This window comes from Bacillus sp. Xin1, from assembly GCF_013314535.1.
Lineage (GTDB): Bacteria > Bacillota > Bacilli > Bacillales > Bacillaceae_G > Bacillus_A.
Map to the genome: position 1 here is coordinate 230686 of NZ_JABUAE010000002.1, position 57671 is coordinate 288356.

Annotated in this window: 61 protein-coding genes, 2 pseudogenes, 3 riboswitches and 3 other annotated features (2 of these 69 only partly in view); of the genes and pseudogenes, 50 read left to right on the forward strand and 13 right to left on the reverse strand. The window is 36.4% G+C overall.

From position 1 onward, the window contains the following. A protein-coding gene (locus HRG09_RS04295; protein ID WP_174099517.1) for an MATE family efflux transporter crosses the window boundary here: on the reverse strand, positions 1-708 show its 5' portion. Its footprint begins 651 nt before the window's first position; 708 of the gene's 1359 nt are visible here — the first part of the coding sequence; its start codon is at positions 706-708; the stop codon falls past the left edge of the window. Between the two features lie 193 nt (positions 709-901). Here HRG09_RS04295 and uppP point away from each other — a divergent pair, with 193 nt between their 5' ends. Then, positions 902-1696, forward strand: coding sequence for a bacitracin resistance undecaprenyl-diphosphatase (gene uppP, locus HRG09_RS04300; protein ID WP_174099518.1), 795 nt, complete (start codon positions 902-904; stop codon positions 1694-1696). A 25-nt stretch (positions 1697-1721) separates the two neighbouring features. Here the strand turns inward: uppP and HRG09_RS04305 are convergent, their stop codons facing one another. Together HRG09_RS04305 and HRG09_RS04310 are read right to left on the reverse strand one after the other, a co-directional pair. Then, on the reverse strand, positions 1722-2276 hold the full coding sequence (locus HRG09_RS04305) for a thioredoxin family protein (protein WP_174099519.1): 555 nt from the start codon (positions 2274-2276) through the stop codon (positions 1722-1724). 66 nt (positions 2277-2342) lie between these two features. Then, positions 2343-2786 (reverse strand): YrvL family regulatory protein, encoded by a 444-nt coding sequence (locus tag HRG09_RS04310; protein ID WP_174099520.1) that lies wholly within the window; start codon positions 2784-2786, stop codon positions 2343-2345. Between the two features lie 366 nt (positions 2787-3152). Here HRG09_RS04310 and HRG09_RS04315 point away from each other — a divergent pair, with 366 nt between their 5' ends. The 3 genes from HRG09_RS04315 (at position 3153) to HRG09_RS04325 (ending at position 6331) form a co-directional block, all read left to right on the forward strand. Beyond that, positions 3153-3572: a MarR family winged helix-turn-helix transcriptional regulator gene (locus tag HRG09_RS04315; protein ID WP_174099521.1), complete on the forward strand. Its 420-nt coding sequence runs from the start codon at positions 3153-3155 to the stop codon at positions 3570-3572. A 316-nt stretch (positions 3573-3888) separates the two neighbouring features. Next, positions 3889-4044, forward strand: a complete 156-nt coding sequence (locus HRG09_RS04320; protein WP_000184937.1) for a hypothetical protein — start codon at positions 3889-3891, stop codon at positions 4042-4044. A 946-nt stretch (positions 4045-4990) separates the two neighbouring features. Then, the gene (locus tag HRG09_RS04325; RefSeq protein ID WP_174099522.1) at positions 4991-6331 is read left to right on the forward strand and encodes a TrkH family potassium uptake protein; all 1341 of its coding nucleotides are present in this window, start codon (positions 4991-4993) and stop codon (positions 6329-6331) included. A gap of 33 nt (positions 6332-6364) precedes the next feature. Here HRG09_RS04325 and HRG09_RS04330 read toward each other — a convergent pair whose 3' ends face one another. After that, on the reverse strand, positions 6365-6727 hold the full coding sequence (locus tag HRG09_RS04330; protein WP_174099523.1) for an imidazole glycerol phosphate synthase: 363 nt from the start codon (positions 6725-6727) through the stop codon (positions 6365-6367). Positions 6728-6960: 233 nt separating this feature from the next. On the opposite strand from HRG09_RS04330, the gene ytfJ reads away from it, so the two are divergent. Together ytfJ and HRG09_RS04340 are read left to right on the forward strand one after the other, a co-directional pair. Continuing rightward, positions 6961-7362 (forward strand): GerW family sporulation protein, encoded by a 402-nt coding sequence (ytfJ, locus tag HRG09_RS04335; RefSeq protein WP_174099524.1) that lies wholly within the window; start codon positions 6961-6963, stop codon positions 7360-7362. Between the two features lie 121 nt (positions 7363-7483). Continuing rightward, positions 7484-7573, forward strand: a complete 90-nt coding sequence (locus HRG09_RS04340; protein ID WP_000608217.1) for a hypothetical protein — start codon at positions 7484-7486, stop codon at positions 7571-7573. Between the two features lie 384 nt (positions 7574-7957). Here the strand turns inward: HRG09_RS04340 and HRG09_RS04345 are convergent, their stop codons facing one another. Then, positions 7958-8197, reverse strand: a complete 240-nt coding sequence (locus HRG09_RS04345; RefSeq protein WP_174099525.1) for a YkuS family protein — start codon at positions 8195-8197, stop codon at positions 7958-7960. Between the two features lie 383 nt (positions 8198-8580). Then, positions 8581-8820 (reverse strand): DUF3911 family protein, encoded by a 240-nt coding sequence (locus HRG09_RS04350; RefSeq protein ID WP_174099526.1) that lies wholly within the window; start codon positions 8818-8820, stop codon positions 8581-8583. Positions 8821-9236: 416 nt separating this feature from the next. Here HRG09_RS04350 and ilvE point away from each other — a divergent pair, with 416 nt between their 5' ends. From ilvE to HRG09_RS04450, 20 genes are all read left to right on the forward strand, one after another. After that, positions 9237-10133, forward strand: coding sequence for a branched-chain-amino-acid transaminase (gene ilvE / locus HRG09_RS04355; protein ID WP_174099527.1), 897 nt, complete (start codon positions 9237-9239; stop codon positions 10131-10133). Between the two features lie 24 nt (positions 10134-10157). Further along, positions 10158-10385, forward strand: a binding site (T-box leader). 71 nt (positions 10386-10456) lie between these two features. Then, on the forward strand, positions 10457-12157 hold the full coding sequence (ilvB, locus tag HRG09_RS04360; RefSeq protein ID WP_174099528.1) for an acetolactate synthase large subunit: 1701 nt from the start codon (positions 10457-10459) through the stop codon (positions 12155-12157). Then, a complete protein-coding gene (gene ilvN, locus HRG09_RS04365) occupies positions 12154-12666 on the forward strand; it encodes an acetolactate synthase small subunit (protein ID WP_174099529.1) in 513 nt (170 codons plus the stop codon). Before ilvB ends, ilvN begins: the two co-directional genes overlap by 4 nt. Positions 12667-12693: 27 nt before the next feature. After that, positions 12694-13704: a ketol-acid reductoisomerase gene (ilvC, locus tag HRG09_RS04370; protein ID WP_174099530.1), complete on the forward strand. Its 1011-nt coding sequence runs from the start codon at positions 12694-12696 to the stop codon at positions 13702-13704. Position 13705: 1 nt separating this feature from the next. Beyond that, positions 13706-15226 carry a 2-isopropylmalate synthase gene (locus HRG09_RS04375; protein WP_174099531.1) on the forward strand — a complete coding sequence of 507 codons (1521 nt, stop codon included), beginning with the start codon at positions 13706-13708 and terminating at the stop codon, positions 15224-15226. Between the two features lie 82 nt (positions 15227-15308). After that, positions 15309-16373, forward strand: a complete 1065-nt coding sequence (leuB, locus tag HRG09_RS04380) for a 3-isopropylmalate dehydrogenase (protein WP_174099532.1) — start codon at positions 15309-15311, stop codon at positions 16371-16373. Next, complete coding sequence (gene leuC, locus HRG09_RS04385; RefSeq protein ID WP_174099533.1) at positions 16373-17767, forward strand: 3-isopropylmalate dehydratase large subunit; 1395 nt, start codon at positions 16373-16375, stop codon at positions 17765-17767. The genes leuB and leuC overlap by 1 nt, the downstream gene beginning before the upstream one ends. Further along, positions 17745-18323, forward strand: coding sequence for a 3-isopropylmalate dehydratase small subunit (gene leuD / locus HRG09_RS04390; protein WP_174099534.1), 579 nt, complete (start codon positions 17745-17747; stop codon positions 18321-18323). The genes leuC and leuD overlap by 23 nt, the downstream gene beginning before the upstream one ends. Positions 18324-18674: 351 nt before the next feature. Further along, positions 18675-19937, forward strand: a complete 1263-nt coding sequence (gene hisZ / locus HRG09_RS04395; RefSeq protein WP_174099535.1) for an ATP phosphoribosyltransferase regulatory subunit — start codon at positions 18675-18677, stop codon at positions 19935-19937. Further along, entirely contained in the window at positions 19913-20548 is a 636-nt protein-coding gene (hisG, locus tag HRG09_RS04400) for an ATP phosphoribosyltransferase (protein WP_174099536.1), read from the forward strand. The genes hisZ and hisG overlap by 25 nt, the downstream gene beginning before the upstream one ends. Before the next feature lie 16 nt (positions 20549-20564). Continuing rightward, positions 20565-21854, forward strand: a complete 1290-nt coding sequence (hisD, locus tag HRG09_RS04405) for a histidinol dehydrogenase (protein WP_174099537.1) — start codon at positions 20565-20567, stop codon at positions 21852-21854. Then, a complete protein-coding gene (gene hisB / locus HRG09_RS04410) occupies positions 21854-22438 on the forward strand; it encodes an imidazoleglycerol-phosphate dehydratase HisB (protein ID WP_174099538.1) in 585 nt (194 codons plus the stop codon). Before hisD ends, hisB begins: the two co-directional genes overlap by 1 nt. After that, positions 22439-23068, forward strand: coding sequence for an imidazole glycerol phosphate synthase subunit HisH (hisH, locus tag HRG09_RS04415; RefSeq protein ID WP_174099539.1), 630 nt, complete (start codon positions 22439-22441; stop codon positions 23066-23068). Next, the gene (gene hisA, locus HRG09_RS04420) at positions 23041-23760 is read left to right on the forward strand and encodes a 1-(5-phosphoribosyl)-5-[(5-phosphoribosylamino)methylideneamino]imidazole-4-carboxamide isomerase (protein WP_174099540.1); all 720 of its coding nucleotides are present in this window, start codon (positions 23041-23043) and stop codon (positions 23758-23760) included. Before hisH ends, hisA begins: the two co-directional genes overlap by 28 nt. Continuing rightward, positions 23754-24512 carry an imidazole glycerol phosphate synthase subunit HisF gene (gene hisF, locus HRG09_RS04425; RefSeq protein ID WP_174099541.1) on the forward strand — a complete coding sequence of 253 codons (759 nt, stop codon included), beginning with the start codon at positions 23754-23756 and terminating at the stop codon, positions 24510-24512. The genes hisA and hisF overlap by 7 nt, the downstream gene beginning before the upstream one ends. After that, positions 24509-24814 (forward strand): phosphoribosyl-AMP cyclohydrolase, encoded by a 306-nt coding sequence (gene hisI, locus HRG09_RS04430; RefSeq protein WP_174099542.1) that lies wholly within the window; start codon positions 24509-24511, stop codon positions 24812-24814. Before hisF ends, hisI begins: the two co-directional genes overlap by 4 nt. Before the next feature lie 13 nt (positions 24815-24827). Continuing rightward, complete coding sequence (hisE, locus tag HRG09_RS04435; RefSeq protein WP_174099543.1) at positions 24828-25151, forward strand: phosphoribosyl-ATP diphosphatase; 324 nt, start codon at positions 24828-24830, stop codon at positions 25149-25151. A 12-nt stretch (positions 25152-25163) separates the two neighbouring features. After that, complete coding sequence (locus HRG09_RS04440) at positions 25164-26186, forward strand: histidinol phosphate phosphatase domain-containing protein (protein ID WP_174099544.1); 1023 nt, start codon at positions 25164-25166, stop codon at positions 26184-26186. Between the two features lie 68 nt (positions 26187-26254). Continuing rightward, complete coding sequence (locus tag HRG09_RS04445; RefSeq protein ID WP_174099545.1) at positions 26255-26419, forward strand: DUF4025 domain-containing protein; 165 nt, start codon at positions 26255-26257, stop codon at positions 26417-26419. A gap of 151 nt (positions 26420-26570) precedes the next feature. Further along, a complete protein-coding gene (locus tag HRG09_RS04450; RefSeq protein ID WP_174099546.1) occupies positions 26571-27542 on the forward strand; it encodes a 2-hydroxyacid dehydrogenase family protein in 972 nt (323 codons plus the stop codon). A gap of 31 nt (positions 27543-27573) precedes the next feature. Here HRG09_RS04450 and pssA read toward each other — a convergent pair whose 3' ends face one another. Further along, positions 27574-28281 (reverse strand): CDP-diacylglycerol--serine O-phosphatidyltransferase, encoded by a 708-nt coding sequence (gene pssA / locus HRG09_RS04455; RefSeq protein WP_098337605.1) that lies wholly within the window; start codon positions 28279-28281, stop codon positions 27574-27576. A 416-nt stretch (positions 28282-28697) separates the two neighbouring features. Beyond that, positions 28698-30584: an LTA synthase family protein gene (locus tag HRG09_RS04460; RefSeq protein ID WP_174099547.1), complete on the reverse strand. Its 1887-nt coding sequence runs from the start codon at positions 30582-30584 to the stop codon at positions 28698-28700. A gap of 278 nt (positions 30585-30862) precedes the next feature. On the opposite strand from HRG09_RS04460, the gene HRG09_RS04465 reads away from it, so the two are divergent. From HRG09_RS04465 to HRG09_RS04520, 12 genes are all read left to right on the forward strand, one after another. Further along, positions 30863-31261, forward strand: a complete 399-nt coding sequence (locus HRG09_RS04465; RefSeq protein WP_174099548.1) for a DUF3888 domain-containing protein — start codon at positions 30863-30865, stop codon at positions 31259-31261. An 88-nt stretch (positions 31262-31349) separates the two neighbouring features. Further along, positions 31350-31532, forward strand: a riboswitch (Lysine riboswitch). 182 nt (positions 31533-31714) lie between these two features. Further along, positions 31715-33031, forward strand: coding sequence for a diaminopimelate decarboxylase (gene lysA, locus HRG09_RS04470; RefSeq protein WP_174099549.1), 1317 nt, complete (start codon positions 31715-31717; stop codon positions 33029-33031). Between the two features lie 115 nt (positions 33032-33146). After that, a riboswitch (SAM riboswitch) is annotated at positions 33147-33254 on the forward strand. A gap of 70 nt (positions 33255-33324) precedes the next feature. Next, entirely contained in the window at positions 33325-33468 is a 144-nt protein-coding gene (locus HRG09_RS04475; protein ID WP_003196202.1) for a YezD family protein, read from the forward strand. Between the two features lie 85 nt (positions 33469-33553). Next, positions 33554-34258: a phosphoadenylyl-sulfate reductase gene (locus HRG09_RS04480; RefSeq protein WP_174099550.1), complete on the forward strand. Its 705-nt coding sequence runs from the start codon at positions 33554-33556 to the stop codon at positions 34256-34258. 45 nt (positions 34259-34303) lie between these two features. Beyond that, complete coding sequence (sat, locus tag HRG09_RS04485) at positions 34304-35440, forward strand: sulfate adenylyltransferase (RefSeq protein ID WP_174099551.1); 1137 nt, start codon at positions 34304-34306, stop codon at positions 35438-35440. A gap of 12 nt (positions 35441-35452) precedes the next feature. Beyond that, complete coding sequence (cysC, locus tag HRG09_RS04490; RefSeq protein ID WP_174099552.1) at positions 35453-36046, forward strand: adenylyl-sulfate kinase; 594 nt, start codon at positions 35453-35455, stop codon at positions 36044-36046. Positions 36047-36057: 11 nt separating this feature from the next. Next, on the forward strand, positions 36058-37680 hold the full coding sequence (locus HRG09_RS04495; protein WP_174099553.1) for a nitrite/sulfite reductase: 1623 nt from the start codon (positions 36058-36060) through the stop codon (positions 37678-37680). A gap of 11 nt (positions 37681-37691) precedes the next feature. Next, positions 37692-37904 (forward strand): DUF3906 family protein, encoded by a 213-nt coding sequence (locus HRG09_RS04500; protein WP_174099554.1) that lies wholly within the window; start codon positions 37692-37694, stop codon positions 37902-37904. A 232-nt stretch (positions 37905-38136) separates the two neighbouring features. Then, a complete protein-coding gene (cobA, locus tag HRG09_RS04505; RefSeq protein WP_174099555.1) occupies positions 38137-38913 on the forward strand; it encodes a uroporphyrinogen-III C-methyltransferase in 777 nt (258 codons plus the stop codon). Between the two features lies 1 nt (position 38914). Continuing rightward, entirely contained in the window at positions 38915-39667 is a 753-nt protein-coding gene (locus HRG09_RS04510; RefSeq protein ID WP_174099556.1) for a sirohydrochlorin chelatase, read from the forward strand. Further along, positions 39642-40253: an NAD(P)-binding protein gene (locus tag HRG09_RS04515; protein ID WP_174099557.1), complete on the forward strand. Its 612-nt coding sequence runs from the start codon at positions 39642-39644 to the stop codon at positions 40251-40253. Before HRG09_RS04510 ends, HRG09_RS04515 begins: the two co-directional genes overlap by 26 nt. Positions 40254-40319: 66 nt before the next feature. Then, positions 40320-40566 (forward strand) — a binding site (T-box leader). Between the two features lie 111 nt (positions 40567-40677). After that, entirely contained in the window at positions 40678-42036 is a 1359-nt protein-coding gene (locus HRG09_RS04520) for a sodium-dependent transporter (RefSeq protein ID WP_174099558.1), read from the forward strand. Between the two features lie 223 nt (positions 42037-42259). Here HRG09_RS04520 and HRG09_RS04525 read toward each other — a convergent pair whose 3' ends face one another. Next, positions 42260-43528, reverse strand: coding sequence for a murein hydrolase activator EnvC family protein (locus HRG09_RS04525; RefSeq protein ID WP_174099559.1), 1269 nt, complete (start codon positions 43526-43528; stop codon positions 42260-42262). A 418-nt stretch (positions 43529-43946) separates the two neighbouring features. On the opposite strand from HRG09_RS04525, the gene gltP reads away from it, so the two are divergent. The 9 genes and pseudogenes from gltP (at position 43947) to HRG09_RS04570 (ending at position 51618) form a co-directional block, all read left to right on the forward strand. Beyond that, positions 43947-45218 carry a glutamate/aspartate:proton symporter GltP gene (gene gltP, locus HRG09_RS04530; RefSeq protein ID WP_174099560.1) on the forward strand — a complete coding sequence of 424 codons (1272 nt, stop codon included), beginning with the start codon at positions 43947-43949 and terminating at the stop codon, positions 45216-45218. A gap of 66 nt (positions 45219-45284) precedes the next feature. Beyond that, positions 45285-45803 (forward strand): ribonuclease FAU-1 family protein, encoded by a 519-nt coding sequence (locus tag HRG09_RS04535; RefSeq protein ID WP_174099561.1) that lies wholly within the window; start codon positions 45285-45287, stop codon positions 45801-45803. 151 nt (positions 45804-45954) lie between these two features. Beyond that, positions 45955-46059, forward strand: a riboswitch (SAM riboswitch). Between the two features lie 95 nt (positions 46060-46154). Next, a complete protein-coding gene (locus HRG09_RS04540) occupies positions 46155-47471 on the forward strand; it encodes a Na+/H+ antiporter NhaC family protein (protein WP_174099562.1) in 1317 nt (438 codons plus the stop codon). Between the two features lie 170 nt (positions 47472-47641). After that, positions 47642-47998 carry a lmo0954 family membrane protein gene (locus tag HRG09_RS04545; protein WP_174099563.1) on the forward strand — a complete coding sequence of 119 codons (357 nt, stop codon included), beginning with the start codon at positions 47642-47644 and terminating at the stop codon, positions 47996-47998. A gap of 44 nt (positions 47999-48042) precedes the next feature. Beyond that, a complete protein-coding gene (locus HRG09_RS04550; protein WP_174099564.1) occupies positions 48043-48705 on the forward strand; it encodes a PspA/IM30 family protein in 663 nt (220 codons plus the stop codon). Positions 48706-48812: 107 nt separating this feature from the next. Continuing rightward, complete coding sequence (gene liaF, locus HRG09_RS04555; protein ID WP_174099565.1) at positions 48813-49553, forward strand: cell wall-active antibiotics response protein LiaF; 741 nt, start codon at positions 48813-48815, stop codon at positions 49551-49553. Beyond that, a complete protein-coding gene (locus HRG09_RS04560) occupies positions 49553-50608 on the forward strand; it encodes a sensor histidine kinase (protein WP_174099566.1) in 1056 nt (351 codons plus the stop codon). The genes liaF and HRG09_RS04560 overlap by 1 nt, the downstream gene beginning before the upstream one ends. After that, positions 50605-51237 carry a response regulator gene (locus tag HRG09_RS04565; RefSeq protein ID WP_174099567.1) on the forward strand — a complete coding sequence of 211 codons (633 nt, stop codon included), beginning with the start codon at positions 50605-50607 and terminating at the stop codon, positions 51235-51237. Before HRG09_RS04560 ends, HRG09_RS04565 begins: the two co-directional genes overlap by 4 nt. Before the next feature lie 50 nt (positions 51238-51287). Next, positions 51288-51618 (forward strand): annotated as a pseudogene (locus HRG09_RS04570) (DUF3992 domain-containing protein). Between the two features lie 25 nt (positions 51619-51643). Here HRG09_RS04570 and brnQ3 read toward each other — a convergent pair. Next, positions 51644-52999, reverse strand: coding sequence for a branched-chain amino acid transport system II carrier protein BrnQ3 (gene brnQ3, locus HRG09_RS04575; RefSeq protein ID WP_174099569.1), 1356 nt, complete (start codon positions 52997-52999; stop codon positions 51644-51646). 59 nt (positions 53000-53058) lie between these two features. After that, positions 53059-53317: a binding site (T-box leader), on the reverse strand. A gap of 43 nt (positions 53318-53360) precedes the next feature. Further along, positions 53361-54901 (reverse strand): annotated as a pseudogene (locus HRG09_RS04580) (bifunctional metallophosphatase/5'-nucleotidase). Between the two features lie 330 nt (positions 54902-55231). Between HRG09_RS04580 and HRG09_RS04585 the strand changes: the two are divergent. Then, positions 55232-55441 carry a hypothetical protein gene (locus HRG09_RS04585; RefSeq protein ID WP_174099683.1) on the forward strand — a complete coding sequence of 70 codons (210 nt, stop codon included), beginning with the start codon at positions 55232-55234 and terminating at the stop codon, positions 55439-55441. Positions 55442-55457: 16 nt separating this feature from the next. Here HRG09_RS04585 and HRG09_RS04590 read toward each other — a convergent pair whose 3' ends face one another. Continuing rightward, positions 55458-56249, reverse strand: coding sequence for a class I SAM-dependent methyltransferase (locus HRG09_RS04590; RefSeq protein WP_174099570.1), 792 nt, complete (start codon positions 56247-56249; stop codon positions 55458-55460). Positions 56250-56381: 132 nt separating this feature from the next. On the opposite strand from HRG09_RS04590, the gene HRG09_RS04595 reads away from it, so the two are divergent. Then, the gene (locus tag HRG09_RS04595; protein ID WP_217447927.1) at positions 56382-57212 is read left to right on the forward strand and encodes a YhfM domain-containing protein; all 831 of its coding nucleotides are present in this window, start codon (positions 56382-56384) and stop codon (positions 57210-57212) included. A 53-nt stretch (positions 57213-57265) separates the two neighbouring features. On the opposite strand, the gene HRG09_RS04600 is transcribed toward HRG09_RS04595, so the two are convergent. Next, entirely contained in the window at positions 57266-57463 is a 198-nt protein-coding gene (locus tag HRG09_RS04600) for a hypothetical protein (RefSeq protein ID WP_174099572.1), read from the reverse strand. Positions 57464-57580: 117 nt separating this feature from the next. Between HRG09_RS04600 and HRG09_RS04605 the strand changes: the two genes are divergently transcribed. Further along, positions 57581-57671: the 5' end (the start) of a site-2 protease family protein gene (locus HRG09_RS04605; protein WP_174099573.1), read on the forward strand. Its footprint extends 1007 nt past the window's final position; the window shows 91 of its 1098 coding nt (coding positions 1-91); its start codon is at positions 57581-57583; the stop codon falls past the right edge of the window.

The following is a 57671-nucleotide window of genomic DNA, read 5'->3' on the forward strand; positions in this document are numbered from 1 at the left end:
TGAAATACAAAGTTTGTATAAGCGCCTGAAGATACCAAAAGATGCAAATGGTTCTTTCGTACAGATAATAATAATGGTAATAAATAAAATGCACCAATATGTTGCAGTAGAAGCAATTGCCGCACCAACGCCTCCTAGTTTTGGAAAACCGAAATGACCAAAAATAAATACATAGTTTAAAATGACATTAATAGGTAAGGAAAGCAGTGTAATAATCATTGTTGTACGCGTTTTTCCTAATGCATCAATAAAACCACGCAATACAGTATAGACAAATAAAGGAATGATACCAATTGAAATAATACTTAAAAATTGAGAAGCGATATGTTCAACAGGTTCTTCTAAATGCATACCCTTTAAAATTGGTGAAACGGCAAAGGTACCGATGAGAATAACAAGTAAACTAACCCCAATTGCTAAATATACGGCTTGTATTACGATATGAGGAACAGCCTTTTTTTGTTTTGAGCCAACAAGCTGAGCAATAATAGGAGTAGTAGCCATTAAGATTCCTGTTAATCCAGTACTAACTGGAATCCATACACTTGTTCCAATTGCGACGCCTGCTAAATCAGTAGGACTTGCATGCCCTGACATTGTGGTATCAAAAAAACTCATTGCAAATAAAGACATTTGCGTCACAAAAATCGGAAAAAATAGTAATACAAATTGTTTTATTTTTTGTAAGAATGTATTTGTTTCTTTCATAAAAGCTCCTTTCTATGTAGGACCAAACTCTTTCTATCATACAATTTAACAAGAAAATAGAAAAGAAATACACATACGTGAGTGCATTGTTATATTTTGAAAGAATGAAAAAAAAGATGCACTTTGGAAAAGGATAAGGTATTATGATAAGGTGTGAAAAAAGTACATATAAGGTATTAAGGAGGCACTATTTGTGGCTGATTGGTTAATTGGTTTAATCATGGGAGCTGTTGAAGGATTAACGGAGTTTTTGCCGGTTTCATCAACAGGACATATGATTTTAACAGGACATTTAATTGGATTTGAAGATGATAGAGCAAAAGTATTTGAAGTTGTCATCCAATTAGGATCGATTTTAGCAGTTGTTGTTGTATTTTGGAAACGTTTATGGTCATTAGTTGGAATTGGAAAAGTAACAGAAGGACCATCTTTAAACTTATTACATATCATTATTGGTATGATTCCAGCAGGGGTACTTGGTGTGTTATTCCATAGTACAATTAAAAAAGTTTTATTTGGACCAGGACCTGTTGTTATTAGTTTAATCGTTGGTGGTATCTTAATGATTGTTGCTGAGAAGTTTTCAAGACCAAGTACAGCAAAAACATTAGATGAAATTACGTATAAACAAGCGTTTACAATTGGTATGTTCCAATGTTTAGCGTTATGGCCAGGATTTTCACGTTCTGGATCTACAATTAGTGGTGGATTACTAGCTCGTGTATCTCACACAGCAGCAGCTGAATATACATTTATTTTAGCGGTACCGATGATGGTTGCAGCGTCAGGGTTAGATTTAATTAAGAGCTGGGACGTATTAAGTTCAGCGGATATCACATTGTTTGCAACTGGCTTTATTACAGCTTTCCTTGTAGCAATGCTTGCGATTGTTTCATTCTTAAAATTATTAGCTCGTGTAAAGTTAACACCATTTGCTTATTATCGCTTTATTTTAGCAGCGGTGTTCTATTTCTTCATTATGCGATAAAAAAAACTGCCATTTGGCAGTTTTTTTATTTTACGATTTTTTTAATCATATCTTCCATGACATATTCCCAAAGTGAAGTGTCATCAGCTAATGTAGCGCGGAAATTTGCATACATTTCTTTCTGTTTTTCTTCGAATTGTGGGTCATCTTTTTCAGGTAATGTAGCACGCATAGAAGTGACTAATTCTTGTACTTTTGGAGCGCGTGGCCCCCATACTGCTTGTTCTTTTCCATCTTTATCAATGAAAATAAAGATTGGAATAGCACGAGCTGTTCCGTTTGTTAAGTATTGATCCATTAATTCTAGGTTGTCATCACGGATCAATAATTTCATATCAATATTTGCAACCTCGCAAATTCGCTTCATAACTGGTACGCATAGAAGGGCATCACCGCACCAGTCAGCTGTTAATACGATAACGCGCCATCCATCATGTTGACGCTCCTCTAAAACAGGCAATAATTCATTCGGAATTAAAAAGTTATTATAAATATGTAGTAATTCGTATTGGTTTACAGTCATGTTATTTACGTATGTATCAAAAGACATACCTTTATCGGCCCATTGTTGTAATGTCATATGTAACACCTCTTTTGTATATTTTGCTTTTATTGTATCAATTTTTATTAAGAAAAGCTTGTAATCTTACTTGTTCTTTTTATTATCATCAGGCCATATTTTATCCAAAATGAAAAAGGCAAGGATAATAAGTAGCTCTCCTTTATTTGAAATTGTAACACTTTCCATCCAATCATCTGCAGTGTGAATTGCAATCCAACTAATTGAAATTTCTATAAGAGATAAAACGGAAAAGGTTATCCATTTTGCTGTGTGTGTAAGTAAGGGGGTTAACAGTACTTTGAAAAATAACGTTAAAAAATTACTAATCCAATCTAGTATAAGAATTAATACAAAAAAGAGAAGTAGTGCAGTTCGCGATGTATATTCCACACCGATAAGACGGAAAATACCAACATAGACAAAGAAAATAAATGCGCAAGCAAGAAATATAAAAATGGTAATCGTGCTGATAGCAATTATTTTATCTTTTCTACTAAAATCGGAAAAGTTTTCTTCATCTGAATTCATCATATACCTCCAATGTATTTGCAGTATGGAAAATATTTCATTATCTATTATAACATGTATATATAATTGGAAATACACACAAAAAGGGTGCGACAAATCGCACCCTTTTTGTGGCTGATGTGGGTTTCAGCATGTGAGAAAAGCAACCTGTATCATTTATTTCCAAATAGGTAATAAATGATACGTGCTCTAGTGAAGGACGAGGATTTTTTCTAAATGTGTTTCGTTTTGGAAACGCATCAGTCAAATAGGTGAATATGATATGAGAAACTTTGTGGGGAAAAAGATGACAAAATGTAAGATATACGGTAATATGATTAATAAAGTTTTTAATTAACTATATGAAGTAAAAGGGAGATGTAAACAGTGTCTCATAATCGTGAACAATTAATGGAGGATTTATCTGCAAATGTTTTTGCTATGTTTCGTTCATTGCGTAATGATATTGGGAAGATTTTTGGAGATTACATACCATGGAATGAGTTTCTCGTACTCCGTATATTAAATCGTAATGAAAAAGAGATGGTTTCTCGCGTAGCGAATGAACTGCATGTATCAAATAGTCATATTACAGCTGTTACAGAAAAGCTAATTAACAAAGGTTTTGTGACACGTTCCCGTTCTACATCTGATCGCCGCGTGGTATATTTGGAAATTACGGATCAAGGAAAAGAATTAGTTGCGAAAATGGAATTAGCTAAAAAGCAGTATTTAAAAGAAAGATTTTCAGCTTTATCTGAAGAAGAGATGCACGTAATGATATCTATTTCAAAAAAACTAATATAGAAAGAAATAGAATGAACTGTGATTAGTTGAAAAAACTTCCCTGTCTTTGGGAAGTTTTTTATTTATTCGCTATTTGTGAGCCAAAGAAAGCCAATGCTGTTTCACTGTATATAAAATGAGATGAATTCCATGGTTTTCTAACAGTACTCCAGCAGAAGTCTCCTTCCTCAAGCGCGTGTAGGACATAGTCCATGTGGTAGGGAAGGGTATTCATAGAAGAATCAATATGAAAAAATGTATGTCATGAAATTGAAGAATATAATGTGTATGATTGAGATCGGAAAGACATACTACCAATATGAAAGGAGGAAGGAAAATGACAAATCGTAATGGTAGTCAAGGGAGTGGAAATCAAGGATCGCCCAAAACAGGGCAATTTCAACAAGAGTTTAGTTCGGAATTTGTGACGGGTAATGATAATAAAGGGAAAGAATATCGTTCGAAAAAAGGAAGTAAATCAAGAAAGGAGTGAATATATTCACTCCTTTTTTATGAAACTGCGGAGCTATCCGCATTATATTAATTATCCTATATAGAAGAATTTAAAAATAAAATTATATTTTAAGATGAAAAATAGACCATCTTGCGAGTGCAAGATGGTCATGGAAGGGGACAATTTATGTCAATTTTAATAAGGGATGGAAAGCTGTTCGAGACACTGGGGAATGCCTCATTATTAGGGAGGAACAGCTTCGATAGTTATAATATAAAAGATAGGTGTGAATTCAATGTGAACTTGAAGTGAAAGGTATAGGGATTTTAAAAGTTTTTCTCTATTTTGATCATAGATGAAAGATAAAAAAGTTAGAGGCTTTATAGTCGAATGAATAGCTCGTGAATCGGTAAAGGAGATAGTATGGTGAATAAAAAAAATAGACCATCTTGCGAGTGCAAGATGGTCATGGAAGGGGACAATTTATGTCAATTTTAATAAGGGATGGAAAGCTGTTCAAGACACTGGGGAATGCCTCATTATTAGGGAGGAACAGCTTTGATAGTTATAATATAAAAGATAGATGTGACCTTAATGTGAATTCGAAGTGAAAGGTATGGGGATTTTAAAAGTTTTACTTTATTCAAGTGGAACGGTCACTTTAATGAAGATAAAAATAGTGTAAAAAGGGTTAATTAGATTTTTTAGTAAGGCATTTCTATCAGTGAAATAAGAAGAAACGCCCTAATAATAGTGGGTTCAATTTGTATGAAAATAAGTGTTGAAATCTATGAAAAAAAGGATTATGCTCAACTATATTATGGGAGTATAAAAAATTTATTCGCTCAAGAGAGTTTGATTTAAAAGTACAAGAAGTAAAAAATCTCATTATAAAATGATTATCTGTAAGATATGTTTTAAGTACACCGGACCATGGACATACAGATATAGATATCGGTGTTACTTTATTAAGGGAGTTAGTGATATGGGAGCAACAAAAAAAGGGTTTTACAATCGTTTAATCCGACTAAGCCCGCCTCAAATTTTAGCAATGGGCTTTTTTTGTTTAATTGTGGTCGGAGGAATGTTATTAAAACTACCATTTGCGACAAAAGAATCAATTAGTTGGGTAGACGCTTTTTTCACAGCAACATCGGCAGCAACGGTAACAGGTTTAGGAGTTGTAGATACTGCTAGTACTTTTACAATGTTTGGTCAAATCATCATTATGTTGTTAATTCAAACGGGTGGTCTTGGATTAATGACAATTGCGATTTTAATTGTATGGATATTAGGAAAGAAAATTGGATTGCGCCACCGATTATTAATTGGAGAAGCGTTTAATCAAACGAATATAGGTGGTCTTGTAAAATTAGTAAAGCGTGTCTTTATTTTTTCTATTTGTATCGAATTAATAGGTGTTGCTTTTTTATCTATTCGATTTATTCCGGAATTTGGTTTCGGAAAGGGAGTATATTATAGTATCTTCCATGTTATTGCAGCTTATAATAATGCCGGATTTGCCCTTTGGCCTGATAATTTAACACGTTATGTAGGAGATCCTATTATTAATATTGGAATTTGTTCTTTAATTGTTATAGGTGGTTTAGGTTTTACAGTGTTAATTGATATATGGTATAGCCGTAGTTTTCAGAAACTATCACTCCATTCGAAAATCATGATTGTTGGCACAGTAGCCCTTAATGTTATTGCGATTATTGTGATTTTTATATTGGAGTATAACAATGTAAAAACATTAGGCTCTTTGTCTTTAAGTGAAAAACTCTGGGCCTCATTTTTCCAAGGAATTACACCGAGGACTGCAGGATTTAATACGATTGATTATGGTGGAATGGAAGAATCGTCAATATTGTTTACGATGATTTTAATGTTTATAGGTGCAGGAAGTGTTTCGACAGGTGGGGGCATTAAGTTAACAACATTTGTTATTTTAATTATATCGGTTGTAGCCTTTTTTAGAAAGAAAGAAGACTTTGTTTTATTTCGTCGTACAATTAAAATGTCGACGGTAACGAGAGCATTGGCGATTGTTATTGCTAGCCAAATCCTTATTTTCGTAGCGGTATTTTTGCTGATGCTAACAGATGATTTTAGTTTTGTTCAATTGTTATTTGAAACGATTTCTGCATTTGGTACAGTTGGATTATCGATGGGGATTACAGCAAAGTTATCAGCTATGGGAAAATGTATTATTATGTTTGTTATGTTTTGTGGATTAATTGGTCCGTTAACACTTGTATTTTCTCTAGCGCGACCAGCGAAACAAAAGATTCGATATCCATCAGAAGATGTTTTCACAGGATAAGGTATCTCGCAAAGAGCGAGATACCTTTTTTCTTTAAAAGAGTGCGAACAAGAAACCAATAATCGCCACGCGGAATAAGAGAGCGACAAGTGCAGCAATACCACCTACAATAGCTGCGATACCACCAGTTACAGTAGCTCCGCGATTATAAGCGTAAATGCCAAGTAAAACAGAAACAAGCCCGAAAAGCGTAGGGAATGTAAAGAGAGATAATACAGCAAGAGCAAGTGCAATAAAACCAGCAGTTGAGCCTGCTGTTTTTGATTTTACTTCGTCTTTATCGTTATAGTTAATACGCTGAGGAGCAACCTCTGCTGCATACTCTTCTTTATAATCTCCTTCTTCAGTTCTATGTCGTTCATCAAATTTATCAGTCACAGTAATGTCTCCTTTCATAACAAGGTTCATTAGTAGTATGTATATATTTTTCTTTTTTATCCGGCAAGAAGTAGACCCTTCACCTCATCGCTTTATCAGGATGAGGTGAAGGGTCTTATATTGATTTTAGATTGTAGGCTGAAAAAGATGATAATGGATCATTGTTTTTTTATGAATTGTAAAACTTGGTATGAGTTCCTCTATTTTGGAAAGTATAAAAAAGAATTAAGAGGAAAAAGGTGGTTTAAATGATGGAACATCCAATTGAAAACTTAATGAAAACTGCAATGACAAATTTAAAAGAGATGGTTGATGTGAATACAATTGTCGGAAGTCCTGTTTCAACAGCGGACGGAAATGTTGTTTTAACTGTCTCAAAAGTTGCCTTTGGTTTTGGCGCAGGGGGAAGTGATTTTAAAGGGGAAACATCGTTAGGAAAAAGTTCGGCAGGACAAGGACAACCAAAAGAGGTGAAGCAAGTACATCCATTTGGAGGGGGAAGTGGTGCAGGGGTTTCAATCGACCCGGTTGCGTTTTTAGTGGTAGGATCTGGTGGTGTGCAAGTGTTACATTTACATAGTGGTACACACTTGATTGAAAAAGCTCTGAATACAGTTCCAAGCACTGTAGATAAGTTTGTAAACGGTCGTTAAAAAGTGAACTTGCATTTTTTAGGAATTATGATATATTAGGAAAAGTGTGCTTAGGACTAATGAATATAACTGAACTGTAAATATATATATATAAGATTTGTGAAATAAGGGAGAGGTAGTTATGATTAACATCAAGAATTTTACTGTCGGCTTATGTATGTTAGTAAGTGGATTTGTTGTGTATGTAGTAAAAGAAAAGGCTCCATTCTAAAACAGACAGATTCGATGTTTGTTTTTATTTTTTGGAAATAAATATTGACGAATCTATTTTTAAGTGTTAAAATTAAATTTCGTGTCTCGGTTACAGCTAGTATATATTGGATATTTCTTATAAATGCAACATGAAAAATTCGCGAAAGATCGGGTAATTTTACCAACAACTTTTGTGAATAAACCCAAAAAGTTGTATTTGTAAGCTTATACACATACTAGTGTATCAAGGAGCGGTCAGAGGAACCGTGTTGATGAGAGAGAGGTAGGGCTTTCATCCAGTATATGTTACTTTCCCGTTAGGTGAATATAAAAAAGAGAAGTCTCCTTTTCATAAGGAGGCTTCTCTTTTTGGGTAAGCTACATATAATAGACATGTTATTTTTTATAGTCTGCTTTCAACTTTTTGACAAATTTCATCTGTTGTTAAACCACTTGCCTCAATCACAGAACCTTTTGTGGATACATTGCTGATTCCCATCACATTAGAATCCTGCCCAGTTACGACGCAACAATCGCATCCTTGCGCGTCATTTTCAGAGCGTAGTGAAATAACTTCATATCCTTTTTGTTGTAGTGCTTGTTGTACATCTGTTAAAGAATCTTCAACACCGATTTTAGCCATAATTTTCACCTCCTACCATCTAGTAATATGCTCAAATTTTTAGCGGATATTTAAATATTTGAGAAAAAGATGATAGGAAAGTGTAAATATAAAGTAGGAGTGCTAATTTATCCCGCTATTTTAGAGCAGTAATACTCCCACCTCAAAATTCGGCGGGAGCAATGTCTAGCTCTAGCGGCTAGAATCTCCGGTCGTTTCGCCCCTCGGACGGAGGCAAAAAGCGCCTCTCTGCCTAGGGATCCAACGTCCTGCGATTCTGAGCGAGCCGCTTCCGCTTTTCTAAAGAAGTTAGGTGGGAGATAAACTGCCCGTAAAAGCCCGATTGGTGAGGGCTAATAATCAGTGGGGGATGAAGAATCCCCACTGATTAAAGTTTCACTTTATTAGTCGTTATACACACCAGTTAGCATTTGACTTACAAATTGATCGTTTAATTGATCTTGGGAAGAATTATCATTTGACTGAATATCAATTGAGGCGATGAAGTTGTTATTCTGTTCTTCATTTGGATACACCTCCACGTAATTGTTAAATTTACATAGACCTTTCGTATCCATTAAATCAAATAGTTGTAACATTTCTACTACCTCTTGTCTCGTTCCTTTAATTTGTACACATGCCATATTATTTTCCTCCTTTGTTTGACAAATTGTTTTTTTTAAATAGGATTATGAAAGCTACATGAAAAATATGATTGTTATTTTTATACAATGTTATTATGTTTTTATTTTCCTCCTTTTCAATCAAAAGTCGCTTTTATTCTCGAATATACAAAATCGGAAGTCCGTTTATTGAATACAATAGATTCGCACCATCTGACAAAAATCCTTCTTTTAAACAAATATTTTTTTGAGGAAAAGTGACGGAAAATATTTTTTTGATATTTTGTAAACGTTAACAATGTTGATAAATCAATATAAACGAGGATATATATAAAATTAAAAATTATAAATTTTCTAAAAATTAACTTGATTTATTTAAAAAGGAGAGTAAACTAGGAAACAATAAAAAATTCACAGGACATAGGAGGCGCTTTTCAGTGAATGAGCAATGGATTTTCTTAAATGGAGAATTTGTTCCAAAAGACGAAGCAAAAGTTTCAGTATATGATCATGGTTATTTATATGGCGATGGGGTGTTTGAAGGGATTCGTGTCTATAGTGGCAATGTCTTCAGGCTGAAAGAACATCTTATTCGTTTATATGAGTCAGCAAAATCCATTATGTTGGAAATTCCATATACGTTAGACGAAGTAACAAATATTGTTGTTGAAACAATTCGTCAAAATAAGCTATTGAATGGATACATCCGTTTAGTAGTATCACGGGGAGCTGGGAATCTTGGATTAGACCCTGATTCTTGTTTGAAACCAAATGTTGTTGTAATTGCGGAACAGTTATCTTTATTTCCGGCTGAATATTACGAAAAAGGGATACCTGTTGTGACGGTTGCGACGCGTCGTAATCGCCCGGATGTATTAACGCCTCAAGTAAAGTCTTTGAACTATTTAAATAATATTTTAGTTCGAATTGAAGCAAAATTGGCTGGTGTGCAAGAAGCACTTATGTTGAATGAGCAAGGGTATGTTGCAGAAGGATCTGGTGATAATGTGTTCATTGTAAAAGGAAATAAATTAATTACACCACCAAGTTCTGCAGGAGCATTAGAAGGTATTACACGAAACGCTATTTTGGAAATTGGAGAAAAGCTTGGGTATGACGTAAGAGAAGAACTATTTACAAGACACGATGTATATGTAGCTGATGAAGTATTTTTAACAGGAACTGCAGCTGAAGTGATTGCAGTTACGACAGTTGATGGAAGAATGATTGGGTCTGGGAAAACGGGTCCACATACAAATCGCTTATTGGAAGAGTTTCGTAAATTAGTTGTAGAAGATGGGGAAAAAATTTACGAAGAAAATAAAGTTGGATGATAGAAATGTAATGAAATATAAATTTGTAAAGCGTTGATAGGGAGGAGTAGTTGATTGTGAAGCCTCACAGAGAGTCGGTGGTTGCTGGAAACCGATGGTTCACGTCGACGAACATCGCCCTTGAGTGCTAAGCTGAAGCGTTTGTCTAGGCTTAGACGGTAGCTCCGTTATTAGCTAGACTCATCCCGAGTCACTGAGGCAAGAGATATTCTTGCGAAGAAGGGTGGTACCGCGAAATCTTTCGTCCCTTCAGCACATAGCTGGAGTGTGGACGTAGGATTTTTTTATTGTATAAGGAAATTTTAAAGGAGGTTAAAAGAGAGATGTCTTCGAAAACGGAAGAGAAAATGGCAACTGGTGCACAGCTGTTGTTAGAAGCGCTAGGAAAGGAAGAGGTAGAAGTTATTTTTGGTTATCCTGGAGGAGCTGTTCTGCCGTTATATGATGCAATTTATGATTGTGAAATTCCTCATATTTTAACGAGGCATGAACAAGGGGCAATCCATGCAGCAGAAGGCTATGCACGGGTTACCGGGAAACCAGGTGTTGTGATTGCAACAAGTGGACCGGGTGCAACAAATGTGATTACGGGTCTTGCAGATGCAATGATTGATTCACTGCCACTTGTTGTTTTCACAGGTCAAGTAGCTACAACGTTAATTGGAAGTGATGCTTTCCAAGAGGCGGATATTATGGGGCTTACGATGCCGGTAACGAAACATAATTATCAAGTGCGCAAGGCTTCAGATTTACCAAGAATTATTAAAGAAGCGTTTCATATTGCGAAAACGGGTCGACCAGGACCAGTCGTTATCGATCTTCCTAAAAACATGGTAGTAGAAAAAGGAGAACGATGTAGTGACGTGCAAATGGATTTACCAGGCTATCAACCAAACTATGAGCCAAACCTATTGCAAATTAACAAGTTATTAGAAGCGATTGATGTGGCCGAAAAACCTTTGATTTTAGCTGGAGCAGGTGTATTGCACGCGAAAGCCTCGCAAGAATTAACAAATTTTGCAAGAATGCACTGTATACCTGTTGTTCATACACTTCTTGGACTAGGGGGATTTCCACCAGAAGATGAATTATTTCTAGGAATGGGAGGTATGCATGGTTCATATACAGCAAACATGGCATTATATGAGTGTGATTTACTCATAAATATCGGTGCAAGATTCGACGATCGTCTAACAGGGAATTTACAGCATTTTGCTAAGGATGCTACAGTTGCGCATATTGATATTGATCCAGCAGAGATCGGGAAAAATGTTCCTACAGAAATTCCGATTGTAGCTAGTGCGAAGCAAGCTTTGCAGGCATTGCTAGAGTGTAAAGGCAGAAAAGAAAATCATAGTGCATGGTTATCGCTTTTAAAAAGCAGAAAAGAACAATATCCATTTTTCTATGATCAAGATTCTGAAGAGATTAAACCGCAAGCGGCAATTGATATGTTATATGAAATTACAAAAGGAAAAGCAATTGTCACAACTGACGTTGGTCAGCATCAAATGTGGGCTGCTCAATATTATCCACTAAAGGACCCGGATAAGTGGGTGACATCAGGGGGACTTGGCACAATGGGGTTTGGATTTCCAGCTGCTATTGGTGCGCAAATTGCAAGACCGAAAGAATTGGTTGTAGCGATTGTTGGTGATGCTGGTTTTCAAATGACATTACAAGAACTGAGCGTATTGAAAGAACATTCCTTACCGGTTAAAGTTTTGATTTTAAATAATGAAGCTTTAGGAATGGTAAGGCAGTGGCAAGATGAATTTTATAACCAAAGATATTCTCATTCGTTACTCTCTTGTCAGCCTGATTTTGTAGCACTGGCCCATGCATATGGCATAAAAGGGATGCGAATTGAAAATCCGTTACTTGCGAAGGAGCAGTTGCAAGCGGCGATTGATTTGCAAGAACCTGTCGTCATTGATTGCAGAGTATTACAGTCTGAAAAAGTTATGCCGATGGTTGCTCCAGGAAAAGGGGTTCATCAAATGGAGGGGGTGGAAAAACGATGAAAAGGATTGTCACGGCAACTGTTCGAAATCAAAGTGGCGTATTAAATCGAATCACAGGTGTTATGACAAGAAGGCATTTTAACATTGAAAGTATTTCTGTTGGGCATACAGAATCGTCCGATATTTCACGAATGACATTTGTTGTTCATGTTGAAAATGAACAACAAGTAGAACAGCTCATTAAACAACTTCATAAACAAATTGATGTATTAAAAGTGTCTGACATAACAGGAGAAGCAATGATTGCGAGGGAACTTGCTCTCATTAAAGTAGCAACAACAAGTGTGTCAAGATCAGAATTATATAGTTTAATTGAACCGTTTCGAGCCGCTGTAATAGATGTTGGAAAGGATTCCATCGTTGTGCAAGTAACGGGTACGCAAGAAAAGGTAGAGGCGTTAATTGAGCTTTTGCGTCCGTATGGTTTAAAAGAAATTGCAAGAACAGGCGTTACTGCATTTACGCGTAGTATGAAAAAGCAAGATAAACAAATTATGTTAATTCATTAATCATTTAAATATAGGGGGAGAAAGAAAATGGCAAAAGTTTATTATGAGAAAGATGTAGAGGTAAATGTATTAAAGGGGAAAAAAGTAGCGATTGTTGGATATGGTTCCCAAGGTCATGCTCATGCACAAAACTTACGTGATAATGGTTTTGATGTAGTAGTTGGATTAAGGCCAGGGAAGTCATGGGAAAAGGCGAAAGAGGATGGTTTTTCTGTATATCCAGTCGCGGAGGCTACAAAATTTGCTGATGTAGTCATGATTCTTCTTCCAGATGAGTTGCAACCAGAAGTATACGAATCAGAAATTGAACCGAATTTACAAGCTGGGAATTCACTCGTGTTTGCACATGGATTCAACGTTCACTTTAATCAGGTTACGCCACCAGAAGATGTAGATGTATTTCTAGTAGCGCCGAAAGGACCGGGGCATTTAGTACGTCGTACATTTACTGAAGGTGGAGCGGTTCCAGCATTATTTGCTGTATATCAAGACGCAACAGGAAAAGCAACTGAAAAAGCATTATCCTATGCAGATGGAATTGGAGCAACGAGAGCCGGGGTGCTAGAAACTACATTTAAAGAAGAAACAGAAACGGATCTATTTGGAGAACAAGCTGTACTTTGCGGAGGAGTTACTGCGCTTGTAAAGGCAGGGTTTGAAACATTAGTAGATGCTGGTTACCAGCCAGAGCTTGCTTACTTTGAATGCTTACATGAACTGAAGCTTATTGTTGACCTAATGTATGAAGGTGGACTTGAAAATATGAGATATTCTGTTTCCGATACAGCGCAGTGGGGCGATTTTGTATCAGGACCACGCGTTGTAACAGAACATACCAAGAAAGCGATGGGTGAAGTGTTAAAAGAAATCCAAGATGGTACATTTGCAAGAGGGTGGATTGCAGAGCATAAAGCAGGAAGACCGCATTTCCATGCAACAAATGCTAAGGAGAATGAACATCAAATTGAAGTTGTTGGACGTAAATTACGTGAAATGATGCCATTTGTACAACCGAAAGTAAAGGCGGAGGTTAAATAATATGAAACAGATTTTGTTCATGGATACGACGCTTCGTGATGGCGAACAATCACCCGGAGTCAATTTAAATGAACAAGAAAAATTGCAGATTGCAAGGCAGTTAGAAAAACTCGGGATTAATGTGATGGAAGCGGGATTTGCAGCAGCTTCTGAAGGGGATTTTCGTTCAGTAAAGCGTATTGCGGAAACGATTCAAAATGCTTCAGTTATGAGTCTTGCAAGAGCGAAGGAAAGTGATATTCAGAGAGCGTATGAAGCGGTAAAAGGTGCAGTATCTCCGAGGTTACATGTTTTTTTGGCAACGAGTGATATTCATATGAAATATAAGCTTTGTATGTCAAAAGAAGATGTACTAGATAGTATTCATCGCTCTGTAACTTTAGGGAAATCTTTATTCCCAACAGTGCAATTTTCGGCAGAAGATGCAACGAGAACGGCTCGTCCTTTTTTAGCAGAAGCTGTAGAAGTTGCGATTCGTGCTGGAGCGGATGTTGTTAATATTCCTGATACAGTTGGCTATACGAATCCTGAAGAATACTATTCTCTCTTTAAATACTTACAAGAATATGTTCCTTCTTATGAAAAAACCATTTTCTCTTGCCATTGTCACGATGATCTTGGTATGGCAGTAGCGAATTCATTGGCGGCTATTGAAGGCGGGGCACTACAAGTAGAGGGAACAATCAATGGGATTGGAGAACGTGCAGGTAATGCTGCCTTGGAAGAAGTAGCAGTTGCCTTGCATATTAGAAAAGACTATTATGAAGCCGGATCTTCTATAACATTAAAAGAGATTAAAGAATCAAGTACATTAGTAAGTCGTTTAACAGGTATGATTGTTCCCAAAAATAAGGCGATTGTTGGAGCGAATGCATTTGCACATGAATCAGGTATTCATCAAGATGGTGTATTAAAAGAAGTAACAACATATGAAATCATTGAACCAGAACTAATTGGTGAATCGCAAAATTTATTTGTACTAGGAAAGCATTCTGGTCGCCACGCTTTTACTGAAAAAATGAAGGAGCTTGGTTATGATTTTACGGAGGAAGAGCGAGATATAGCATTCAGTGCATTTAAGAGATTAGCAGATCGTAAAAAAGAGATTACAGAAGAAGATTTACGTGCGTTAGTGCTAGGAGAAACCGCATTTCTAGCACAGCAGTATAACATTAAACAACTGCAAGTACATTTTGTCTCCAACAGTACGCAATGTGCAACAGTTGCACTGGAAGATGAGGAAGGTAATGTGTACGAAGATGCAGCAACAGGGGCAGGAAGTATTGAGGCAATTTATAATGCAATTCAAAGAATTTTAGGAATGGAATGTGAATTAGCAGATTATCGCATTCAATCCATTACACAAGGACAGGATGCACTGGCTCATGTTCATGTTGAATTGAAAGAAGGGACTCATCAAGTTGCAGGCTTTGGTGTTGCACAAGATGTATTAGAAGCATCGGCAAGAGCCTATGTGCATGCAGCAGGAAAATTAAAGGCTTTGTTATTGCTTGCAAAATAATGTTTGAGAAGTGGGGAATCTCCCTGCTTCCCTTGATTAAATTCAGAATAATCAGTTAAATAATAAAAAGGGGTGCTGATCATTGGAAAAACGTATTGTTTGCTTAGCAGGTGACGGTGTTGGGCCAGAGATTATGGAGAGTGCAAAGAAAGTATTAAACATGGTAGAAAGATTATATGGTCATCATTTTTATTTACAAGATGAACAATTTGGGGGAGCTGCGATTGATTCGTGCGGGAAACCATTGCCGTCAAGAACCTTAGCTTCATGTTTAGCAAGTGATGCTGTATTGCTAGGTTCGGTTGGTGGGCCGCGCTGGGACGAAGCAAAAGAAAGGCCGGAAAAAGGATTGCTGGCGCTTCGAAAAGGGCTTGGTGTATTTGCTAATGTTCGTCCTGTCACTGTAGATGCAGCAACTGCCCATTTATCGCCATTGAAGGCGGCTGATGAGGTGGATTTTGTTGTCGTTCGTGAATTAACGGGCGGGATTTACTTCTCCTTTCCAAAAGAAAAAACAGAAGAAGTAGCAACAGACACACTCACTTATCACCGTCATGAAATTGAGCGCATTGTTTCTTACGCTTTTCAACTGGCAAGTAAACGTCGTAAAAAAGTTACTTCTATTGATAAAGCAAATGTTTTAGAGTCAAGCAAACTTTGGAGGGAAATAACAGAAGAAGTGGCGCTTCGCTATCCGAATGTTGAACTTGAACATATTTTAGTAGATGCAGCCGCGATGGAATTGATTCGTAATCCAGCTCGATTTGATGTAATTGTAACAGAAAATTTATTTGGTGATATTTTAAGTGATGAAGCATCTGTATTAGCTGGATCACTTGGGATGCTTCCATCGGCAAGTCATGCGGAGAATGGCCCTTCGCTGTATGAACCAATCCATGGATCAGCACCAGATATTGCCGGGAAAAATAAGGTGAATCCAATTGCAATGATGCGTTCAGTTGCGATGATGCTAGGACAATCTTTTGATTTGAAAAGAGAAGGAGAAGCAATTGAAGAAGCAATTTCCGCAGTCCTTCGATCTGGTAAATGTACAGCTGATATAGGTGGAAATGAAACAACATCTTCCTTTACGAAGTGTGTACTGCAAGAAATGGAAGAACAAGCGTTAGTAGGGAGAGGGAGATAATGGCGAAAAGGTTACTAGATAAATTGTGGGAAAGACATGTTGTTGCGACAAATGAAAATGGATTAGATTTACTATATATCGATCTTCATCTCGTACATGAAGTGACATCCCCGCAAGCCTTTGAAGGCTTGCGGCTTGCAAATCGAAATGTTCGGAGACCAGATTTAACATTTGCAACGATGGATCATAATATTCCAACAAAGGATGTTTGGAATATTACAGATCGTATTTCGAAGCAACAATTAGATACGCTTCGTGAAAATTGCAAGCAATTTAATATTCCATTAGCGGATATTGATGATGAAAATCAAGGGATTGTCCATGTTATTGGTCCAGAACTTGGACTAACGCAGCCGGGGAAGACCATTGTATGTGGCGATAGTCATACGGCAACACATGGAGCCTTTGGAGCGTTAGCATTTGGAATTGGTACAAGTGAAGTGGAGCATGTATTAGCGACCCAAACATTGTGGCAGCGAAAGCCAAAAGCAATGGGGATTGAATTAAAAGGGAAATTACCTAAAGGGGTATATGCAAAAGATATCATTTTACACCTCCTAGCTACATATGGAGTGGCATTTGGAACTGGATATGTGATGGAGTTTTACGGAGAAGCAATTGCAAATCTGGAAATGGAAGAGCGCATGACACTTTGTAATATGGCGATTGAAGGTGGAGCAAAGGCAGGAATTATTGCACCGGATGAAAAAACAATTGCTTATGTAAAAGGGCGTGAGTATGCGCCGAAAGAGTTCGAATCAGCAGTAGCGAATTGGCGGGGGCTCTATACTGAGCCAGATGCAATATATGATACTTGTATTTTAGTAGATGTTGCTAAACTGGCACCATATGTAACATGGGGAACAAATCCAAGTATGGGCATGCGTATCGATGAACAGTTGCCAGAAACACGTGATAAAAATGATGAACGAGCTTTTGCATATATGGGGCTCCAGCCAGGACAAAGTGCATTTGGAATTCCGGTCCAGCATGTATTTATTGGCTCTTGTACAAATTCTCGTTTATCAGATTTAGAAATTGCCGCAGCCGTTGTAAAAGGAAAAAAGGTAAAAGAAGGGGTGCGGGCACTTGTAGTACCAGGATCTAAAAGAGTACGAAAAGCCGCGATGGAAAAAGGACTGCATCGTATATTTGAAGAAGCAGGGTTCGAGTGGAGAGAGCCTGGGTGTTCTATGTGTCTCGGAATGAATCCAGATCAAGTACCGGAGGGGGAACATTGTGCATCTACTTCCAATCGGAATTTTGAAGGGCGACAAGGGAAGGGTGCGAGAACACATTTAGTTAGTCCTGCGATGGCAGCGGCCGCAGCACTTTATGGTCATTTCGTTGATGTGAGAAAGGAGAGTTATGATGGAGCCATTTCGTATTCATAGAGGGACTGTTGCTGTACTAATGAACGATAACATTGATACAGATCAAATCATTCCAAAACAATATTTAAAGAGGATTGAAAGAACGGGTTTTGGGAAATTTTTATTCGATGAGTGGCGTTATGAGGATGACAGGCAAGAAAATTCAGATTTTCCACTAAATGAACCTGAGCGAAAAGGAGCAAGTATACTTATTACAGGTGAAAATTTTGGCTGTGGTTCATCAAGAGAGCATGCGCCATGGGCACTTGCTGACTATGGGTTTCGTGTTATTATTGCGGGAGGATTTGCAGACATTTTTTATATGAATTGTACGAAAAATGGCATGCTGCCAATCGTTATGGAAAAAGAAATGCGTGAAAAACTAGCAGCTGTTGATCCAAGAGATGTCATAGAAGTTGATTTAGAGAATGAAGTGATTATGACTTCGCTACATCGTTTTCATTTTACAATTGAAACGATGTGGAAAGAAAAGCTATTAAGTGGCTTAGATGAAATTGGAATCACGCTTCAATATGAACGAAAAATTCAAGAATATGAACAAAAAATAGCTCGCTAATTTTTTAGCGAGCTGTCATAAAAAAATACATATAAGGTTCTAATTGTATTTACATTCTGAATTTTGTGTTATATACTATGTGAAAACAAGAGGAGAAAGGGAGTAATGATTATGTTCACAGTACAATCTATTAATATGCTTACACAACTACATCATCATACATAAACCCTTGAACCTAGCGTGAACAACGTGTAGGTACAAGGGTTATTCCCGTTGTACCTACACCCTAAAAAAGGGCCTTGTAGGTATTTTTTCTACAAGGCCCTTTTTATTTTGTTCGTGATTGCTATGGTAGACCATACACTAAAAGGGGAAGTTTACTGATGAGAGCTTAAAGGAGTGTGAATCGGTATGACAAAATGGAAGCGAGCAAATCCAGATGGAACAAGAGATTATGTATTTGAAGAGTGTACGTTAATAGAAGAAGTTGAACAAAAATTACGACGTACTTTTTTAGAAAGGGGTTATGAAGAAATTCGGACACCAACGATTGAATTTTATGATGTTTTTGCTTTTCGTAATAGGCCGATAGATGAAGAGAAAATGTATAAGTTTTTTGATCAGCAAGGGCGGATTATTGTTTTGAGACCTGATATGACAATTCCTCTAGCAAGGGTAATGGGAACGCTCAGAGAGGATTTGGCTCTGAAGCTAACATATAGCGGGAATGTATTTCGAGCAAACGAATCATTATCTGGAAAATACAATGAAATCATTCAAACAGGGATTGAAATCATCGGAATTAATAATATACGTGCTGAAATTGAATGTATCGTCAGTGCAATCCATGCTCTTCAAGCTGTAGGAATTCAATCTTTTACAATAGAATTAGGGCAAGTTCAGTTATATAAGTGTATTGTTAAAAAATTATCATTTGGAGAAGAAGAGGAGTCGCTCTTACGTACGTATATTGAAAGTAAAAACTATGCAGAGCTATCCCGTTTTTTACAAGAAAAGAATTTAGATCGAAGTGATGAAACGGTACAGTTACTTGAAAAGTTACCAAGGTTATTCGGAAAACTTGAAGTGATTAAAGAAGCGGAAAAGCTCGCTTCAAATCATGAGATGAAGCAAGCAATTATGCGGGTAAAAGAAATCTATAAAACGATTGAAAAATTAGGATATGGTTCATATATATCAATTGATCTCGGGATGATTCAACATTTGCATTATTATACAGGAGTTATTTTTAGAGGGTATATATATGATGTTGGAGGAGAAATCGTTAGTGGCGGAAGATATGATGAATTGCTTGGTAATTTTGGAGAACCAATGCCAGCGGTTGGGTTAGCTGTACAAGTAAATCAAATTGTACGGACATTACAAGAACAGCAAAAACCATTCCAGCGAAAAAATTTAGATATGATTATTCATTATTCTTTGGAAATGATAGCTGAAGCAGAAAGGTTACGTGGATTACTGCAGAAAGATGGATGGAAAGTAGAATTATCTATGTTTGAGAATTTACAAGATACATTTCAGTTTGCAAAGAAGAATGGAATTATAAAAGTAATTGAAGCGACTGGAAAAGCATTAGTGGAATATGTGTGGAAAGAAAAATGGGTCATACAGAAAGAAGGAGAAACTTCATGCGTAACATTCAAATTGCGTTAACGAAGGGGAGACTGGAGAAACATGTCATTCCGCTATTTGAAAAAATTGGGATCGATTGTTCGGAATTGATGGATAAAGGAAGGAAGCTTGTATTCCAAAGCGCTAGTTCGAACGTTTCCTTTATTCTAGTGAAAGCAGTTGATGTTGCAACGTATGTAGAGCATGGCGTTGCAGACATTGGGATTGTCGGAAAAGATATTTTAATGGAATATGAGAAAGATATATATGAAATGGTGGATTTAGGTGTAGGGTGTTGTAAGTTCTGTGTTGCCTCTATTCCAGCATATAATCCGAAAGGCTATCGAAAAAAGAGAATTGCTACAAAGTATCCACATATTACTTCTAACTATTTTCGAGAAAAAGGAGAAGATGTAGAGATTATAAAAATAGAAGGTTCTGTGGAAATAGCTCCATTGCTAGGGTTAGCAGATGCAATCGTTGATATTGTAGAGACAGGAAAAACATTACAAGAAAATGGGTTGATTGTATTTGAAGAAATGTATCCAATATCTGCTCGAATGATTGTGAATAAAGCAGCTTTAAAAACAAAAAAAGACGAAATATTCTATATTATCAATAAAATGGAGCGTGCAATTACTGTATCTAAATAAAAAAGGAGGGATTGTCATGGAGGTTATTTATAAAGATTATACGGAAGCGCTGAAGAGAATAAAGCAGCTCAGAGAGCAGGCTAATATAATAGAAGAAACTATACAATTACGTGTAAGAGAAATTGTTGAACAAGTGAGAGAAAGGAAAGATGAAGCACTAATTTCTTATACAAAAACCTTTGATGGTGCCAAGATAACACAGTTTCACGTTACAAAAGAAGAAATCGAAAAAGCGAATAAATATGTAGATATTTCATTTCTAGAAGCATTGCAAGAAGCAAAGAAAAACATCATTTCATACCATGAAAAACAAAAAAGACAATCCTTTGTAGATTGTGAAAATGAAGGTGTGATTCGTGGGCAATTAATTAGACCGTTACAAACAGTTGGTGTATATGTGCCAGGAGGAACGGCATCTTATCCTTCATCTGTACTCATGAATGTATTACCTGCCAAAATTGCAGGTGTTCAGAAAGTTATCATGGTTACACCACCGGGAAAAGAGGGGATAGATCCTCATATTTTAGCAGCTGCTGAAATTGCCGGTGTAGACGAAATCTATACAGTAGGTGGAGCGCAAGCTATTGCAGCGTTAGCATATGGAACGGAATCGATTCCGAAAGTCGATAAAATTGTCGGTCCGGGGAATATATATGTGGCTTTTGCAAAACGTGAGGTGTTTGGAGCGGTTCATATTGATATGATTGCAGGTCCATCTGAAATCGTCGTAATTGCTGATAAAACGGGGAATGCATCTTTTATCGCAGCAGATTTGTTATCTCAAGCCGAACATGATGTGAGAGCAACAGCGATTTGTATTACAACTTGTACCGAATTGGCTAAAGAGATAGAAAGCGAAATAAAAGTACAACTCCAGGCATTACCAAGAAGGGAAATAGCTCGTGAATCAATAGAAAGAAATGGAGCAGTTCTCGTCGTTCCTTCACTAGAGGATGCGTTTCAATTGTCGAATGAGATAGCACCAGAGCATTTAGAGTTACACATCAATGAACCGATGAATGCCTTGGGCTATATTAAACATGCTGGTTCGATTTTTATTGGTCCATATGCCCCAGAACCGCTTGGAGATTATTTTGCAGGCCCAAATCATGTACTGCCAACAAGTGGAACGGCACGTTTCTTTTCGCCCTTATCAGTAGATGATTTTGTGAAGAAATCAAGCTTTGTATCATACACGAAAGAGGCGTTACAAAACGTTCAACATCATATTACAACACTCGCGGATAAAGAGGGATTACATGCACATGCAAGAGCAATTCAAATTCGGTTTGAGGAGGAGGAATAATGCGCGAAGCAAGTCAAATACGAGGAACGACAGAAACAAAAATTAAACTGAGTTTACAACTAGATGAAAGTACAAACGTTTCAATTCAAACGGGTGTTGGTTTCTTTGATCATATGTTAACTTTGTTTGCGAAGCACGGCCGATTTGGTTTGCAAATTGAAGCAGAGGGTGATGTATTTGTTGACGCTCATCATACTGTTGAAGACGTTGGGATTGTGCTTGGAAACTGTTTGAAAGAAGTATTGCAAAATAAGGAAGGTATTAACCGCTATGGATCGGCATATGTACCAATGGATGAAGCGTTAGGTTTTGCTGCGATTGATATAAGCGGTAGATCTTATCTTGTGTTTCAAGGTGAACTGAAGAATCCTAAGTTAGGAGATTTTGATACAGAGCTGACAGAGGAATTTTTCAGAGCGGTTGCGCATGCGGCGAATATAACGCTACATGTCCGCATTTTATATGGAAGTAATACGCATCACAAAATTGAAGCGTTATTTAAAGCATTTGGGCGTGCATTGCGCGAAGCAGTAGACAAAAATGAAAAAATTGTTGGTGTAAATTCTACGAAAGGACTGTTGTAATTGATTGCCATTGTAGATTATGGGATGGGGAATATTCGTAGTGTTGAACAAGCGTTAACACGTATTGGGGCTGAGCATATTGTAACAGATGATAAAGAAAGAATATTACAAAGTGACGGTGTGATCTTACCGGGAGTTGGAGCTTTTCCAAAAGCAATGATTGCCCTGCAGGAAAAAGATCTTGTTTCAGTGATGCAAGAAATTGGGAGGCAAGAGAAACCGCTCCTTGGAATTTGTTTAGGGATGCAACTTTTATTTGAAGAGAGTGAAGAGATAGAGAGAACAAAAGGTTTAGGTTTGTTACCTGGAATGATCAGAAAGCTGGAAGTTCCTTATAAAATACCGCACATGGGCTGGAATCAATTAAAGAAGAAGCGGGAAATTGAGTTGTGGAATGGAGTTGAAGATGGTTCGTTTGTGTATTATGTTCATTCTTATTATGCAGATTGTCCAGCTGAGGTTGTATGTGGCAGTAGCGACTATGAGATTGATATTCCAGGATTTGTTGCGAAAGGGAATATATTTGGAGCGCAGTTTCACCCTGAAAAAAGTGGTGATATCGGGATACAAATATTAAGAAATTTTAAAGGAGTGGTAGAATCATGGAAATCTTCCCAGCTATCGATTTAAAACAAGGACGATGTGTTAGGCTGTATCAAGGAGAATTTCAAAAGGAAACGGTTATGAATGAAAATCCAGTTGCTCAAGCGTTATTGTTTGAAAAGTTAGGAGCAAGAACGTTGCACATTGTTGACCTTGATGGAGCGGTTGCTGGTCAATCAATGAATCTTTCCGTAATTGAAGATATATGTAAAGCGGTTCGGATTCCGGTTCAAGTAGGCGGAGGAATACGTTCTATTGAAACAATTGAAATGTTACTGTCAGTAGGAGTAGAAAAGGTTATTTTAGGAACGGCAGCATTGTATGATCGCCCTTTTTTAGAAGAAGCAGTTCGTTTATATGGAGAAAACATTGTTGTTGGTATTGATGCGAAAAATGGTTACGTTGCAACGAGAGGTTGGTTAGATGTGTCTGAAATTTCTTACATTGAACTTGCAAAGAAAATGGAGAGTACCGGTGTACAAACAATCATTTTTACCGATATTGCAAAAGACGGTACGTTAGAGGGACCAAATTTTGAGCAATTACAATTACTACAGACGGCCGTGGACATTCGCATTGTTGCATCGGGCGGAGTTTGCTCATTGCAAGATGTACAGAAATTAAAAGATATGAATGTATATGGCGTTATTATCGGAAAAGCGTTATATGAAAAAACAATTGATTTAGAAGAGGCATTGCAGGTGACCAAGATATGTTAACGAAGCGAATCATTCCATGTTTAGATGTAAAAGCTGGGCGTGTTGTAAAGGGTGTGAATTTTGTAGGACTACAAGATGTAGGGGATCCCGTTGAAATAGCCGATTTATACAATCAAGCAGGTGCAGATGAAATTGTTTTTTTAGATATCACTGCTACGCATGAAGGAAGAAAAACGATTGTGGATGTTGTAGAGAGAGCGGCGGCAAAAGTGTTTATTCCACTTACAGTTGGAGGTGGCATTTCATCGGTTCAAGATATGTATACGTTACTAAGAGCAGGTGCGGACAAAATTTCAATTAACTCAGCTGCAGTGCGAAATCCAAAGTTAATTCAGGAGGGAGCCGAACATTTCGGTTCGCAATGTATTGTGGTCGCAATTGATGCAAGAGAAGTAAAAGAAAATAAGTGGAATGTATATGTAAACGGTGGACGGATTGATACGGGAGTCGATGCTGTACAATGGGCAAAACAGGTAGAACAATTAGGTGCTGGCGAAATTTTACTTACGAGTATGGATGCAGATGGGACGAAGGATGGCTATGACCTTCGTTTAACAGAAACAATTTCACAAGTTGTTTCAATTCCAGTTATTGCGTCAGGGGGGGGTGGCAGCGCTGAGCATATTGTAAAGGTGTTTCAAAAAACGTCAGTAAATGCTGCATTAGCAGCCTCTATTTTTCACTATGGTGAGGCAACCATTCAAGAGGTGAAGCGAAAATTACAAGGAGCGAAGATTGAGGTGAGATTATGATACCTGATTTCTCAAAGGGATTGTTGCCGGCTATTGTGGTAGAAGAAGAAACAAAAGAAGTTTTGATGTTAGCATATATGAATGAAGAAGCGTATAAAAAAACGTTAGAAACGAAGAAAACATGGTTTTATTCGCGTTCCCGGCAAGCATTATGGAATAAAGGGGAAACGTCAGGGCACGTGCAGTATGTTCAATCACTCTATTTAGATTGTGATCAAGATTCGATTGTAATTATTGTTAAGCAAGTAGGACCAGCTTGTCACACAGGAAAGAAAACATGCTTTCATTATAAGATCATATAAGGGGGAACTGAAGGTGGGAGACGTACTGAAGTCGTTATATGAAATAATTCAAATACGGAAAGAAAATCCAATTTCGGAATCATATACAAATTATTTATTTATAAAAGGTGAAGATAAAATTTTGAAAAAAATAGGAGAAGAATGTACAGAAGTTGTAATAGCTGCAAAAAATGATAATAAAGAAGAGCTTGTAAAAGAAATGGTCGATGTCATCTATCACTGTTTTGTTTTATTAGTTGAAAAAAATGTTTCGTTAGAAGATGTGTTAGAAGAAGTGAAGGAGAGACAAGGGAAGCTCTCAAAAATAGGGGGACGAAAAGAAATTGATACGTTATAAGGGGGAGAGCGTATGAAAGTAGATTATCACCTTCATTTAGAAGAGGGACCGTATTCGCTAGGCTGGCTGGCGAGAATAAATGAATCGATAGAATATTTTCAACCACTCAAAGAAGAAAAACATTCTATGAAGTGGCTTATGAAAACACAAGAACGTTTAAAAAAACGTGTGGAAGAAGGTCCATTTACAGCAGAATGGATTGATTTTTATTTAGAAGAAGCGTTGCGAAAAGGAATAAAAGAAGTGGGGATTGTTGATCACTTATATCGTTTTTATGAGGCAAAGGAGTACTACGAAAAATATGTGGATATTAGTGATTCAAAGCTGGGTTATTTGCAGAAAGAATGGTTAGATCAAGTGCGAGTAACATCGATTCACGATTTTACAAAGGCAATCCAAGAAGCAAAAGAGCGGTGGGAAAAACAGGGAGTCGTGCTGCGCCTCGGGATTGAAGCTGATTATTTTATTGGTGGCGAGCAAGAACTAGAAGATTTATTAACATTAGGTGATTGGGATTACGTCATTGGATCGGTACATTTTATTGAAGGGTGGGGATTTGATAACCCAGATACGAAAGAATATTTTGAAAACCATGAGTTGAATGAATTATATGATGTGTTTTTTGAAACAGTGGAAAAAGCAATTCATTCCAAGTTATTTGATATTGTAGCTCATCTTGATAATATAAAAGTATTTAATTATCGATTAGATGAAAATGTACAGATTCCTTATTACGAAAGAATTGCTCAGGCATTAGTAGAGACAAATACAGCAACGGAGGTAAATGCAGGGTTATATTATCGTTATCCTGTTCGAGAAATGTGTCCAAGTCCACTTTATTTGCAAGTATTGGCAAAGCATAAAGTACCTATTACTCTTTCATCAGATGCTCATTATCCAAATGATTTAGGAAATTATGTTTGGGAAAATGTGAAAACATTACGTAATCATGGTATTTCTCATGTTGCTACATTTGAAAAACGGATGAGGAAGATGCAAAGGATAGAAAATGAACCGACAACTGTTTCAACGTAAAAATGATTTTGTGATGAAAACCTTTCTTTTTGTTCAAAATAAGAAGGAATGATAAAGGAGGGTTTGAAATGCAAAAACAACAAAATAAACAGAACTTACAAGTGACGAATCAAAGCTATACTTCCCAAACGAACGAGGAAGTCAATTCTGTAACCCAAGAACAAATTAGTGATACGGTTGCAGAAGGGACAATTGATGCAAAACTTGAAAAGCAATCGAGTGAAGAACAATAAGTAAAAAGGGGAGATAAATATCTCCTCTTTTCTTATGAGAAAAAGTGTCAGTTTTCAGAACTATAATCAAATTCCTTGGCTTTTTTAACTTAGATTTCTTACAATATAATATAGGGAAATTCCTATTTTTTAATAGAAGAGGTGCTTGGTAATGGCAAAAATATTAGTAGCAGGAAAAATTCCAGAAATCGGACTTAGACTATTACAAAATTATGATGTAGAAATGTATGATAAAGAAGAATTAATTAGTGCCGAAGAATTAGTAAAGCGGGTTCAGGATAAAGATGCACTGTTAAGCTTACTTTCTACAAAAGTAACAAAAGAAGTCATTGATGCAGCGCCTGATTTGAAAATTATTGCTAACTATGGTGCAGGTTACGATAACATTGATTACACGTACGCAGCAGAAAAAGGAATTGCGGTTACAAATACACCGAAAGTTTCAACAGAAGCAACAGCAGAGTTAACATTTGCCCTTCTTTTAGCGGCTGCAAGGCGAATTCCAGAAGGAGATACATTATGTCGTACAGTGGGATTTAATGGCTGGGCACCACTCTTTTTCCTCGGACGAGAAGTATATGGAAAGACAATTGGGGTTATCGGTCTTGGAGAAATTGGAAAAGCTGTTGCGAAACGTGCAAAAGCATTTGGAATGAATATTATTTACACCGGCCCAAATCGTAAGCCAGAGGATGAGAACGAATTGGAAGCAACGTATGTAACGTTAGAAGAACTGTTACAAACAGCAGATTTTATTACGATTAATTGCGCGTATAATCCGAGTCTCCATCATATGATTGATGAAGAACAATTTAAAATAATGAAGAAAACGGCGTATATTATAAACGCAGCACGTGGTCCGATTATGAACGAATTAGCGCTTGCTTATGCGTTAGAAACAAATGAAATTGAGGGAGCAGCCCTTGATGTATTTGAGTTTGAACCGAAAATTACAGAGAAATTAAAGGGATTAAAAAATGTTGTTCTAACTCCACATGTTGGAAATGCAACGTTTGAAACGCGTGATGCCATGGCTGAAATGGCAGTGCGCAACATTTTAGCTGTATTAGAAGGAGAAGAATCATTAACGCCTGTAAATCAAAAGGAGTTAGTGACAAAATAAAGAAAAACCTTCCAATGTGGAAGGTTTTTCTTTATTTTTCTTTATTTGCTCGTTTTTTATGAGAAGGTCTTTGCCTAATAAATTGAGATAACATATACAAAATATAAAGTGGGACGGCAATGAATAAAAATACCGAAATGTTGCCAAAGCTTGTTTTATACATTGTATAAATAATTCCGATTAAAAAGAGTGTGACAATAATACTGTATCGTGGAATTGGCACATCTTTTAAACTTGGGATACGAATACGACTTACCATTAAAAATGCAAACGTTACAAATACTGTAATGAGGACAATTTTTGGAATGGTATGTGAAAATAGTGTCAAGAAGGCAACGAGTCCTCCTGCTGCAGTAATAGGAACGCCGGTGAAATACTTCATAGAAGTAGAGGAAGGCGTTACATTGAATCGTGCTAAACGATATGCTCCGAACAGAGGGAATAGTCCTGCTATGTATAGTCCGATAATTCCATAGTTGGAAAAAGAAGTGTAGTACATTAAAACTGCTGGTGCAGCTCCGAACGTAACAACATCTGCTAGTGAATCAAGTTCTTTCCCCATTTGTGAATCCACGCGCAATAAACGAGCAACCCGACCATCAAGACTATCTAACATCATCCCGATTAGTACTAAAATAGCAGCTGATTTATAATACCCTAAAGATGCGTAGCCGATTGATAAAAATCCACTGTATAAATTTCCGAGCGTAAATAAGTTTGGAATTGCTGCTCTATACAAAATCTGATCCCTTGCTTTCTGTAATAAATTCTTAATTAGTGTATGAAAAGTTACTTATTTTATCATACCATAAATTTCTTACCACGGACGAAAAAATTACCATTTTGTGAAAGATTTCATAAAGTGAAACCGCATTCAGTGGTTTGGTTCATTACGGTAAGCTTTCACGAGTAGTGTATCCCTCAACTACCTTTTTTAATTCCACTGAGATCTGAGACGAAGTACGAAGATTCTATATAAATCCATTTTGATTTTTCGACATATAAGTTACTGCTCTCTCCCACATAAAGATTAGGGTTTATGTCGGTTTTTAAATTTGTATTTATATAATAAAGCCATCATGTGCATGAAAGGGGAAAGCTTTAGTAAAGAAAGAAGCAACCTCAAATTGTTATCATTTGAGGTTGCTTCTAAGATTATTCAAATTTCGTTATCATTGTTCCCGTTTTATATTTATTATTAGGATCAAACCGTAATAAATCGCCATAGATAAGTTTATCAGAATAATTTAATTCTGTTTTCGTTTTTTCAATATACGGCTGGCAAATAGCTGAATCAATTGGTTCACCTGTGCTCTTTTTATAGCACATATTTTTTGTATAAACATAATCGTTTGTTACGAAACTACCATCACGCATAATCATAAGTGGGTCTTCGCTTTTCGTAAATAAATCCGTACCAAATTCAATGGATTGGTTTGTTTTAATACCAAGTAAATGAAGTAATGTTGGCTTTAGATCAATTTGTCCAGATACTTTGGAAATAGTTTTCCCTGCTTGACCAGGAACATGAATAATAAGTGGTACACGTTGCAGCTGCATCGAGTCAAATGGCGTTATAGATTCCTTACCGAGGAATTGTGCCATAGCAGCATTATGATTTTCAGAAATTCCATAATGATCTCCATAAATAACAATAACGGAATTATCGTATAATCCTTCTTCTTTTAATTGATGGATAAATAGTTTAAGAGCTTCATCTGTATAGCGAACTGTTGGGAAATAACGATTTAATACATCGCTCTCAGAATTATACTCATTAATATATTGATCTTCTGGATTTAAAAGAAATGGAAAATGATTTGTTAATGTAATAAATTTTGTATAAAACGGCTGTGGTAAAGATTTAAGTTTTGGAATTGATTGTTCGAAAAATTCTTTATCTTTTAATCCCCAACCAACAGACATTTGTTCTGTTCCGATATAATCATTTAGGTTAAAGTAACGATCATATCCAAGTGCTGGATACATTACATCTCGATTCCAAAATGTTTTATCATTCGAATGGAAGACAGCAGAATAGTATCCATGTTTCTTTAACTGCTCAGGAGTTGCTGTGTACTCATTATTTGCATGAGTAAAGAATACAGAGCCACGATCTAATGGATAGAGTGAATTTTCCACAATAAATTCGGCATCAGATGTTTTTCCTTGTCCAGTTTGATGATAAAAGTTATCGAAGTAATAACTCTCTTTTATAAACTGATTTAAAAATGGAGTGATTTCTTTTCCATTAATTTTCTTGTTGATTACAAAATTTTGTGTTGATTCCATTGAAATTAAAATGACATTTTTTCCTTTTGCAGCTCCAAATAAATTTTTATCAGTTTGTTTATCTTTTGAATTCATGTAGTTTTTAATCTCAGAAAGACCATCTCCGCTTGCGAATACACGCTCTGTAGAAGATTTAGACTGAAGTGTAATATCAAATAGATGATATGTGTATAAACCTAGATTTTTCACAACAGTTTGACGGTCAAAAGAATGTGAAAACAAATGAGGTTTATGAACAACAGCCACGATAATTTGCAATGCGAATAAAGCTGTTACACCACTAAAGAAGCTTCGTTTTTCAGATCGTGATAGCGGTGTACTATCACAAAAACTTGGAAATTTACGCGAAAGGAACATTAGAATAATTGCATCTGCAAATAGAAGTAATGTTTTGTACGTAAATAGTTCTTTAATGCTTGTTCCTAAATCCGCCATGTTATTTGTTTGGAATAGTACAGGAAATGTGACAAAGTCATTATAAAATCCATAAAACATCGCGTTTCCAAATAAAATAAATGATAGCAAAAAGCTGATGCCAATAATAAGGCGATTTCGATATTTTGTTGCGAATAAAGCTAGGCCAAAAAATAAAAGCAATGAAGCAATTGGATTAAACAAAAGCATCATTTCTTCGAAGAAGCTATCAATTTTAATATCGAAGGCTAGCTTGTACACAATATATGTTTTGATCCATAATAAAACGACTGCAACAAGTGCAAATCGTAATTTTAGAAACAAATGTTGTAACATAATATACTCCTCTCTTATACGTATGACAGTTCTAGTGATTGTACTTTAATGAATAGAAGTTTCACTTTATATATACGAACAGCCCTATATGTTTATGATTATTATACTACGTGTACTATTATATGAGAACAAAACGGAATTGTGGATGCTTTTTGTAACAATCGATTAGAAAAAGAGAAGTGGGAGACAATAAAGTGAAACTTTAATAAATGGATGGTGTATAATCCGTTGATTTAAATCGCACCATAAAAACGTTTCGTAAGGATATGGAGGTTGTAATGAGAAAGTTATTTTGTTTAGCATTATGTAGTGTTTTTATATTATTTGTTTCTCCACCAGCGATGGCGGCACAATATGATGTACTTTTGGTAGAAGATGCACTCTATTCTGTATTATTTCCGAAAATAAATGTTGCAATTGAAAAGCATTATGGAAAACTAAAGCCATATGATTGTCCGAAAATTGTGAGTCTAAAAAAAGTTTATAGTGGTACATATTTATTTCAAACAGTAATTGAAGTGACAAAATATGAAGCTGGTATAGGTGGGAAAGTACTTCCTCCATTTGAAAAAGTAAGAATTACATTTGATAATGATGAAGGAGAATGGATTGTGAAAAAAATAGATATAAAGCGCTTACCAAATGATACGAAATTGAATTGTAAAAAACCAATATAAAAAAATGTTTGACAAATAATTTATTCATTTGGTATTGTTAATACCAATATAAGATGTTTGAAAATTAAATAGACTTACCTCATCTACTCTCAAAGGTAGAGGCCGCGATAGGAAAGAGTAAGCTATGGGAGATTTAGTGGAATCTTTGATCATAGTTTGAAAGGGACTATTGCCGAAATATAAGAATGACCACCGCATTCATATATTGGGACTACATTGAATAAATGTAGTACTGTCATAAAATTTTATTTTATGGAGAGCTATTTGGAGATGTTGATGCGGTTTCTTATTTGAGAAGATAACAACTCGTTTATTTTTTCATGATACATTATTCCTAATAAGAAACGCGTGTGAACATTGTTCCGCGCGTTTTTTGTTTACCTAAAAGCGTGCTGCAATGAATAGAAGATGGTTGAGGGTATGAGTTTTAGAGGAAATAAGGGAGGAATTCAAATGTATTTACACGGCACAAGCCGAATCAATGACCAAGGACACTTAGAAATTGGAGGATGCGATACAACGCAGCTAGCAAAACAATATGGGACACCACTTTATGTATACGATGAGGCTGCTATGCGTGAAAAATGTCGCGCATTTCATCTTGCATTCCAAGAAAGTGGGTTCTCTTACCAAGTAGCATATGCAAGTAAGGCGTTCTTGTGCATGGAGATGTGCCGAGTAGCTCGTGAAGAAAATATGTCTTTAGATGTTGTTTCTGGTGGCGAATTATATACTGCTTTACAAGCTGGTTTTCCAGCATCACGTATTCATTTTCATGGTAATAATAAGACGGAAGAAGAGATTATAATGGCGCTGCGAGCAGGTATTGGCTGTTTTGTAGTAGATAATTTCTTGGAAATGGAAATATTACATGACTTAGCAGAGCGGTATGGAAAAATTGTAAATATATTAATTCGAGTTACACCTGGAGTAGAGGCGCATACACATGAATATATTACAACAGGGCAAGATGATTCGAAATTCGGTTTTGGAGTTTCTACTGGTCAGGCAATGCAGGCGATTCAAATCGCACTAGAGAAATCAAATTATAATGTGTTAGGTATTCATTCGCATATTGGATCGCAAATTTTTGAAACAGCAGGATTTGTTCGAGCGATTGAAGTATTACGGAACTTTTTAGAAGAAATAAGAAAACAAACAGGCTATGTAGTAACTGTATTAAATGTTGGTGGAGGATTTGGAATTCGCTACACAGAGTCTGATACACCGCTTACGCTTGAAACGTATGTGCATGCTGTAACGAATGCAGTGAGGGAACAATTTACAAGAAAGAATTATCCACTCCCTGAAATTTGGATTGAACCAGGGCGTAGTATTGTCGGAGATGCAGGAACAACAATTTATACAGTAGGAGCTGTAAAAGATATTCCGGGTATTCGTAAATATGTGTCAGTTGATGGAGGAATGACGGATAACTTAAGACCAGCTTTATATGGAGCACGTTATGAGGCAATGCTTGCCAATAGAGGAAGAGAAAATGCCGAAGAGATTGTATCAATTGCTGGAAAGTGTTGTGAGAGCGGGGATATGCTAATTTGGGATATAGAACTGCCACAAGTTACTTCTGGAGATTTGTTAGCAATCTCTTGTACGGGAGCATATGGATATTCTATGGCGAATAATTACAATCGCATACGCAGACCGGCTGTAGTATTTGCAAAAGGCGGGGCATCACAAGTTGTTGTCGAACGCGAAACATATGAAAATATAATTGGAAACGATCGCATACGCATAAAAGAGCTTGTATAATCAATAAAAAGGAGTTGTTCGAACTGGGCAACTCCTTTAAAAAAATAAAAAATATAAAATATATCGGAAAACTAGGATTGAAAAAAATCAGAATTATGATAAAATACAAATACAAAGCTTATCAAGAGAAGCGGAGGGAACTGGCCCTACGAAGCTCAGCAACCTGCTTATAGGAGCAAGGTGCTAAGTCCAGCAAAATGGCATCCATTTTGAAAGATAAGGTAAAATATATTACCGAACAGTCTTTTCGAAATGGGAAAGATTTTTTTTATGAATAAAAAGGGGGGCTGTTCGTGGGAGTGCGTGGACATTTTGACGAAGTAGCTGAAAAGATTCAAACGATGCTTGCGGATATGAAATATGGTTCTATTACAATTGTTGTGCAAGATGGAAAAGTGATTCAGCTTGAAAAAAGTGAAAAAGTACGCTTAAAGTAAAAAGCGCTGACTAGAAAAACTAGAGGCGGTTTTAACCTATTGTATTAGGTTAAAACCGCCTTTTTGCGTTACAGGGGGAAAAAACATGCTGACGTATGGAACATGGAAAGAGGACTTCATTTCTTTTTCTGAAGAAGATGAAACAAAAGGAGCACTGCAAGTATTAGAGTGGGCTTATAAACAGTATGAAGGTGAAATTGTATACGCATGTAGCTTTGGTGTAGAGGGAATGGTTTTGTTACATCTTATAAACCAAGTAAATCCATCTGCAAAAGTTGTTTTTTTAGATACAAACGTTCATTTTCAAGAAACATACGATTTAATTAAACGAGTACGGGAAAGGTTTCCGGATCTCGAAATTATTGAAAAGCAACCTTCGCTTACGCTTGAAGAGCAAGCAAAAAAACATGGAGATAATTTGTGGGAACATAATCCCAATCTTTGTTGTAAATTAAGGAAAATATTACCTTTAGAAGAATCTTTATCGAATGGAAAAGCGTGGATATCAGGTCTAAGAAGAGAACAATCTGAAACGAGGAAACATACAAAGTTTATCAATCAAGACCATCGCTTTCAGTCTATTAAAATTTGTCCGCTTATTCATTGGACGTGGAAGGAAGTATGGCGTTACGTATATAAGCACAATTTGCCCTATAATCCATTGCACGACATTGGTTATCCAAGTATAGGGTGTGAAAAATGTACGTTGCCTGTAGGAGATGGAGGAGATTCAAGAGACGGACGATGGGCTGGAAAGATGAAAACGGAATGTGGCCTTCATTATCAATAAGGTCATGGTTGATTTTAAATATATGTGAAAGAGGCGGACAGAAAAATGAGTAAAACAAACATATTAGTAAATCGTGTTGATGAAACATATGACACAAAAAATATTGCAAAAGAAATTGAATTAGACAAAATTGCTTTAAGTGATTTAGAGCTTCTTGCGATAGGTGGTTATAGTCCGCTTACAGGATTTTTAGGAGAAGAAGATTATCAATCTGTACTTGAAACAATGCGCTTAGCAAATGGGAGTGTATGGAGTATCCCTATTACACTACCAATAACGGAAGGAACGGCGAAACAATTAAAAATTGGTGAAGAGGTTCGTCTTGTTAAAGAAGGAATCACGTATGGCATTATTCAAATAGAAGATATTTTTACACCGGATAAAGAGAAGGAAGCATTGTTTGTTTATAAAACGACGGATATTGCTCATCCAGGTGTGAAAAAATTATATGATAGACCGAATGTTTATGTTGGAGGAACAATTACGCTTGTAAAGCGTTTGGAAAATGATAAGTTTCCTTCTTATCATTTAGATCCAAGTGAAACGCGTGCAGAATTTAAAAAGCGAGGCTGGAAAACAGTAGTGGGCTTTCAAACGAGAAACCCTGTTCATCGTGCGCATGAATATATTCAAAAGTCTGCACTGGAAATTGTAGACGGTTTATTTTTAAATCCGCTCGTTGGTGAAACGAAATCAGACGATATTCCAGCTGATGTGCGAATGGAAAGTTATGAAGTGCTTTTGAAAAATTATTATCCGGGCGATCGTGTCTTTTTAAGTGTTTTTCCGGCAGCAATGCGTTATGCGGGGCCGCGTGAAGCGATATTTCACGCACTGGTTAGAAAAAACTTTGGCTGTACACATTTCATCGTGGGGCGTGATCATGCTGGGGTAGGAAATTATTACGGTACGTACGAAGCGCAAGAGATTTTTACGAATTTTACAGTAGAAGAGTTAGGGATTACACCGCTCTTTTTTGAGCATAGCTTTTACTGTACAAAATGTGAAGCGATGGCTTCTACGAAAACATGTCCGCACGGTAAAGAAGAGCATGTTATTTTATCGGGAACGAAAGTAAGAGAAATGTTGCGAAATGGAGAAATTCCACCAAGTACATTTAGCCGTAAAGAAGTTGTAGAAATATTAATTCGTGGTTTACAAAAAGAAGTCGTTACAAAATAAGGAGAGAGTAGGATGGGAACAAATATAACTTGGCATACAGCATCTGTTTCAAAAGAAGAAAGACGAAAGAAAAGTGGCCACCACAGTTTTGTACTTTGGTTCACCGGATTATCAGCTTCTGGAAAATCAACAGTAGCAAATGCGGTTGCTGGGAAATTGTTCGAAAAAAATATTGGGAATTATGTACTAGATGGCGATAACATTCGTCATGGTTTGAATAAAGATTTAGGATTTTCCGAAAGTGATCGGACAGAAAATATTCGCCGAATTGGTGAAGTAGCGAAGTTATTTGTAGATCAAGGGACAATTGTACTAACAGCATTTATTTCTCCATTTCGAGTGGATCGTCAGCAAGTAAGAGATATTCTCGAAAAAGATGAATTTATTGAAGTATTTGTAAAGTGTCCAATAGAAGAATGTGAGAAACGTGATCCCAAAGGACTGTATAAAAAAGCGAGACAAGGTAATATTAAGCAATTTACCGGTATTGATTCGCCATATGAAGAACCTGTAGAGGCAGAAGTGGTAGTAGAAACACATCTTTATTCAATCGAACAATGTGCAGAACAAATTATCGGTTACTTACAAGAGCGTAGCTTTATATAGGGGGAATAAAAATGAGTTATGAAAAAGTGTGGGCAAACAATGAAAAGTTAAATGCTACAGAGAAAAAGAAATTAGAAAAAGATGGCTTGGAAATTTTTAAAGCTATCCCGTATTATGCTGAAAATGGGTTTGATTCTATTCCGAAAGAAGAGTGGGATTCCTTTAAATGGGCAGGATTATATTTACAACGTCCAAAAGAAGCAGGGTATTTCATGATGCGTGTAAATATTCCTTCTGGTATTTTAACGAATGAACAAGTCGAAGTATTGGCTTCTATTGCAGAAGATTATGGTCGTGACGTTCTTGATATTACTACAAGACAGGCGATTCAATTTCATTGGCTTGAAATTGGTCAAATGCCAGATATTTTTAACCGTCTAGAAAAAGTGGGATTATCAACGGCGGGAGCTTGTGGTGATATTACAAGAAATATTATTGGGAATCCTCTTGCTGGTATTGATAGTGATGAATTATTTGATACAGCACCAATTGTAAAAGAGGTATATGAGTTCTTTCAACATAATGAAGAATTTTCGAATTTGCCTCGAAAGTTTAAAATGTCAATTAGTACAAATGTATATAATGCAGCAAATGCTGAAATTAACTGTGCTGCCTTTACTCCAGCTACAAAAGAAATTGATGGAAAAATAGTGGAAGGCTTTCATTTACGAGTAGGCGGGGGATTATCTGCTCGTCCGTATTTAGCGCAGGAGTTAGATTTATTCATTCTTCCTGAACAAGTGAAGTCGGTAGCAATTGCAATTGCTACGGTTTTCCGTGATTTTGGATATCGTGAAAAGCGACATTTAGCACGTTTGAAATTTTTAGTTGCTGATTGGGGTGCGGAAAAATTCAAAGAAAAATTATTAGAATATACAGAGCCTTTACACGATAAAGGAAACGATGCTGTAAAAGGATGGAATGCAGGTTATTTCTACGGTGTTCATAAGCAAAAACAAGGTGATTTATCATACGTTGGCTTTAATGTGCCTGTTGGACGTTTACATTCTGAGGAGTTATTTGAAATTGCTAGAATTGCGAAGCAGTATGGAAATGGTGAGATTCGTACATGTAACTCGCAAAATTTTATTATTCCAAATGTTCCTGAAGAAAACGTCGAGGCACTTTTACAAGAACCATTGTTTGAATCGATTTCAGCAAAACCAAAATCATTCATTGGATATGCAGTTTCTTGTACGGGAATTGAGTATTGTAATCTCGCATTGGTAGAAACAAAAGCGCGCTTACGAAATATTGCGGACTATTTAGATACACAACTTGTACTTGATGTACCAGTTCGTATTCATATGACGGGATGTCCAAATTCATGTGGTCAAAGGCAGATTGCGGATATCGGATTACAAGGCGTGAAATTGAAGACGAAAGAAAAAGGAATTGTTGAAGCGTTTGAAATTTATGTAGGTGGTACGTTATTAGATGGTGGTGTTTATAACCAAAAATTAAAAGGGAAGATTGATGGGGAAGACCTTCCGGATGTTCTTGTATCGTTTTTAACATACTTTAAAGAACATAAACTGCCAGCTGAAACTTTTTATGAGTTTGCAGAACGCGTTGGAGTAGAAAATTTACAATCCGCGTTAAATACAATTTTAGAAAAAGTGATTGCATCTTAGGAGGGAGCAATATGGATTTGTATCGTTTTGAAGCAGTGTTGGCAAATGGTGTTGTTCCTGTAGTAGTTGTTGCACAAAGTGAGGAACAGGCATTTAGACTTGTTGAGGTAGAATTGGAGAAGTATTTTTTACCGTTGCCAGAAGTGAAGGAAATCTCTCTGCATGAAAAAAAGAAGATCCGCAAAGGTGCAGCATTTGTTATTCATGAGCAGGAGACATTGTAATACAAAATGACACCGATTTGAATAGTAACTTCCATTCGTAATAGGAATGGAAGCTTCACTTTATCCCGCACTAACGGGCAGTAATACCCTCACTTTAAGATGTTAGGAAATCAAAGAAGTTAGGTAGAGGATAACTGCCCGTAAGTGCCCGATTGGTTCAACTAACCATCAGTGGGGGATGAAACTCCCCACTGATGGAAGTTTCACTTTATAGTAGAAATGAGGAGAGATGATGGGAAAGGTATATATTGTTGGTGCAGGGCCGGGAGATCCGGATTTAATTTCTGTAAAAGGAGTAAAGTGTATCGAGCGGGCGGATGTTATTTTATACGATCGTCTTGTAAATAAAGAGTTACTTTCTTATGCGAAGCCAGATGCTGACTTAATATATTGCGGAAAACTCCCAAACTATCACACGATGAAACAAGAAACGATTCACGCCTTTCTTGTTAAATATGCAAAAAAAGGAAAAGTCGTAACGCGATTAAAAGGTGGAGATCCGTTTGTATTTGGAAGAGGTGGTGAAGAAGCAGAAGCGTTAGCGAAGCATGGTATTCCGTTTGAAATTGTACCTGGTATTACAGCAGGAATAGCTGCTTCTGCATATGCGGGGATTCCTGTAACGCACAGGGATGCGAGCGCAAGTTTTGCAGTTGTGACAGGGCATCGAAAAGAAGGTGCTGAAGAAGAAGTGAAGTGGGAGAACTTAGCGAAAGGTGTTGACACGCTTGCTGTTTATATGGGGGTAAGCAATCTTCCTTATATATGTGAACAACTTTTGAAATATGGAAAAGGAGAAAATACGCCAGTGGCTATTGTAGAGTGGGGAACTACACAATCTCAGCGAACCATTACAGGAACGTTAGGAACAATTGTAACGCTTGCTGAAAAAGAACAGGTCCAAAATCCGAGTATGATTGTAATCGGAGAAGTTGTTCGTTTCCGTGAAAAAATTCATTGGTTTGAAAAACAGGTGGACATTACGTATCCTGTAAGCGGAGTGTTATAAAATGAAAGCTGTATTATATGTATGTCACGGAAGTAGGCTGAAAGAGGCAAAAGAGGAAGCGGTAGATTTTGTTTCTGCTTGTATGAACTGTGTATCAGCTTCTATTCAAGAACTATGTTTTTTAGAATTAGCACAGCCTGATATTTCAGAAGGATTTGCTAATTGCGTAAGGAGAGGAGCAACAGAAATTGTCGTTGTTCCTATTTTTTTATTAGCAGCAGGGCATGTGAAAGAAGATATTCCAAATGAACTCCAAAAAATGCAAAATAAATATCCTCACATTGCAATTACTTACGGAAATCCGTTTGGTGTTTCAGAATCACTCGTATCCGCTACGTATAAAGGGAGCGGTATTAAAGAGTATGAAAGTGGGGTAACCTTGTTGCTTGTGGCAAGAGGGAGTAGTGATCTTGAGACGTTACAAGATATGAAACGTATTGCTTCTCTGTTTGAAAAAGAGGAGAAAGTTAAAAAGGTAGAAGTATGTTATTTAGCTGCGGCAGAGCCTAGGTTTGAGGAGAAATTAAAAGAAGTTGTAGAACGAAAAGAGGAGAATGTTGTCATTCTACCTTATTTGTTATTTACAGGCTTATTAATGAGACACATTGAGAAGGAAGTACGTGGATACCATTCTACGAATATATATGTAAGTCCTTATTTAGGAAAAAACTGTGTATTTCAAGAAATGCTAATCCAGAAAACGGAAGAAATATTAAGGGGAGATGAGTATGTATCCACTTACAGTACGAATTGAAAAGAAACGTGTTGTTGTCATTGGCGGTGGTAAAGTGGCATCATTTAAAATCGCTCCTTTATTAAAAGAAGGAGCGGATATAGTTGTAGTGAGTCGTGAATTAGATGCGAGTTTAGTAAAGCTTGTAGAATCGAAGCAAATTCGTTGGTTTCAAAAAGATTATGAAAAAGAGGATTTAGAAGGTGCTTTTTTAGTAGTGGCAGCTACAAGTGATTCAATAATAAATGAATCTATTGCAAAAGATGCATCATTAAACCAGCTTGTTAATGTAATTACCAACCCTGAAAGCGGAAATGTTCATTTTCCGGCAGCTATTCATCGAGGAAAGCTCAATGTTGCTGTTTCTACTGGAGGTGCAAGTCCGAAACTTGCGAAAAAGATTCGGGATGATATTGCTGCGAAATATGATGAGACATATGAAGAATATCTTGATTTCTTATATGAAGTGAGAATGAAAGTGAAACAATTGCCATTAGAAAAAAGAAGGCAGAATATTTTATTGCAAGAAGTATTGAAGCTTGAGTATATTCAAAACGAGCAGAAAAGGGAAAGGTTTTTACAAGAGTTAGGTGAAAGGGTCTATTAAAGAATAAATTAAATTCTTCTTTACAAATATAGCAATCTACTCTATAATCACAAGTAACTTCAATAGATGAAATCGATGAGCAAGAAGAGTACGTATATTTGATGCGTTCAGAGAGCTGGGATAAGGTGTGAGCCCGGTACGATAAAATATACAGAATGGGCTTGCGAGAGGTATGCTGAACAGATTAGTAGGCAACCCGGGTTCCGCCGTTACAAGGATAGGGTATCGGAATTTTTCCTGTACCTGAACAAGTGGGATTGTTGATCCAATTGAGGTGGTACCACGGTATTCTATTACATATATCGTCCTCTACATGCATAGTAGCATGTAGGGGACTTTTTTATTTTCTAAAGGAGGTGGGCGAGTATGAAATGAAAGTGTATAATTAAGAAAAATATAAATATTCAGAAAAGGAGAATTTACGATGAAAGAAACACAGCAATGGACGTCGAAAATTGGTTTTGTACTCGCAGCAGCCGGAGCCGCAGTAGGACTTGGAGCGATATGGAAGTTTCCATACGTTGCAGGTAATGGAGGGGGAGGAGCGTTTTTCTTAGTCTTCCTATTATTAACGTTATTTATTGGTATGCCTCTTCTTTTAGCGGAGTTTGTTATTGGCCGTAGTACACAAAAAGAAGCGGTTACTGCATATAAATTGCTAGTACCAAATAGTAAATTATATCCATGGATTGGTCGTATGGGAGTTGTTACTTGTTTTAGTGTACTATCTTTCTATAGTGTTGTAGGTGGGTGGATTTTATTATATTTATATTATAGTGTGACTGGTAACTTTTGGAGCGGGACAGTGGAATACGGAAAATTGTTCGAGCAAACAATTTCGAATCCTGTTAGTGCAGTAGGTGCTCAGTTACTCTTTATGCTTTGCACTATTTTTGTAGTAAGTAAAGGTGTAGAAAAGGGGATCGAAAAAGCAAGTAAGTATATGATGCCTCTATTATTTATTTTATTTATTGCTATTATTATTCGTTCTCTTACACTTGATGGGGCATGGGCTGGTGTTGAGTTTTTCTTAAAACCAGATTTTTCAAAACTAACAGCAGATACAATTTTGTATGCGATGGGACAATCCTTCTTTTCGCTAACAGTAGGTGCTTCGGTGATGGTAACGTATAGCTCGTACTTAAAGAAAGAAGAGCATTTAGCAAAGTCCGCAACATCAATTGTAAGTTTAACAATTTTTATTACGGTGCTTGCGGGACTAGCAATTTTCCCGGCAATCTTCGCATTAGGAGTTAAACCAACAGAGGGACCAGGCTTATTGTTTATTATTCTTCCAGCTGTGTTTGCGAAAATACCATTCGGACAATTTTTCTTTATCATGTTTTTAATTTTATTCTTCTTTGCAACGTTAACTTCTGCAATCTCAATGCTTGAAATTGTTGTTGCATCTGTCGCAAAAGATAATGAGAAAAAACGTCCTTCAGCATCATTTATTATTGGATTACTTATTTTTGCGGTTGGAATTCCATCAGCTTTATCATTCGGAGTTATGAGTGATGTGAAAGTCTTCGGAAAAACATTTTTTGATTTAGTGGATTTTGCAGTAAGTAATGTATTGCTGCCGCTAGGGGTACTAGCAATTTCATTGTTTGTACCAAATAAAATGAGTAAAGACTTATTAATGAAAGAATTAGAAGTTACAGAAACGAAAGGGAAAACATTATTTAACATATGGTTTTTCTTACTGCGTTATATTATTCCGGTAACAGTAGTAATTGTGTTTCTAAATGCAGTTGGTGTGTTTAAAATGTTTACAAAATGAGCAGGGGTTTCTCCCTGCTTTTTAGTTTGATTGTATCCCGCATTAATGGGCAGTAAGACTCTCATCTCAAGATTCAGAGAGGAATAAGGAAGATGGATGGGAGATCAACTGCCCGTAAAAGCCCGATTGGTGAGGGCTGATTAAAGTTTCATTTTATAGCAAATACTTTTCTTTATAACTTTCGTCGTAAATAAAAAAACTCGGTATGCACCGAGTTTTTTATTTATGATCCGATATAACCAGAAGGATCAACTGCATTTGTTTTACCTACATTCCATTCGCCAATATGGATTTCGAAATGTAAATGTTGCCCAGTAGATTGCCCAGTATTTCCCATGAAACCTAATTGTTGACCTTGTTTTACAGCTTGACCGACAGATACAGAGCGGCTGCTCATATGAGCGTATACTGTTGTGTATGTTTTGCCATTCATTCGATGTGATAAATAGACAACATTTCCGTAACTAGATGACATATCAGACCGAATGACAACACCATCAGCAGCTGCCATAATTGGTACTGTACCAGAAGCGGCGATATCTAAACCAGCATGGCGTCCGCGGGAAGGGTCGTTAAATCCTGAACTGAATCTTCCGGCTGCTGGTTTAATAAAGCCATTTTTATTTGTATCTTGCGGTGTTGGAGCAGTTTGTGCAGCTTCTTTAGTAGAAGCGTTTTTTTGTGCTTCTTCCGCTTTACGAGCTTCCTCAGCCTTACGAGCTTCTTCCGCTCGTTTTTCTTCTTCAATTGCTTTTTGAACAGCTTGGCGTTGATTTTCTAAAATACTTTTTGACTCTTCTAAGCCTTCAATCTCAGAATCTACTTTTGATACTTTAGTATGTAGATCGTTAATAAGTGCTTGTTGTTCTTGGTGGTTTTTCTGAAGTTCTTGTTGCTTTTGCTCCAATTTTTGCTTCGATTCGTTTAGTTGTTGTTCTTTCTTTTCAACAGCTTCTTTTTCTGTTTTTACAGTTTCTTGATCAGTTGTTTGTTTTTTTACAATCTCTGTATCGTTATTTAAAATCAAGCTAACGGAATACATATTATCAACAAGATCCGCGAAATTATTTGAGTTCATCAATACTTCAGTTACGATATTTGTTCGTGGTTTTTCTTGCATGGATTGTAGTCGTTGTTTAATGACGTCTTGACGAGTGTCGATATTTGTTTGCAATTGTTCGATACGTTTCTTCTTATCGGCAATTGTTTGTTGTGTTTTACTAATTTCTGTTTGTGTATCGTTTAAATCAGCTTCATTTTTATTGATAGAAGCTGTTAACTCATCAATCTTTTTTTGTAAGTCTTGTATTTCCTTTTCCATCTGTTCTTTTTCTGCTGACTTGTTCTGTAATTCTTGTTGGTTACCCTCTAATTCGGATTGAATATTAGATAATTTATCTTGACTTGTTTCTGCATATGTAACTGACTGCAATGGAGAAACAAAAATAGCACTTGCTGCTAATACGCTGAAAGCGACGTATTTCTTTTTCATAGTGGTCTAGCTCCTTTCCCTATGATGTATATATCATAATTGGAAGAATACTGTCTATTATTGTAATCATAATGTAACGAAAGTTTTATAAATGTACTATGAATTGTCGGGAATAAGGTAATTTTTGTATATTATTTCGTTTGATGTAATGAAAATAAAGGAGAGAGAACACCGATAAACACTTTAAGGAATCGTTCTCATGTTAGGTTTTCTGACATGGGTTTTGTTTTTGTCAAGAAAATTATTTGCGTTCACGCAAACTTATTTTGTTGTCAGATTTCATTTTTTGATTTATCATTTTTAACAGAGACAAAAAATGTAGTGAATTGTCGAATAATATGTAATACTCTTAATTTCTTAGTTTTATAGAAAAAAGAAATGTAGAGTTAATGCATGTAAGAAGGGGGTTGCAGCAAGTATGAAAAGGATAGGACTTGCATGGCAAATTTTAATAGGACTTGCGCTTGGTATTGCAGTTGGGGCGATTTTTTATGGCAATACAGCAGTTGCAGGGTACTTACAACCAATTGGTGATATTTTCATCCGATTAATTAAAATGATTGTTGTACCGATTGTCGTAGCGAGCATCGTTGTTGGTGTTGCTGGCGTTGGTGATGTGAAAAAGCTAGGACGATTAGGTGGAAAGACAATTCTTTATTTTGAAATTATTACAACAGTTGCAATTGTTGTTGGTCTACTGGTAGCGAATATTTTCCAACCAGGAAAAGGCGTAAATATGGATGAGTTAACAAAGACAGATATTTCTAAATATACGCAAACGACAGAGCAAGTGCAGAGTCACTCTTTTGCTGATACATTTGTAAACATTGTTCCGACAAATATTGTAGAATCATTAGCAAAAGGTGATATGCTTGCTATTATTTTCTTCTCTGTACTATTTGGTTTAGGGATTGCAGCAATTGGTGAAAGAGGAAGACCGGTTCTTCAATTTTTCCAAGGTGTAGCGGATTCAATGTTTTATGTAACAAACCAAGTTATGAAATTCGCACCGTTTGGTGTATTCGCATTAATTGGTGTAACGGTTTCTAAATTTGGTCTTGCTTCATTAATTCCGTTAGGGAAATTAGTAATTGTCGTATATGGATCAATGATCTTCTTCGTTGTAGTAGTATTAGGTCTTACAGCGAAAATATTTGGTATTAACATTTTCCAATTCTTTAAGATCTTAAAAGATGAGCTTATTTTAGCGTATTCTACTGCAAGCTCAGAAACGGTTTTACCGAAAATCATGGAGAAAATGGAGAAGTTCGGTTGTCCGAAAGCGATTACATCTTTCGTTATTCCGACAGGTTATTCATTTAACTTAGATGGATCAACTTTATATCAAGCCATTGCAGCAATTTTCTTAGCGCAAATGTATGGCATTGATTTATCTCTCGCGCAGCAAGTTACATTATTGCTTGTATTAATGGTTACATCTAAAGGAATTGCGGGTGTACCAGGAGTATCGTTCGTTGTATTATTAGCAACACTTGGTACAGTAGGTATCCCGGCAGAAGGATTAGCATTTATCGCAGGTATTGACCGTATTTTAGATATGGCTCGTACAGCAGTTAACGTAGTAGGTAACTCTTTAGCAGCTGTTGTTATGTCTAAATGGGAAGGTCAATATGACGATGCAAAAGGACAAGCTTATTTAAAAGAGCTTTCCGAAAAACAGGCAGCTTAATAGCTATTGGCAGAGCCCCCGCATAAGATGTGGGGGCTTTTTTGCATAGAAAAGGGGTTAGGAATCATGAAACGAAAATATGGCGATGGCTCTACTTGGGAACGGTTAATAGAGAAAACATATGAAGTGAAGACAATTGAGCAAGGAATGTTAGGTGTGCTGCATATGCAAAAAGTGAAAGAGCCTAGCTATAAGCAATATAATAATCAAAAAATTTGTATTGTAAATGATGGGTACACATGGATGCAGTATTTTATAAACGATAAGAACTTTGCGATTACAGCTATGTTAAATGAAAAGAAGGAGTTAGTGCAGTTTTATATTGATGTAGCCAAAGAATATGAAGTAGATGAGAGAGGCATGCCGTATTTTGATGATCTCTATTTAGATGTGGTATTATTACCTAATGGTGATGTATATGTATTGGATGAAGATGAGTTAGAGGGAGCATATATAGCTGGGGATATTTCTAAAAAAGAATATCATGTAGCTTGGGATACAGCTAAGTGGATTATTACAACAATTGAAAAGAAAAAGTTTTTTTGGATCGAAATTTTAGAAATGGAAATTGAAAAATTAAAATGAGTATTTTTCTTATAGATTGCTTATTTTATTTCGTAATTCTGTATAAATATCGAAAAATGTAAAATATTCTCATACAAATAATAATTGACTTTTTATTCGTAAGCGAGTAAAGTTAGGGAGGAAATTATTATTAAAAATAAAATATGAAACCTTCTTATAAAGAGAGGCGGAGGGACTGGCCCTACGATGCCTCGGCAGCGGACTCACAACAGAGTGCTGTGCCAAATCCAGCAAGCATGTGCTTGACAGATGAGAAGAGTGTTTCTTATGAATGTATAAGACCTCTTCTTTTCGGAAGAGGTCTTTTGTTATGAGATAGAAAAGGTTTTAGAACTAGGGAGAGATGTTATTTTGAAACAAACGAAAGGGAATGGCTTAGCATTATTACCGCTTGGAATATTCTTAGCACTATTTATTGGTTCTGGAATTATTACAGGTGATTTTTATAAATTGCCGATACTTGTAGCAATCTTAATTGCTGTAGGGACTGCATTAGTGATGAATAGAAAAGAAAGCTTTACATCAAAAGTAGAACGGTTTGCCAAAGGAGCTGGTAATCCGGATATTATGATTATGGTGTTGATTTTTGTACTTGCGGGTGCGTTTTCTGAAACTGCAAAAGGAATGGGCGGGGTTGACTCTACAGTTAATTTAGCGCTATCTATTTTACCGCAAGGATTTATTGTTGCAGGCATTTTTGTTATAGGGGCCTTTATTTCACTAGCAATGGGAACTTCTATGGGGACTATTGCAGCGTTAGCGCCAATTGCAGTCGGGATTAGTCAGCAAACAGATATTTCGATTGCACTAGTAATGGCAACAGTTGTTGGCGGAGCGATGTTCGGTGATAATTTATCATTTATTTCTGATACAACAATTGCGGCCGTTCGCTCACAAGGAACAGAAATGAAGGATAAGTTTAAAACAAACTTTTTAATTGTATTGCCAGCTGCGATTATTACAATTGTATTATTGGTTATGCTTACACTTGGAAATGGTACCGAAATCAAAGTTCATGCATTCGATTGGGTGAAAATTTTACCATATGCGGGTGTGCTAATTACAGCATTACTTGGTTGGAATGTACTTATTGTATTAACGGGTGGAACAGTTTTATCAGGTATTATCGGTCTTATTGATGGTAGCTACACATTGGCAAGCTTCTTTAAAAGTGTAACAACGGGAATCAATGGCATGATGGAGCTAGTGCTCTTATCGATTTTAATTGGTGGAATGGTCGAACTAATTCAATATAATGGTGGTATTCAGTATTTAATGGACGTATTAACACGTAATATTCGTTCGAAAAAAGGTGCTGAATTTGGAATTGCTGGTTTAGTTAGTATGACGAATATGTGTACTGCTAATAATACAATTTCTATTATTTTTACCGGACCACTTGCAAAAAAAATTGCAGATCAATATGAAATTGATCCTCGAAAATCGGCGAGTGTGTTAGATCTATTTTCATGCTGTGTACAAGGATTAGTTCCATATGGGGCTCAAATGTTAACCGCGGCAGGTTTTGCAGCATTGTCACCGGTTGAATTGTTACCATATGCGTTTTATCCAATTTTAGTTGGGGTATGTGGTATAGTTTCTACTTTAATTGGTTTTCCAAGGTTTTCAAAAGTAGCGAAAAAAAAGCAATATCATAAAACAGCATAAAGAAAAAGGGTGCCTTATACGAGGCATCCTTTTTCTTTATATCTACCTTAATATAAGACTGACTTGGAATAGGTCTTAAGTCTGATTAGAAAACGGTTCTTAAGCTCGTTATGGAAAAATGAAAAAATAGTTAAGATAAGAGTATCAAATCGAAGGGAGGCGAGCACAAGATGAAACAATTTTTAGCGTTTATCGCAGCCGGTATTTTGGCTTTAATTGCTCTTGGTAGTCTTGCTGGGATTGTAGGATTTGCAATTGGAGCAGGAATTGTGTACTGGAGCTATAAATTATTTGTGCGGACACAATCATTTTTGGGGAAGTTAGCTTGGGGGATTGTCGGTTTAATCGGCTTGTCAATTGCTCTTTCCCATTCTCCAGCATTAATCGGTATCGTAGCGTTAGTCGTTCTATACTACGGATACCGTGAGTGGAAAAAAGATAAAGATGCAGTAGTTGATTCTACTTCAGAAAGTTCTAAACCATATAGCAACTTTGAAGATGAGTGGAACCAGTTAATGAAAAACTAATATAAAACAATATAAATCATAAAGTAGAAGAGAGGAAGATTAGAATGAAACAATCTTTATTCGGACGTGTACGTGATGCAATTTTAGCAGATTTTCATAATGTTTTAGATGAGAAAGAAAGAAAAAATCCAATTGCTATGTTAAATCAATATTTACGCGATAGTGAGCGTGAAGTAACAAAAATTGAAAAATTAATTCAGCGCCATAAAACATTAAAATCTAACTTTGCTCGTGAACTTGAGCAGGCTCGTTATTTCGTAAATAAGAGATCAAAGCAGGCGATCATCGCACAAGAAGCAGGGGAAATGCAACTACATGAACGTGCGTTAGAAGAAGTAGCATATTATGAAGGGCAAGTCGCTCGTCTAGAGGAAATGTATGCAGGTGTATTGGAACAAATTGATGAGTTAGAACGTCGTCTTTCTGAAATGAAGAATAAGTTAAAAGAAATGAATGCAAAGCGTATGGAATTAATGGCTCGCGAAAATATGGCTCATGCCAACCGTCGCATGAATACGGCTCTTCATAAAATGGATGAGAATAATCCGTTCTTACGATTTGAAGAAATTGAAGATCACATTCGTGATTTAGAGCTTCGCATGAATGAAGAGCATGAGCGTGATACATTTGATATGAAAATTGCAAAACTGGAACGCGAAATGAAAGAAAAAAATGAAGTATCTTTAGACAAAGAAGTAATAAAATAATTGTAGTATATTATAAAACGAGCTTATGATATAGTGATAGAAGAAAAGGTGTTGGAAAGCAATACCTTTTTCTTCTATTTATATGTAACAAGAAGGGAGGAGCTGAAATGAAGAAACAATTTTCTAAATCACAACTAGTGGGGATGCTCCTCATCATATTTGGATTTGGTCTTTTTCTTGATATGGTTCTCGGACATTTTGAACCAGGTGCTCTTATCTTTGCATTTATTATGATTATGTTCGGGAGACATTATCGAAAAAAGAATCGATATGTGAGAGGGAATGTGTTTTTATTTGTCGGAGGGATTGTTTTTTTATTCTTCCTGTTTTCATCAGCGGCCTTCGTACTCGTTGTATTTGCTTGCTTAGCCTTCATCGGCTATCAGCTTATTCAAGGACAACAAAAGCCAAAAACTGTAAAGGTGGAAATTAAGGAAAAAGGATATATAGATGAAGAAAAACAAATCTATCGAACAGAACCATATCTTAAGAACATAATGCTTGGGAACATAAGAATGATGGACCACATTTATGAGTTAGAAGATATTAATGTCCAGTACGGAGTCGGTGATGTTGAAATTGATTTGACGACGGCGATGATTCCAGAAGGGGAAACGGTCATTGTTATTCGTGGCGTTATTGGTAACATTCGTTTGTATGTTCCATATGATATTGAACTATCTTTAAATCATTCTGTCATCATGGGAAGAGTTTTACTTCCAGGGCATGAAGAAACAGGTTTTAATCGAAATGTTACGTTTAAGACAGAACAGTACAAAGAAGCTCCACGCCGTATTAAAATTATTTCTTCGCTTGTCGTAGGCGATACGGAAGTGAGGAAAGTATAATGAAAAAGCAAGGAAATATTTCATGGATGTATATTCGTTATTCTATGTTATCTTCTGTTAGTATTGCACTTATTTGTACAGTTGTATATGTGTGGAAAAGTGGGCAAGAAGTATATGATTTATTATGGAAAGAATCCATTGCTTCTGTTCCAATTGGCTTGTTAATTATAAGTACAAGTCTTCTTATGGGCGGAATTGTAGGGTATGCGATTGGTTATTATATGCAGCAACGTATTCAAGGCTTGAATACTTTCTTGTTTGAAGTAGAGCGTGGGAATTTCCCAAAGGATGTTTCGTTTACTGCGGAAGATGAATTTCATGAAGTAGAGCGAAAAGTAATTGCGCTTGCTCGAAGATTAGAGGAACAGGCTGGGTTATTTCAAAAGGTAACGAATGAACGAGCTCATTGGAATGAAGAAATGAGACAAGAAGCGATTTCACAAGAAAGGCATCGACTAGCAAGGGAACTGCATGATTCAGTGAGTCAGCAGCTTTTTGCAATGTCTATGATGATGTCAGCGATTAATGAACAGGTAGATCATATGCCAGAAACAACCCAAAAGCAATTGCAACTTGTGGAAAATATGGTTGTAAATGCGCAATCGGAAATGAGAGCATTACTCCTGCATTTACGTCCTGTACAATTAGAAGGTAAAAAGTTAACAGAAGGCATCGAAGAACTGCTAACAGAACTTTCAAGAAAACAACATATGAAAATAGAATGGTTGATTGAACCGATTCAATTACAAAAAGGTGTGGAAGATCATTTATTCCGTATTGTACAAGAGGCATTGTCTAATACATTACGGCATGCAAAAGCAAAGAAAACGGAGGTACGTCTGCGCCAAATCGATCAGTATGCGATTTTGAAAATCATTGATGATGGTGTTGGATTTGAGGTAGGTGTCAATAAAGCTGGATCATACGGCTTAAGGTCTATTCAAGAGCGTGTCCATGAAATTGGTGGAACGTTAAAAGTGCTTAGTTTTCCAAATAAAGGTACACAGATTGAGGTGAAGGTACCAATTATGATAGAGAGAGGGGGAGGATTATGATTAAAGTATTGCTTGTTGATGATCATGAAATGGTGCGAATGGGTGTATCAGCATATTTATCAACTCAACCGGATATTGAGGTAGTCGGGGAAGCGGAAAATGGAAGAAAAGGTTCGGAACTAGCGTTAGAATTAAGGCCGGATATTATTTTAATGGATCTTGTTATGGATGAAATGGATGGTGTTGAGGCAACACGTGCCATTATTCAAGAATGGCCTGAAGCGAAAATTGTAGTCGTAACGAGCTTTTTAGATGATGAAAAATTATATCCTGTCATTGAAGCAGGTGCGACCAGTTATTTATTAAAAACCTCGAGAGCAAGCGATATCGCAGATGCCGTACGAGCAACTTATGATGGGGAAACGGTGTTGGAGCCGAAAGTTACTGGGAAAATGATGTCTCGTATGCGTCAAAAGAAAGAACAACCTCTTCATGAAGATTTAACAGAACGAGAGTCTGAAATTTTATTATTAATTGCAGAGGGAAAAAGTAATCAAGAAATCGCGGATGAACTATTTATTGCACTCAAAACGGTGAAGACACATGTTAGTAATATATTAAATAAGTTGAATGTAAGTGATCGTACGCAGGCGGTTATTTATGCATTTAGACATCAATTAACGAAATAAGATGAACTTCCACTGGAAATGACTTGTTTCATTAGTGGGAGTTTTCTTTATTGACGCATCTATTTGAAAGCGTTATCATTCCATTAGAAACACTACATACAAAGGGGGAGATAGTGTATGTTAGTTCAAACAATATTTGAAAAGAATAAAAAAGAAAAGTTGAGAAATTATGTGAATGCATTGCAAGCACTTCAGGAGCAATTGGATGTAGAAACAGATTGTATAGCAATCATTGAAGCGACAGAAGAATATTATTTATTTTTAGTAAAACAAATAGAATGTTATGATGTTGTAAAAGTAGAAACAGTTGATACGAATCTTGAATATTATACAAAAGTATATAAAGTAAGTAGTTTTAGTCGTATGACTTACCAAATGTAAAAAAACTCCCGAAATGGGAGTTTTTTTAGGACACTCTACGTTCAGAGGAATCTTCTATTAATGGTACAGGCTTTTCTCCCTGTAGTTTTGCAATGACAAGACCGATCATTGCTCCAGTAAGTGCTGGTAAGAGCCAGCCGATTCCTTCAGTATATAGTGGAATATATTCAAAGTAAGAAGTAATGGATGTAACAGATACGTTTCCTTGTTTTAAGCCATCAAATATACTTATGACTGCAGCTCCAATTAAAGCGCCAACGTAAACAGAGCGGTAACCGCCGAAATATTTATGAAGTAGCGATAAGAGTACAAGTACGATAGCAATTGGATATACAACAAGTAAAACGGGTACAGAAATCGCAATGATTTTTGTTAATCCTAAGTTTGCTACTAAAAGTCCTAAGCCGCAAATCACACTTGCCAAAGTTTTGTATGAAAATTTTGTAAATAAAGTTGAGAAATATTGGCTGCATGCTGATACAAGTCCAACGCATGTTGTTAAGCAAGCAAGTGTTACGATAACAGCTAGTAAAGAAAGGCCGTATGGACCAAATAACTGTTGAACGATAACGGTAAGTAATTGCCCACCATTTTTTGCATACCCAAGTGAAACACTAGTTACACCTAGCCATCCAAGTGCTCCGTATACAAGAACGAGTCCTGTAGCTGCAATCAGCCCTGCTTTTGTCGTTGCGATTGCAACTGCCTTGCGATCTTTTACACCTTTTGAGCGGATTGCATTCACGACGATAATTCCAAATGCAAGAGCCGAAATTGTATCCATTGTTAAATAGCCTTCCATAAATCCTTTGAAAATCGGAGAAGATTGATATTCTTGCATTGCTGGACCTGATTCCCCAAGTGGTGTAAACACACTTTTTATAAATAAAAAGAAAATAGAAAGTAATAAGATAGGCGTTAATACATTACCAATTCGATCTACTAATTTAGAAGGGTTTAAACTTAGCCAATATACAATCGCGAAGAAAATAACAGTATACGTCAATAATGCTAATCCGCTTGTGCGAATATCTGTTGGTAAAAAAGAACCTACACCCATCTCGTATGCAACGTTTGCAACGCGAGGTATTCCCATAGATGGACCAATTGCAATATAGACGACAACGGTAAAGAAGATTCCGAATATTGGGTGAACATGACTTGCCAGCTGCTGCATTCCATTACCTGAAAGAGAGATTGCGATAACAGTTAATAGTGGTAATCCCACCCCTGTTAGTAAAAAGCCAAGCATGGCTGGCCAAAAGTGCTCACCAGCATTTTGTCCAAGCATTGGAGGGAAAATTAAATTACCTGCTCCAAAAAATAAAGAAAATAGCATAAGACCTGTGGAAAAAACATGTTTTTTTGATACAGTGTTCATTGTTTTTCCTCCTTTTTATAAAAATTTATTTGTAAGAACACAAAAAACTCGCCCCTTAATAAAGGGACGAGTTATATTTACCCGCGATACCACCCTAGTTCATACATGTAGAAATACATCTATATGTATGCGGCTTTACAACGTACAACATGATACGTGTTCCTTGTAACGGGGGACGACCGGTAAGAACTTACTACATCGTTCGGTTCTACTTCTCGGAGATGATTTTCGGTTACGTACTGAACATTGGCTTTCAGCAAAATGCCAACTCTCTGGGGAACAGCCCTATAACGTACTCGTTCTCTTCAATGAATTTTGTTCAAGTATTCTGACAGTATTTTCACATGTTTTTTTTATAAAGTCAATAGTTTTTTTGAATAAAGTTTTGAGAAAGTGCATCTATATGAGAGATGGACCGGATATAATCTGCAAAAGCTTCCTGATCTGTCGGGCCTTCCGTACGATTTTTTCCCGATTGAAATGTTATAAATTTATCTCCTCCATTTGCTAAAAAAGAATTGACTACAACGGAGTATGTTTGATCATCTCGTAATGGTGTTCCATCCTCTAAGAAAATAGATTGGGTGATGCTATTTTTCCAAGTATAGCGAATACCTGAAGTTTGTAGCATACGAGTTTCCTCTTTCCATTGCTCTTGTAAAATATTTCGGATATCTTTTCCTGATAAATCCATTTTGATTAACTTATTACCAAATGGCTGTATCAGGAAAGAATCTTCCCATGTAATGATCCCTTTTTTTAAATTATGGCGGATGGTTCCAGGATTTACGAAAGAAATATCTGCTTGCATAGTTTGACGCTGAGCTATCGCAAGAAAAGTTCCCAATTTTGATTCACCGTGTTCATTTTGATCTCGTGTTAACTCATATTCGGTTACGCCCAGTTGTTCATCTACTTTAGATTGAATTTTTGTGGTGTAGGAATCAATCCAGCTTTTTGTATGTAAATCAGGAGAAAGTGTATGTTGATAGACTGGGACAATTGTTGCATCTTTCTTCGTAATATCTTTTGTTTGACGATTTAATGTAGCAGTTACGCTTGAAAAGGCTTTTCCATATGAGTATGCTTGCACAAGTAGTTTTCCGTTTACCTTTCCATTTATATAGGAGTGGCTGTGCCCACCGAATATAATATCAACGTCAGTATCTAGCTGATTTGCTAAATCAGCTAAAGCTCCGTTTGTGTTACCGTCTATTGTACTACCACCAAGGTGGGCAAGAATAACAAATGCATGAATCCCTTTCTTTTGTAGTTGCTGTACATAGAAATTAATGGAAGAAGCTTCATCCAAAAAGAAGATAGAGGACATATTCGTATGCATGGTTAGAAATGGAGTATCTTTTGTAACGACACCAATGAAGGCAATTGGAATACCATCAATCCATTTAATTGTATAAGGAGAGAAGAGTGGCTGTTTCGTACTACTATCTAACACATTGGCGCATACATAAGGAAATGAACTACCTGAAAACGAATTTTTTTGTGTAGTGAGTTCACCATTAATTAGTTGTTGCAGAACAGTAGGCCCTTTATCAAATTCATGGTTCCCTATTGTGCCAACATCAAATTGAAGATGATTTAAAAATTCCATCGTTGGTTCATCATGAAACAGTGCTGAAATCGGAGGGCTCCCGCCAATCACATCTCCTGTATGAACAAGTAAGGTGTTAGGGGGTTCTTATCGCGGTAGGATTGAATATAAGCAGCTAGGTAATCAGCGCGTCCTACAGCTTTACTATGCAATGTTGAAGTGGTATTTAATTGGCCGTGAAAGTCATTGAGTCCAAGAATTTGCACGGATACGTCGATAGGTGGAGAAGGATAGAATGGAGAGGAAAAAATCAGTTGGATAAGAAAAGGGAGTAATAGAAAATAGTTCATATTAACACTCCTCTATTAAACTTATTTTAGGTTGTAGATTTTTATCACGCTATTTGCGGACAGTAGCATTTCCATCTCAAAATTAAGCGGTTAGATAGGTGATGAGAGGTCTGTAAAAGTTCGATTGGTGAAGGGTGATTAAAGTTTCACTTTATTGTATGAGGAGTGAGAGGGAATCTTTTGTAAAAAGTACGTAAAAATATAAAGGGAATGTAAAGTTTTTTGAGAAATATGACAATTTAAATGAGAAAGCAGGAATCTTTTTTATCGATAGAGAATAATACTACAATCCACTTGCTGGAAAGAACAAACCAAAAAGAGGTGACGGAAATGCTTGCGATGGGTGTATTGTTTGGAATTATAGTAATTTGTGGTTTCATATGGTTATATTATGCGCGTTCTTTTAAACAAGCAGAAGTGTTACTCTTTCAAAAAGGAAGTTTGTTGACAAGTCAATCTAGATATTTAGTATGTTCCAAGTGTGGAAGTGCACAGGCCAGAAGTGGAGGATATCAAGAGTGTTGCAAAATTAGGTTATGAAAGAAGCCTCACAAAATTATGTGGGGCTTTCTTCAGATTTTGTGGCACTCCAAATGGTCCAGCGATCTTGTTCGATAATTGGAGCTATGTTGTGTAGCTTAGTATGAATATGATGCAGAAGCTGAGAAAGTTCATTATCCGTTAACTCGTATAAAATAGATCGACCTGTTCGTGGTGATAAATCTTGTAGTAGTGCTTCGATGGAATCATGGATTTTTCGTATTTCCCACATTGTTTGAAGTGGAAGTGGGTGCATGCCGTTTTGTGCTATTAATTCCTGTATATGCGTTGCTTTTGGTCTTCGCTTTTCCTCTATTTGAATGAGCTTAGGATAGATGGAGAAAAAATATCCACGAATATGTTCTAGGCTTCCTGGAATCGTACAATCTTCGATGGTGCGATCTTGAAGAATAAGCATTCCATCTTTCTTTAAGATACGTGAGGCTTCTTGCAAAAATTTCGGGATGTCTTGTAAATGATGGATAACAGCACGGGAAATCACAATATCAAAAGTTTCATTAGTAAACGGCATATGCTGGGCATCACCGTGAACGAATGAGATGTTTTGGAAGGAAGTGCAATTTTTTGTTGCTGCTTGCAACATCTTTTCGGAAAAATCGAAACCAACGACATTGCTAGCTCCCATAAGAGCTAGTTCTTTCGTATAAATACCACCACCGCAGCCAATATCGACTATATTTTTATCGCTTACATTAATTATACTTTGGATCATTTGGCGCCAAGAAAGATCTGCATTCCGTGTAGCGTAGGTGTACTTATTATTCGCGTCATGAAAGTTAATAGACATATGAAAACCCCCCTTCGTGTTTATTATATCTCATTTCAACATACATAACGTTTTTGTTTCATTTTGGGTAACAATAAGCTTTTCTTATTGTTCTAGATAGGAGGATTTGGAGTGAGCAGAAAATGTTTGTTAATGGTATTCATTTTTTTATTAGTATCGTGTAGCCAAGTTGAACAAAAAAAGGAGAAAAAACAAGTAGAAGAGACGGTGAATTCTATGCAGGAAAGTATACAAGTAACAATTATGCAGAAAGGAAAAATCGAAAAGATTTTAAAACAAGAGGAAGCAAAAAAAGTAGTAAATATTATTAATAAGGCTGAAAAACAACAAATAACAGGGAGTTTTGGAGAGCCAGAGTACGAAATTCAAATTGAGAACAACGGAAAGAAGAAAACATATCGCGCATGGTTAAGAGGAGAAGATCGGAAAGGGTGGTTACAAGATGAAAAAGGTACGTATATGCTTACAAAATCTGATACGGAACAACTTTTATCTATACTTCCATTAGCTCCGGAATCAACAAGTGATGATACAAAAGTGAATGTATTAACAGAAGTGACAAAAAAGGATTTGCAAATTACTGCTTTTCACATTAAAACAAATGAAAAGAACATAAATTATACAGTATTTTATACGATTTCGGATTATTTATATAAAATATTGGAAAAAGAAAGAGAATACTATTTTCAGTTGACTTTTCCTGCTAAAGTACAACAAGTGATTGGAAAGACAACAAGTGAAATCATGAAAGGCGAGAAAGTGAAAGAGGGATATAAACAATATGAAGTGAATATTGTTGTACCAATAGAGAATGCATCAGCTTCTCAAATAAAAGCATTAGAAACTTACTATGATAATTATGATCTACAAGTATTGAATCATAAAAAAGAAAAAGTAGGTGCATTTCAAAATATTATTCAAATTGTAAAAGATTATGGTGAAAAAATGAATTTACAAAGATAGCGAAACTCTTTCCTAGGAAATGATAATAGAGTGAACCGAAAAGGTTCACTCTATTATTTTGTTTTTGTAGATAGCTCATTTAGTGATTTTCGTGTAATAAGATAGGAAATCATAAGAGCAGAAAGAATAATAAGAATAATAAATAGATGCTTTGGTAACAAATCTAATAGTAAGACGTAGCCAACGGTATAAAAGATTAGTGACGAAGCTAAAAAGGAAAGAGTGCTAATCATGAAAGATTGTAATGTCATTTTTTTCTACCTCCTTTCGTTATTAGTTTTGGCTAAAATTGGATGAAATAAACGTGATTTCCAATAAAAGAAAAAAATATGGCATAATAGAGAAAAAGAAAGAGGAAGGAGAGAGGTATGAAAAATAATACAAAAGGATTATGGGGAATTGTAGCGGCCGTAGGCATATTTTTGCTTTCTAAGTTGAAATGGGTATTTGCGATTTTTA

What these genes read in the sequence shown, in the direction of transcription:
- HRG09_RS04305 (WP_174099519.1), bottom strand. Translation starts at nt 2,276, where the DNA reads ATGACATTACAACAATGGGCCGATAAAGGTATGTCTTTTGATACATAC.
- HRG09_RS04310 (WP_174099520.1), bottom strand. Translation starts at nt 2,786, where the DNA reads ATGAATTCAGATGAAGAAAACTTTTCCGATTTTAGTAGAAAAGATAAA.
- HRG09_RS04320 (WP_000184937.1), top strand. Translation starts at nt 3,889, where the DNA reads ATGACAAATCGTAATGGTAGTCAAGGGAGTGGAAATCAAGGATCGCCC.
- HRG09_RS04325 (WP_174099522.1), top strand. Translation starts at nt 4,991, where the DNA reads ATGGGAGCAACAAAAAAAGGGTTTTACAATCGTTTAATCCGACTAAGC.
- HRG09_RS04330 (WP_174099523.1), bottom strand. Translation starts at nt 6,727, where the DNA reads ATGAAAGGAGACATTACTGTGACTGATAAATTTGATGAACGACATAGA.
- ytfJ (WP_174099524.1), top strand. Translation starts at nt 6,961, where the DNA reads ATGGAACATCCAATTGAAAACTTAATGAAAACTGCAATGACAAATTTA.
- HRG09_RS04340 (WP_000608217.1), top strand. Translation starts at nt 7,484, where the DNA reads ATGATTAACATCAAGAATTTTACTGTCGGCTTATGTATGTTAGTAAGT.
- HRG09_RS04345 (WP_174099525.1), bottom strand. Translation starts at nt 8,197, where the DNA reads ATGGCTAAAATCGGTGTTGAAGATTCTTTAACAGATGTACAACAAGCA.
- HRG09_RS04350 (WP_174099526.1), bottom strand. Translation starts at nt 8,820, where the DNA reads ATGGCATGTGTACAAATTAAAGGAACGAGACAAGAGGTAGTAGAAATG.
- ilvB (WP_174099528.1), top strand. Translation starts at nt 10,457, where the DNA reads ATGTCTTCGAAAACGGAAGAGAAAATGGCAACTGGTGCACAGCTGTTG.
- ilvN (WP_174099529.1), top strand. Translation starts at nt 12,154, where the DNA reads ATGAAAAGGATTGTCACGGCAACTGTTCGAAATCAAAGTGGCGTATTA.
- ilvC (WP_174099530.1), top strand. Translation starts at nt 12,694, where the DNA reads ATGGCAAAAGTTTATTATGAGAAAGATGTAGAGGTAAATGTATTAAAG.
- HRG09_RS04375 (WP_174099531.1), top strand. Translation starts at nt 13,706, where the DNA reads ATGAAACAGATTTTGTTCATGGATACGACGCTTCGTGATGGCGAACAA.
- leuC (WP_174099533.1), top strand. Translation starts at nt 16,373, where the DNA reads ATGGCGAAAAGGTTACTAGATAAATTGTGGGAAAGACATGTTGTTGCG.
- leuD (WP_174099534.1), top strand. Translation starts at nt 17,745, where the DNA reads ATGGAGCCATTTCGTATTCATAGAGGGACTGTTGCTGTACTAATGAAC.
- hisZ (WP_174099535.1), top strand. Translation starts at nt 18,675, where the DNA reads ATGACAAAATGGAAGCGAGCAAATCCAGATGGAACAAGAGATTATGTA.
- hisG (WP_174099536.1), top strand. Translation starts at nt 19,913, where the DNA reads ATGCGTAACATTCAAATTGCGTTAACGAAGGGGAGACTGGAGAAACAT.
- hisD (WP_174099537.1), top strand. Translation starts at nt 20,565, where the DNA reads ATGGAGGTTATTTATAAAGATTATACGGAAGCGCTGAAGAGAATAAAG.
- hisB (WP_174099538.1), top strand. Translation starts at nt 21,854, where the DNA reads ATGCGCGAAGCAAGTCAAATACGAGGAACGACAGAAACAAAAATTAAA.
- hisA (WP_174099540.1), top strand. Translation starts at nt 23,041, where the DNA reads ATGGAAATCTTCCCAGCTATCGATTTAAAACAAGGACGATGTGTTAGG.
- hisF (WP_174099541.1), top strand. Translation starts at nt 23,754, where the DNA reads ATGTTAACGAAGCGAATCATTCCATGTTTAGATGTAAAAGCTGGGCGT.
- hisI (WP_174099542.1), top strand. Translation starts at nt 24,509, where the DNA reads ATGATACCTGATTTCTCAAAGGGATTGTTGCCGGCTATTGTGGTAGAA.
- HRG09_RS04440 (WP_174099544.1), top strand. Translation starts at nt 25,164, where the DNA reads ATGAAAGTAGATTATCACCTTCATTTAGAAGAGGGACCGTATTCGCTA.
- HRG09_RS04445 (WP_174099545.1), top strand. Translation starts at nt 26,255, where the DNA reads ATGCAAAAACAACAAAATAAACAGAACTTACAAGTGACGAATCAAAGC.
- HRG09_RS04450 (WP_174099546.1), top strand. Translation starts at nt 26,571, where the DNA reads ATGGCAAAAATATTAGTAGCAGGAAAAATTCCAGAAATCGGACTTAGA.
- HRG09_RS04460 (WP_174099547.1), bottom strand. Translation starts at nt 30,584, where the DNA reads ATGTTACAACATTTGTTTCTAAAATTACGATTTGCACTTGTTGCAGTC.
- HRG09_RS04465 (WP_174099548.1), top strand. Translation starts at nt 30,863, where the DNA reads ATGAGAAAGTTATTTTGTTTAGCATTATGTAGTGTTTTTATATTATTT.
- lysA (WP_174099549.1), top strand. Translation starts at nt 31,715, where the DNA reads ATGTATTTACACGGCACAAGCCGAATCAATGACCAAGGACACTTAGAA.
- HRG09_RS04480 (WP_174099550.1), top strand. Translation starts at nt 33,554, where the DNA reads ATGCTGACGTATGGAACATGGAAAGAGGACTTCATTTCTTTTTCTGAA.
- sat (WP_174099551.1), top strand. Translation starts at nt 34,304, where the DNA reads ATGAGTAAAACAAACATATTAGTAAATCGTGTTGATGAAACATATGAC.
- cysC (WP_174099552.1), top strand. Translation starts at nt 35,453, where the DNA reads ATGGGAACAAATATAACTTGGCATACAGCATCTGTTTCAAAAGAAGAA.
- HRG09_RS04495 (WP_174099553.1), top strand. Translation starts at nt 36,058, where the DNA reads ATGAGTTATGAAAAAGTGTGGGCAAACAATGAAAAGTTAAATGCTACA.
- HRG09_RS04500 (WP_174099554.1), top strand. Translation starts at nt 37,692, where the DNA reads ATGGATTTGTATCGTTTTGAAGCAGTGTTGGCAAATGGTGTTGTTCCT.
- cobA (WP_174099555.1), top strand. Translation starts at nt 38,137, where the DNA reads ATGGGAAAGGTATATATTGTTGGTGCAGGGCCGGGAGATCCGGATTTA.
- HRG09_RS04510 (WP_174099556.1), top strand. Translation starts at nt 38,915, where the DNA reads ATGAAAGCTGTATTATATGTATGTCACGGAAGTAGGCTGAAAGAGGCA.
- HRG09_RS04515 (WP_174099557.1), top strand. Translation starts at nt 39,642, where the DNA reads ATGTATCCACTTACAGTACGAATTGAAAAGAAACGTGTTGTTGTCATT.
- HRG09_RS04520 (WP_174099558.1), top strand. Translation starts at nt 40,678, where the DNA reads ATGAAAGAAACACAGCAATGGACGTCGAAAATTGGTTTTGTACTCGCA.
- HRG09_RS04525 (WP_174099559.1), bottom strand. Translation starts at nt 43,528, where the DNA reads ATGAAAAAGAAATACGTCGCTTTCAGCGTATTAGCAGCAAGTGCTATT.
- gltP (WP_174099560.1), top strand. Translation starts at nt 43,947, where the DNA reads ATGAAAAGGATAGGACTTGCATGGCAAATTTTAATAGGACTTGCGCTT.
- HRG09_RS04535 (WP_174099561.1), top strand. Translation starts at nt 45,285, where the DNA reads ATGAAACGAAAATATGGCGATGGCTCTACTTGGGAACGGTTAATAGAG.
- HRG09_RS04545 (WP_174099563.1), top strand. Translation starts at nt 47,642, where the DNA reads ATGAAACAATTTTTAGCGTTTATCGCAGCCGGTATTTTGGCTTTAATT.
- HRG09_RS04550 (WP_174099564.1), top strand. Translation starts at nt 48,043, where the DNA reads ATGAAACAATCTTTATTCGGACGTGTACGTGATGCAATTTTAGCAGAT.
- liaF (WP_174099565.1), top strand. Translation starts at nt 48,813, where the DNA reads ATGAAGAAACAATTTTCTAAATCACAACTAGTGGGGATGCTCCTCATC.
- HRG09_RS04560 (WP_174099566.1), top strand. Translation starts at nt 49,553, where the DNA reads ATGAAAAAGCAAGGAAATATTTCATGGATGTATATTCGTTATTCTATG.
- HRG09_RS04565 (WP_174099567.1), top strand. Translation starts at nt 50,605, where the DNA reads ATGATTAAAGTATTGCTTGTTGATGATCATGAAATGGTGCGAATGGGT.
- brnQ3 (WP_174099569.1), bottom strand. Translation starts at nt 52,999, where the DNA reads ATGAACACTGTATCAAAAAAACATGTTTTTTCCACAGGTCTTATGCTA.
- HRG09_RS04585 (WP_174099683.1), top strand. Translation starts at nt 55,232, where the DNA reads ATGCTTGCGATGGGTGTATTGTTTGGAATTATAGTAATTTGTGGTTTC.
- HRG09_RS04590 (WP_174099570.1), bottom strand. Translation starts at nt 56,249, where the DNA reads ATGTCTATTAACTTTCATGACGCGAATAATAAGTACACCTACGCTACA.
- HRG09_RS04595 (WP_217447927.1), top strand. Translation starts at nt 56,382, where the DNA reads ATGGTATTCATTTTTTTATTAGTATCGTGTAGCCAAGTTGAACAAAAA.
- HRG09_RS04600 (WP_174099572.1), bottom strand. Translation starts at nt 57,463, where the DNA reads ATGACATTACAATCTTTCATGATTAGCACTCTTTCCTTTTTAGCTTCG.